The 57,671-nt window shown below is 60.7% G+C and carries 50 protein-coding genes and 1 tRNA gene (2 of these 51 cut by a window edge); 25 read left to right on the top strand and 26 right to left on the bottom strand.

What is annotated here, in order from left to right:
* A protein-coding gene (malQ, locus tag H9Q16_RS19265) for a 4-alpha-glucanotransferase (protein ID WP_191077098.1) crosses the window boundary here: on the top strand, positions 1-452 show its end. Its footprint begins 1,489 nt before the window's first position; only the last 452 of its 1,941 coding nucleotides appear in the window; the start codon falls outside the window, past its left edge; its stop codon occupies positions 450-452.
* The gene (locus H9Q16_RS19260; protein ID WP_191077097.1) at positions 442-2,073 is read left to right on the top strand and encodes an alpha-D-glucose phosphate-specific phosphoglucomutase; all 1,632 of its coding nucleotides are present in this window, start codon (positions 442-444) and stop codon (positions 2,071-2,073) included. Before malQ ends, H9Q16_RS19260 begins: the two co-directional genes overlap by 11 nt.
* An 11-nt stretch (positions 2,074-2,084) precedes the next feature.
* Here the strand turns inward: H9Q16_RS19260 and H9Q16_RS19255 are convergent, their stop codons facing one another.
* On the bottom strand, positions 2,085-3,443 hold the full coding sequence (locus tag H9Q16_RS19255; RefSeq protein WP_191077096.1) for a formimidoylglutamate deiminase: 1,359 nt from the start codon (positions 3,441-3,443) through the stop codon (positions 2,085-2,087).
* An 88-nt stretch (positions 3,444-3,531) separates the two neighbouring features.
* Between H9Q16_RS19255 and hutI the strand changes: the two genes are divergently transcribed.
* The 3 genes from hutI to hutU are packed head-to-tail and all read left to right on the top strand — an operon-like array spanning position 3,532 to position 7,947.
* Positions 3,532-4,752: an imidazolonepropionase gene (gene hutI / locus H9Q16_RS19250; RefSeq protein ID WP_191077095.1), complete on the top strand. Its 1,221-nt coding sequence runs from the start codon at positions 3,532-3,534 to the stop codon at positions 4,750-4,752.
* On the top strand, positions 4,740-6,272 hold the full coding sequence (hutH, locus tag H9Q16_RS19245; RefSeq protein ID WP_191077094.1) for a histidine ammonia-lyase: 1,533 nt from the start codon (positions 4,740-4,742) through the stop codon (positions 6,270-6,272). Before hutI ends, hutH begins: the two co-directional genes overlap by 13 nt.
* A 10-nt stretch (positions 6,273-6,282) precedes the next feature.
* Positions 6,283-7,947: a urocanate hydratase gene (hutU, locus tag H9Q16_RS19240; RefSeq protein WP_191077093.1), complete on the top strand. Its 1,665-nt coding sequence runs from the start codon at positions 6,283-6,285 to the stop codon at positions 7,945-7,947.
* A gap of 160 nt (positions 7,948-8,107) precedes the next feature.
* On the opposite strand, the gene H9Q16_RS19235 is transcribed toward hutU, so the two are convergent.
* The 4 genes from H9Q16_RS19235 to H9Q16_RS19220 form a co-directional block, all read right to left on the bottom strand.
* Complete coding sequence (locus tag H9Q16_RS19235; RefSeq protein ID WP_191077092.1) at positions 8,108-8,797, bottom strand: histidine utilization transcriptional repressor HutC; 690 nt, start codon at positions 8,795-8,797, stop codon at positions 8,108-8,110.
* 124 nt (positions 8,798-8,921) lie between these two features.
* The gene (locus tag H9Q16_RS19230; RefSeq protein WP_191077091.1) at positions 8,922-9,770 is read right to left on the bottom strand and encodes a fumarylacetoacetate hydrolase family protein; all 849 of its coding nucleotides are present in this window, start codon (positions 9,768-9,770) and stop codon (positions 8,922-8,924) included.
* Positions 9,771-9,793: 23 nt separating this feature from the next.
* Positions 9,794-10,540 (bottom strand): SDR family oxidoreductase, encoded by a 747-nt coding sequence (locus H9Q16_RS19225; protein ID WP_216859506.1) that lies wholly within the window; start codon positions 10,538-10,540, stop codon positions 9,794-9,796.
* Positions 10,541-10,550: 10 nt separating this feature from the next.
* Entirely contained in the window at positions 10,551-11,282 is a 732-nt protein-coding gene (locus H9Q16_RS19220; RefSeq protein WP_191077090.1) for an SDR family oxidoreductase, read from the bottom strand.
* Between the two features lie 148 nt (positions 11,283-11,430).
* On the opposite strand from H9Q16_RS19220, the gene denD reads away from it, so the two are divergent.
* Positions 11,431-12,387, top strand: a complete 957-nt coding sequence (gene denD / locus H9Q16_RS19215) for a D-erythronate dehydrogenase (protein ID WP_191077089.1) — start codon at positions 11,431-11,433, stop codon at positions 12,385-12,387.
* 42 nt (positions 12,388-12,429) lie between these two features.
* Here denD and H9Q16_RS19210 read toward each other — a convergent pair whose 3' ends face one another.
* Entirely contained in the window at positions 12,430-13,371 is a 942-nt protein-coding gene (locus tag H9Q16_RS19210; RefSeq protein ID WP_191077088.1) for a 2-hydroxyacid dehydrogenase, read from the bottom strand.
* Between the two features lie 175 nt (positions 13,372-13,546).
* Between H9Q16_RS19210 and H9Q16_RS19205 the strand changes: the two genes are divergently transcribed.
* Genes H9Q16_RS19205 through H9Q16_RS19195 form a run of 3 tightly spaced genes read left to right on the top strand, consistent with a single transcriptional unit; the run spans position 13,547 to position 16,394 of the window.
* Positions 13,547-14,551, top strand: a complete 1,005-nt coding sequence (locus tag H9Q16_RS19205; RefSeq protein WP_191077087.1) for a TRAP transporter substrate-binding protein — start codon at positions 13,547-13,549, stop codon at positions 14,549-14,551.
* 17 nt (positions 14,552-14,568) lie between these two features.
* On the top strand, positions 14,569-15,096 hold the full coding sequence (locus tag H9Q16_RS19200; protein ID WP_191077086.1) for a TRAP transporter small permease: 528 nt from the start codon (positions 14,569-14,571) through the stop codon (positions 15,094-15,096).
* Positions 15,093-16,394, top strand: a complete 1,302-nt coding sequence (locus H9Q16_RS19195; RefSeq protein ID WP_191077085.1) for a TRAP transporter large permease — start codon at positions 15,093-15,095, stop codon at positions 16,392-16,394. Before H9Q16_RS19200 ends, H9Q16_RS19195 begins: the two co-directional genes overlap by 4 nt.
* 58 nt (positions 16,395-16,452) lie before the next feature.
* On the opposite strand, the gene H9Q16_RS19190 is transcribed toward H9Q16_RS19195, so the two are convergent.
* On the bottom strand, positions 16,453-18,342 hold the full coding sequence (locus H9Q16_RS19190; RefSeq protein ID WP_191077084.1) for an SLC13 family permease: 1,890 nt from the start codon (positions 18,340-18,342) through the stop codon (positions 16,453-16,455).
* A 222-nt stretch (positions 18,343-18,564) separates the two neighbouring features.
* Between H9Q16_RS19190 and gltX the strand changes: the two genes are divergently transcribed.
* Complete coding sequence (gltX, locus tag H9Q16_RS19185; protein ID WP_191077083.1) at positions 18,565-20,022, top strand: glutamate--tRNA ligase; 1,458 nt, start codon at positions 18,565-18,567, stop codon at positions 20,020-20,022.
* A 37-nt stretch (positions 20,023-20,059) separates the two neighbouring features.
* Here the strand turns inward: gltX and H9Q16_RS19180 are convergent, their stop codons facing one another.
* Together H9Q16_RS19180 and H9Q16_RS19175 are read right to left on the bottom strand one after the other, a co-directional pair.
* On the bottom strand, positions 20,060-20,557 hold the full coding sequence (locus H9Q16_RS19180) for an anthrone oxygenase family protein (protein WP_191077082.1): 498 nt from the start codon (positions 20,555-20,557) through the stop codon (positions 20,060-20,062).
* Between the two features lie 12 nt (positions 20,558-20,569).
* Complete coding sequence (locus H9Q16_RS19175; protein WP_191077081.1) at positions 20,570-21,196, bottom strand: NAD(P)-dependent oxidoreductase; 627 nt, start codon at positions 21,194-21,196, stop codon at positions 20,570-20,572.
* Between the two features lie 71 nt (positions 21,197-21,267).
* On the opposite strand from H9Q16_RS19175, the gene H9Q16_RS19170 reads away from it, so the two are divergent.
* Together H9Q16_RS19170 and H9Q16_RS19165 are read left to right on the top strand one after the other, a co-directional pair.
* Positions 21,268-21,852 (top strand): TetR/AcrR family transcriptional regulator, encoded by a 585-nt coding sequence (locus H9Q16_RS19170; RefSeq protein ID WP_191077080.1) that lies wholly within the window; start codon positions 21,268-21,270, stop codon positions 21,850-21,852.
* A gap of 53 nt (positions 21,853-21,905) precedes the next feature.
* Entirely contained in the window at positions 21,906-22,988 is a 1,083-nt protein-coding gene (locus tag H9Q16_RS19165; protein ID WP_191077079.1) for a DUF3089 domain-containing protein, read from the top strand.
* On the opposite strand, the gene H9Q16_RS19160 is transcribed toward H9Q16_RS19165, so the two are convergent.
* The gene (locus H9Q16_RS19160; RefSeq protein WP_191077078.1) at positions 22,985-24,499 is read right to left on the bottom strand and encodes a trimethylamine methyltransferase family protein; all 1,515 of its coding nucleotides are present in this window, start codon (positions 24,497-24,499) and stop codon (positions 22,985-22,987) included. The genes H9Q16_RS19165 and H9Q16_RS19160 overlap by 4 nt on opposite strands.
* Before the next feature lie 80 nt (positions 24,500-24,579).
* Here H9Q16_RS19160 and H9Q16_RS19155 point away from each other — a divergent pair, with 80 nt between their 5' ends.
* Together H9Q16_RS19155 and H9Q16_RS19150 are read left to right on the top strand one after the other, a co-directional pair.
* Positions 24,580-25,545, top strand: coding sequence for a LysR family transcriptional regulator (locus H9Q16_RS19155; RefSeq protein WP_191077077.1), 966 nt, complete (start codon positions 24,580-24,582; stop codon positions 25,543-25,545).
* Between the two features lie 81 nt (positions 25,546-25,626).
* Complete coding sequence (locus tag H9Q16_RS19150) at positions 25,627-28,062, top strand: GcvT family protein (RefSeq protein WP_191077076.1); 2,436 nt, start codon at positions 25,627-25,629, stop codon at positions 28,060-28,062.
* Here the strand turns inward: H9Q16_RS19150 and H9Q16_RS19145 are convergent.
* The 11 genes from H9Q16_RS19145 to H9Q16_RS19095 all read right to left on the bottom strand — a co-directional run bounded on the left by H9Q16_RS19145 (position 28,059) and on the right by H9Q16_RS19095 (position 41,971).
* Positions 28,059-29,006 carry an alginate lyase family protein gene (locus H9Q16_RS19145; protein WP_191077075.1) on the bottom strand — a complete coding sequence of 316 codons (948 nt, stop codon included), beginning with the start codon at positions 29,004-29,006 and terminating at the stop codon, positions 28,059-28,061. The two genes, H9Q16_RS19150 and H9Q16_RS19145, sit on opposite strands and share 4 nt — an antisense overlap.
* 49 nt (positions 29,007-29,055) lie before the next feature.
* The gene (locus H9Q16_RS19140) at positions 29,056-31,791 is read right to left on the bottom strand and encodes a tetratricopeptide repeat protein (protein WP_191077074.1); all 2,736 of its coding nucleotides are present in this window, start codon (positions 31,789-31,791) and stop codon (positions 29,056-29,058) included.
* Complete coding sequence (locus tag H9Q16_RS19135; RefSeq protein WP_191077073.1) at positions 31,788-33,119, bottom strand: alginate O-acetyltransferase AlgX-related protein; 1,332 nt, start codon at positions 33,117-33,119, stop codon at positions 31,788-31,790. The genes H9Q16_RS19140 and H9Q16_RS19135 overlap by 4 nt, the downstream gene beginning before the upstream one ends.
* A gap of 73 nt (positions 33,120-33,192) precedes the next feature.
* Complete coding sequence (locus tag H9Q16_RS19130) at positions 33,193-33,966, bottom strand: hypothetical protein (protein WP_191077072.1); 774 nt, start codon at positions 33,964-33,966, stop codon at positions 33,193-33,195.
* Complete coding sequence (locus H9Q16_RS19125; RefSeq protein ID WP_191077071.1) at positions 33,963-35,555, bottom strand: NosD domain-containing protein; 1,593 nt, start codon at positions 35,553-35,555, stop codon at positions 33,963-33,965. The genes H9Q16_RS19130 and H9Q16_RS19125 overlap by 4 nt, the downstream gene beginning before the upstream one ends.
* Complete coding sequence (locus H9Q16_RS19120; RefSeq protein WP_191077070.1) at positions 35,548-36,969, bottom strand: mannose-1-phosphate guanylyltransferase; 1,422 nt, start codon at positions 36,967-36,969, stop codon at positions 35,548-35,550. Before H9Q16_RS19120 ends, H9Q16_RS19125 begins: the two co-directional genes overlap by 8 nt.
* Complete coding sequence (locus H9Q16_RS19115; RefSeq protein ID WP_191077069.1) at positions 36,966-38,030, bottom strand: hypothetical protein; 1,065 nt, start codon at positions 38,028-38,030, stop codon at positions 36,966-36,968. Before H9Q16_RS19115 ends, H9Q16_RS19120 begins: the two co-directional genes overlap by 4 nt.
* A 9-nt stretch (positions 38,031-38,039) precedes the next feature.
* Positions 38,040-39,521, bottom strand: a complete 1,482-nt coding sequence (locus tag H9Q16_RS19110; RefSeq protein ID WP_191077068.1) for a glycosyltransferase — start codon at positions 39,519-39,521, stop codon at positions 38,040-38,042.
* Between the two features lie 23 nt (positions 39,522-39,544).
* Complete coding sequence (locus H9Q16_RS19105; RefSeq protein WP_191077067.1) at positions 39,545-40,864, bottom strand: nucleotide sugar dehydrogenase; 1,320 nt, start codon at positions 40,862-40,864, stop codon at positions 39,545-39,547.
* Positions 40,865-41,461: 597 nt separating this feature from the next.
* Complete coding sequence (locus tag H9Q16_RS19100; RefSeq protein WP_191077066.1) at positions 41,462-41,671, bottom strand: hypothetical protein; 210 nt, start codon at positions 41,669-41,671, stop codon at positions 41,462-41,464.
* Between the two features lie 45 nt (positions 41,672-41,716).
* Complete coding sequence (locus H9Q16_RS19095; protein WP_191077065.1) at positions 41,717-41,971, bottom strand: hypothetical protein; 255 nt, start codon at positions 41,969-41,971, stop codon at positions 41,717-41,719.
* A gap of 146 nt (positions 41,972-42,117) precedes the next feature.
* Here H9Q16_RS19095 and H9Q16_RS19090 point away from each other — a divergent pair, with 146 nt between their 5' ends.
* Together H9Q16_RS19090 and H9Q16_RS19085 are read left to right on the top strand one after the other, a co-directional pair.
* Entirely contained in the window at positions 42,118-43,014 is an 897-nt protein-coding gene (locus H9Q16_RS19090; RefSeq protein WP_191077064.1) for a DMT family transporter, read from the top strand.
* 85 nt (positions 43,015-43,099) lie between these two features.
* Positions 43,100-44,680 (top strand): ABC transporter substrate-binding protein, encoded by a 1,581-nt coding sequence (locus H9Q16_RS19085; RefSeq protein WP_191077063.1) that lies wholly within the window; start codon positions 43,100-43,102, stop codon positions 44,678-44,680.
* 316 nt (positions 44,681-44,996) lie between these two features.
* On the opposite strand, the gene H9Q16_RS19080 is transcribed toward H9Q16_RS19085, so the two are convergent.
* The 4 genes from H9Q16_RS19080 to H9Q16_RS19065 form a co-directional block, all read right to left on the bottom strand.
* A tRNA-Arg gene (locus H9Q16_RS19080) sits at positions 44,997-45,073 on the bottom strand.
* Positions 45,074-45,146: 73 nt separating this feature from the next.
* Entirely contained in the window at positions 45,147-46,535 is a 1,389-nt protein-coding gene (locus tag H9Q16_RS19075) for a sensor histidine kinase (protein ID WP_191077062.1), read from the bottom strand.
* Between the two features lie 61 nt (positions 46,536-46,596).
* Positions 46,597-48,015 carry a dihydrolipoyl dehydrogenase family protein gene (locus H9Q16_RS19070; protein ID WP_191077061.1) on the bottom strand — a complete coding sequence of 473 codons (1,419 nt, stop codon included), beginning with the start codon at positions 48,013-48,015 and terminating at the stop codon, positions 46,597-46,599.
* Positions 48,012-48,752 carry a TVP38/TMEM64 family protein gene (locus H9Q16_RS19065; protein WP_191077060.1) on the bottom strand — a complete coding sequence of 247 codons (741 nt, stop codon included), beginning with the start codon at positions 48,750-48,752 and terminating at the stop codon, positions 48,012-48,014. The genes H9Q16_RS19070 and H9Q16_RS19065 overlap by 4 nt, the downstream gene beginning before the upstream one ends.
* A 301-nt stretch (positions 48,753-49,053) precedes the next feature.
* Here H9Q16_RS19065 and rpmH point away from each other — a divergent pair, with 301 nt between their 5' ends.
* Genes rpmH through yidD form a run of 3 tightly spaced genes read left to right on the top strand, consistent with a single transcriptional unit; the run spans position 49,054 to position 49,848 of the window.
* The gene (rpmH, locus tag H9Q16_RS19060; protein ID WP_191077059.1) at positions 49,054-49,188 is read left to right on the top strand and encodes a 50S ribosomal protein L34; all 135 of its coding nucleotides are present in this window, start codon (positions 49,054-49,056) and stop codon (positions 49,186-49,188) included.
* A gap of 22 nt (positions 49,189-49,210) precedes the next feature.
* Positions 49,211-49,630: a ribonuclease P protein component gene (gene rnpA, locus H9Q16_RS19055; RefSeq protein ID WP_191077058.1), complete on the top strand. Its 420-nt coding sequence runs from the start codon at positions 49,211-49,213 to the stop codon at positions 49,628-49,630.
* Positions 49,627-49,848 carry a membrane protein insertion efficiency factor YidD gene (yidD, locus tag H9Q16_RS19050; protein ID WP_191077057.1) on the top strand — a complete coding sequence of 74 codons (222 nt, stop codon included), beginning with the start codon at positions 49,627-49,629 and terminating at the stop codon, positions 49,846-49,848. The genes rnpA and yidD overlap by 4 nt, the downstream gene beginning before the upstream one ends.
* Positions 49,849-49,857: 9 nt before the next feature.
* On the opposite strand, the gene H9Q16_RS19045 is transcribed toward yidD, so the two are convergent.
* Complete coding sequence (locus tag H9Q16_RS19045) at positions 49,858-50,829, bottom strand: alpha/beta fold hydrolase (protein WP_191077056.1); 972 nt, start codon at positions 50,827-50,829, stop codon at positions 49,858-49,860.
* Positions 50,830-50,989: 160 nt separating this feature from the next.
* On the opposite strand from H9Q16_RS19045, the gene ttcA reads away from it, so the two are divergent.
* The 6 genes from ttcA to argB form a co-directional block, all read left to right on the top strand.
* The gene (gene ttcA / locus H9Q16_RS19040; protein WP_191077055.1) at positions 50,990-51,820 is read left to right on the top strand and encodes a tRNA 2-thiocytidine(32) synthetase TtcA; all 831 of its coding nucleotides are present in this window, start codon (positions 50,990-50,992) and stop codon (positions 51,818-51,820) included.
* Between the two features lie 114 nt (positions 51,821-51,934).
* Positions 51,935-53,479 carry a putative bifunctional diguanylate cyclase/phosphodiesterase gene (locus H9Q16_RS19035; protein WP_191077054.1) on the top strand — a complete coding sequence of 515 codons (1,545 nt, stop codon included), beginning with the start codon at positions 51,935-51,937 and terminating at the stop codon, positions 53,477-53,479.
* A gap of 251 nt (positions 53,480-53,730) precedes the next feature.
* Complete coding sequence (yidC, locus tag H9Q16_RS19030; protein WP_191077155.1) at positions 53,731-55,587, top strand: membrane protein insertase YidC; 1,857 nt, start codon at positions 53,731-53,733, stop codon at positions 55,585-55,587.
* Entirely contained in the window at positions 55,587-56,324 is a 738-nt protein-coding gene (locus H9Q16_RS19025) for an MOSC domain-containing protein (RefSeq protein WP_191077053.1), read from the top strand. Before yidC ends, H9Q16_RS19025 begins: the two co-directional genes overlap by 1 nt.
* A complete protein-coding gene (gene yihA / locus H9Q16_RS19020) occupies positions 56,321-56,974 on the top strand; it encodes a ribosome biogenesis GTP-binding protein YihA/YsxC (RefSeq protein ID WP_191077052.1) in 654 nt (217 codons plus the stop codon). The genes H9Q16_RS19025 and yihA overlap by 4 nt, the downstream gene beginning before the upstream one ends.
* A gap of 122 nt (positions 56,975-57,096) precedes the next feature.
* A protein-coding gene (gene argB, locus H9Q16_RS19015; protein WP_191077051.1) for an acetylglutamate kinase crosses the window boundary here: on the top strand, positions 57,097-57,671 show its 5' portion. 289 nt of this gene lie beyond the right edge of the window; only the first 575 of its 864 coding nucleotides appear in the window; its start codon is at positions 57,097-57,099; the stop codon falls past the right edge of the window.

Here is a 57,671-nt window from a genome sequence, read left to right as displayed (position 1 = left end):
AGGGCCGCTTTCCCGACCCGGCCCGCTCTCCCACGCAGGTCCTGTCGTGCTTTGCAACCCACGACACGCCGACCGTGGACGGTTATGCCACGGGGCGCGACATCGACTGGTGGGAAAAGCTCGGGTGGATCGACGCCGCCAGGGCCCGCGCCGAACACTGCAAGCGTGCCGGGGAAGTCAGTGCCGTCAGTAAGGCACGTCCATTCGCGACAGAAGTCCACGACCGCCTCGCCGTCACTAACGCAACGCTTGCGGCGGTACAGCTTGATGATGTCCTGCAAGAAACCGAGACCCAAAACCTGCCGGGCACGGTCGACGAACACCCAAATTGGCAGCGCAGATACGATGTGAAAGTAGACGCGTTGCGTGCCGACAACAGCCTCGCCGAAATCGCGCAAATGATGCAAGATGCGGGCAGAGGACCGCAGGAAGGACCCAAGAATGAAGATTGAAACCGTTTCCACAAAACCGATCGACGGTCAGAAACCCGGCACATCGGGACTGCGCAAGAAGACACGGGTTTTCATGGAACCGGGATATCTTGAGAATTTTATCCAAGCGACGTTTGATGCCATTGGCGGGGCTGAAGGCAAGACTTTGGTCGTGGGCGGCGACGGGCGCTATTTCAATGCGCCCGCCATTCAGGCCATCCTTAAAATGGCTGCGGCCAATGGCGCGGCCCATGTCATCGTCGGCCAGAACGGCATCCTGTCCACACCAGCCGCATCACACCTTATTCGCGCACTGAAGGCCGATGGCGGGATCATCCTGTCCGCCAGCCACAATCCCGGCGGGATCGACGCCGATTTCGGTGTCAAATTCAACGGGGCAAATGGGGGGCCTGCACCGGAAAAGCTGACCGCAGAGATATTTGCGAACACACAGACGATCGGTTCCTACAAAACACTGGACGCACAGGACGTTGACCTTTCCACCTGTGCCACCACGCAAATGGGACATATGAAAGTCACGGTCGAAGACCCGGTGGCCCGGTACCAGGCCCTGATGGAAGACCTGTTCGATTTCGACGCAATCCGCGCCCTCTTTGCCAGCGGGTTCACCATGCGTTTTGACGCCATGCACGCGGTTACGGGGCCCTATGCGACCGCTATCCTTCAGGACGCGCTGGGTGCCGCGCCGGGCACTGTGGCGAATGGCATCCCGTCCGAGGATTTTGGCAAGGGCCACCCCGACCCCAATCCGATCTGGGCCAAGCCCCTGATGGACCTGATGTTGTCCGAGGATGCACCTGATCTTGGCGCGGCTTCTGATGGCGATGGGGACCGCAACATGATCGTCGGGCGGGGGCTTTATGTGACGCCGTCCGACAGCCTTGCCGTGCTTGCCGCAAATGCCCATCTGGCCCCGGCCTACAAGAACGGGCTTGCAGGTGTTGCGCGCTCCATGCCGACCAGTGCCGCCAGCGACCGTGTCGCGGCGAAACTGGGGATCGAGGCCTTTGAAACTCCTACCGGCTGGAAGTTCTTTGGTAATCTGTTGGACGCCGGACGTGTGACGCTCTGCGGCGAAGAAAGCGCGGGCACCGGATCAAACCATGTCCGCGAAAAAGACGGCCTGTGGGCCGTGCTCCTGTGGCTCAATATCCTCGCCGTGCGGCGTCAATCTGTTGCCGAGATCGTCAAAGATCACTGGGCCACCTATGGCCGCGATTATTATTCGCGATATGATTACGAGGCTGTCGCGACCGACAAGGCAAACGCGCTGATCGATGGGCTGCGTGCGCGGCTCGACGATCTGCCCGGGCAACATTTTGCAGGGTTGACAGTCACTGCCGCCGACGAATTCTCCTATCAAGATCCGGTTGATGGGTCCGTCAGCACGGGTCAGGGCCTGCGCCTTTATTTCGAAGGCGGCGCGCGGGCGGTGTTCCGGCTTTCCGGCACCGGCACCGAAGGGGCAACCGTCAGGCTTTACCTCGAGCAGTACTCCGGCCAGTCCGGCAGCACCGAGAAAGACACGCAGGACGCGCTGAGACAGGTGCGGGATGCGGCGCTTGCGGTCAGCGACATGAAGTCGCTGATTGGCCGCACCGACCCTGACGTGATCACCTGAAGGACCGGGCGCTATAACGCAGCGGTCAATTCCCGGATCGCCTTTCTGTAGCCTGCCGTGATCTCTTCGTGTGCCACGTGACGCCCGTCGCGCACGCAGTGGCGGCCTGCGGACCAGACGTCGCGCACGACCCGGTCCTTGGCCGCAAAGACCAGCCCATCCAGTAAGGCGTCCGTGCCAAGCGCGCAAAGCGTCGGGTCGCTGCTGTCGATTGCGACCAGATCCGCCAACCGCCCTTCGGCGATGACACCGGCATCGCGCCCCAGCGCCTGCGCGCTCCCCGTTGCCGCACCGCAATAAAGCGTTTCCCCAACGGAGCCGGCCCCGGCAACCATCACGTTGCGCGAAAGATCACGCAGCCGCTGGGAATATTCCAGCATGCGCAATTCCTCTGTCAGGGAAATCGACACGTTGGAATCCGAGCCGACGCCAAAGACGCCCGCTTCGTTCAGGTAAAGTGGGCCGTTAAACGCCCCGTCGCCAAGGTTAGCCTCTGTCACCGGACATAAACCGGCCACCGCTCCGGACAGGGCCAGACCGGATGTTTCGGCATCCGTCATGTGCGTGGCATGGATCAGGCACCACCGGGCGTCCAGCGGCAGTTCCGCCAGCGCCCAGTCCACAGGGCGCGCGCCCAACCACGCCTCAATGTCCGCAACCTCCTTGGGTTGCTCTGCGATGTGCATGTGAATGGGCCCTTCAGGTCGGGCCGCAATCAGCGCCCGTAACTCATCCGGTGACGTTGCCCGAAGCGAATGCGGCGCGACCCCGAGAATGCTGTCGTCCGGCAAGTCCCGCATCGCCGTTTTTGCCCCGTCGACCAGCCGCAGAAAGGTGTCGACATCGTTTCCAAATCGGGCCTGACCGTGCTCAAGCGCCACCTGCCCCGCGCCGCCATAGCTGTAGAGCACCGGCAGATGGGTCAGTCCGATTCCGCTGGTCTTTGCCGCAGCGATGATCCGCCCGGAAAGCGTCGCAAGGTCGGCATAGGGCATGCCGCCCGGCTGGTGATGCATATAGTGAAATTCACCTACACTGGCGAAGCCGGCTTCTTGCATTTCAAGAAAGACCTGCGCGGCAATGGCTTCCGTCTGCTCCGGCGTCAGGGCGGCGGTGAACCGGTACATCAGGTCGCGCCACGTCCAGAAATTGTCACGCCCGGTGACCCGGTGCTCTGTCATCCCTGCCATGGCCCGCTGAAAACTGTGGCTGTGCAGATTGCCCAAGGCGGGCAACAGGGTGTCCACCCGGACATCGCCCGCCTGCGCGTCCTGTCCGATGTCAATCTGTGCGATTTTGCCGTCCTGAAGGGTCAGCCTAGCGCCCAGCACCCAGCCATCCGATACCAGCGCCCGCTTGGCAAAAATCAATTGTCATCCTCCGGTTTTATTATGTATAGACATAATAACCGATTCAACAGGCCCGCGAAAGGGCGAAATGCGTTCTTTGGTGGACCCGATGACAGATGACACCCTGATATTCACTGATCTGTCCGCCGCGACGATGGCCGAGGGAGATGTGGCCTACGGGTTGATCGAGGATGCGGCAATCGCTGTTCAGGACGGCGCAATCTCATGGGTCGGCCCTCAGGCCCACCTGCCCGCCACGTATCACGCCCTGCCGCGCACCTCTCTGAACGGGCGCCTTGTCACACCGGGGCTTGTTGATTGCCACACCCACATCGTCCATGGCGGCAACCGGGCAACCGAATTCGAAATGCGCCTGAAGGGCGCGAGCTACGAGGAAGTCGCACGCGCGGGCGGTGGCATCGTCTCTACAGTTTCGGCAACACGCAGCGCCAGCCAGGCCGACATGGTCGCCAGCGCACTGCCCCGTCTGGATGCGCTGCTGGCCGAAGGGGTCAGCGTGGTCGAGATCAAATCCGGCTATGGTCTGGATATCGAAACTGAGCTGCGCATGCTGCGCGCCGCGCGTGCACTGGCGACAGAACGCAATGTCCGGGTCGTGACCAGCTTTCTGGGTGCGCATGCGGTCCCCGCAGAATACGCCGGACAGGCGGAAGCCTATATTGATACGGTCTGCATCCCTGCCCTGCGCGCGGCCCATGCCGAAGGACTTGTCGACGCCGTTGACGGGTTTTGCGAGGGTATCGCATTTACTCCTTCCCAGATTGCGCGGGTCTTTGACGTGGCACAGACGCTTGACCTGCCTGTCAAACTTCATACGGAACAACTGTCAAATCTGGGCGGGGCAAAACTCGCGGCAAGCTATGGCGCGCTGTCGGCAGATCATATTGAATACCTCGATGACGCGGGCGTGGCCGCCATGGCGAAGGCAGGCACCGTTGCGGTCGTCCTGCCGGGCGCGTTTTACACACTGCGCGAAACGCAAGTGCCGCCGCTGGATGCCCTGCGCACACATCAGGTCCCGATTGCACTGGCCACAGACTGCAACCCCGGTTCATCCCCGCTGACGTCGCTGCTGCTCAGCATGAACATGGCCTGCACCCTCTTTCGCATGACCCCGGAAGAGGCGCTGGCCGGTGTGACCCGAAACGCAGCCCGCGCCTTGGGCTTGCGCGATTGCGGCACCATCGCACCCGATACCCGCGCCGACCTGGCGGTCTGGGATGTCAACCACCCAGCCGAGCTGTCTTACCGTATCGGCTTCAACCCCCTGTTTTCCCGCATTGTCAAAGGTGTCCCATGTCCACGCTGACCCTGACCCCCGGCGCCGTGACGCTGGACGATCTGGCTGAGATCTATTGGAACGAGGCAGCCGTCACGTTAGACACTGCGTGCCACCCGGCCATAAAGGTCGCCCATGACCGTATCGCGCAGGCCGCGGCAGGCGGCGAGGCAGTTTATGGGGTCAACACCGGATTTGGCAAATTGGCCAGCGTCAAGATCGCGGCCGCTGACACCGCGACGCTACAGCGCAACCTGATCTTGTCACATTGTTGCGGTGTGGGCCCCGCAATCCCGCGTCGCCATGCCCGCCTGATGATGGCGCTCAAACTGCTGAGCCTGGGACGCGGTGCCTCTGGCGTACGGCTGGAGGTGGTGCATCTGATCGAAGCAATGCTCGAACACGGGATCACCCCGGTCATCCCTGCGCAGGGATCCGTCGGCGCGTCGGGCGATCTTGCCCCGCTGGCGCACATGGCCGCCGTGATGATGGGCCATGGCGAAGCCGAGATCGATGGCAACGTTCTCTCCGGGGCGGCAGCCCTGACCGTGGCAGGCCTTGATCCGATTGAACTTGGCCCCAAGGAAGGGCTTGCCCTTATCAATGGAACACAATTTTCCACTGCCTTTGCGCTGGCCGGCCTGTTCGGCGCGTGGCACGCGGCAGGGTCGGCGCTGGTCACCGCAGCGCTTTCCACCGACGCCATCATGGGCTCTACTGCTCCGCTGCAACCCGAAATCCACGCCCTGCGCGGACACCGCGGCCAGATCGACGCAAGCGAGACGATGCGCGCCCTGCTGGACGGCTCTGAAATCCGCGAAAGCCATGCGGTGGATGATGCCCGCGTACAGGACCCCTATTGCATCCGTTGCCAGCCACAGGTGACGGGTGCCGCGATGGATGTCCTGCGCATGGCCGCCACAACCCTTGAGATCGAAGCGAACGCCGCCACCGACAATCCACTGGTGCTTACGGGTGTGGACCGCATTGTCTCGGGCGGTAATTTTCATGCCGAACCCGTGGGGTTTGCCGCAGATATGATCGCCCTTGCCGTGGCCGAGATTGGCGCCATCGCCCAGCGCCGCGTTGCGCTGATCGTGGACCCGGTGCTCAGCTTCAATCTGCCGCCGTTCCTGACGCCTGATCCGGGTCTCAACAGTGGCTACATGATCGCCGAGGTGACGACAGCCGCACTGATGAGCGAGAACAAGCACCTCGCCAACCCATGTGTCACCGACAGCACGCCGACATCTGCCAATCAGGAAGACCATGTCAGCATGGCCGCCCACGGCGCGCGGCGCCTGGGGCCGATGGTACAGAACCTTGAGTGCATCCTGGGCGTCGAATTGCTTTGCGCTGTTCAAGGCATCGAATTTCGCGCGCCACTGCGCACCAGCGACACCTTGCAAAAGGTCGTCACACGCCTGCGCGCAGAGGTACCACCGCTTACCCAGGACCGCTTTCTGGCCCCCGACATGAATACTGCTACCGCCCTGATCGCCTCTGGCGAGATCAGCCGCGCTGCGGCAACCGCGATGCCCAACCTATAGGAGTCTGCACATGACCGATCCCCGCAAGAACACGCGTGATATCTACCCCGCAACCGGGGTCGAAATCACAGCCAAAAGCTGGCTGACCGAAGCGCCCATGCGGATGCTCATGAACAACCTGCATCCCGATGTGGCCGAGAACCCGCACGAATTGGTGGTTTATGGCGGCATCGGGCGCGCCGCACGCACGTGGGCAGATTTTGACAGCATCGTGGACAGCCTGCGCAATCTCGAAGAGACCCAGACGCTGCTGGTGCAGTCCGGCAAACCCGTCGGCGTCTTCGAGACACACAAGGACGCGCCACGCGTCCTCATCGCGAACTCCAACCTTGTGCCGCACTGGGCCACCTGGGACCACTTCAACGAACTCGACAAGAAGGGGCTGGCCATGTACGGCCAGATGACCGCGGGCTCATGGATTTACATCGGCAGTCAGGGCATTGTTCAGGGCACCTACGAAACCTTTGTTGAGGCCGGCCGCCAGCACTATGACGGTGATCTCAAGGGGCGCTGGATCCTGACCGGTGGTCTGGGCGGTATGGGCGGCGCACAACCTCTGGCCGCCGTGATGGCCGGGGCCTGCTGCCTGGCGGTCGAATGCAACCCGGACAGCATCGACTTCCGCCTGCGCACCGGCTACGTCGACGAACGGGCCGATACACTGGATGACGCGCTGGCGATGATCGAGCGTTGGACCGCTGCCGGCGAGGCAAAATCAGTCGGCCTTCTTGGCAACGCAGCGGACGTCTTTCCCGAATTGGTCAAACGCGGTGTAAGGCCCGATATCGTGACTGACCAAACGTCGGCGCATGATCCGCTTAACGGATATTTGCCGCAAGGCTGGTCCATGGCCGGGTGGCGCGACGCGCGGGAAAACGATCCCAAGTCAGTAGAGAAAGCCGCGCGGGCCTCGATGAAAGTGCACGTGCAGGCGATGGTCGATTTTTGGAACGCGGGCGTCCCCACGCTGGATTATGGCAACAACATCCGGCAGGTCGCGCTCGAGGAAGGGCTGGAAGATGCCTTTGCCTTCCCCGGTTTCGTGCCCGCCTACATCCGCCCCCTCTTTTGCCGCGGCATCGGGCCTTTCCGCTGGTGCGCGCTGTCGGGGGACCCGGAAGACATCTACAAAACCGACGCCAAGGTAAAAGAGCTGGTCGATGACCCGCACCTGCACACCTGGCTCGACATGGCCCGTGACCGCATCAGCTTTCAGGGTCTGCCTGCGCGCATCTGCTGGGTCGGGCTGGGCGTGCGCCACAAACTCGGTCTGGCCTTCAATGAAATGGTCCGAACGGGCGAATTGAAAGCCCCGATCGTGATTGGTCGCGATCATCTTGATTCAGGTTCTGTCGCCTCGCCCAATCGCGAGACGGAGGCCATGAAAGACGGGTCAGACGCCGTTTCTGACTGGCCGTTGCTGAATGCGTTGTTGAACACCGCCTCCGGGGCCACGTGGGTGTCACTGCATCATGGCGGCGGTGTTGGGATGGGCTTCAGCCAGCATTCCGGCATGGTCATCTGTTGCGACGGAACCGAAGACGCAGACCGCAGGATCGCGCGTGTCCTGTGGAACGACCCGGCAACAGGAGTGATGCGGCACGCGGATGCGGGATATGACGAAGCCATCGATTGTGCCCGGGAGAACAAGTTAAACCTGCCCGGCATTCTCTGAGACCGCCCACGCGCCAATGCAGGCGCTATCGCGTTTTGTAATGCTGGCGCAAAGGTATTTGAAAAAGGGTGAAACTGGAACGACACCCCTTCTGTTTCACCCTTTTGAAAATACCTATTCCGACGACAGCAAAAAACACCGAACGTAGCGATTGCGCGGCCTAGTAGCGGGTTGTCATGCGGTGCCCGGGCGGGTGGATCAGCCGGACAAATGTGACCGCCTTTCCTTCCCACCAGGTGGCGCGCTCTACCACAAAAAGCGGATCGCCGGGCGTACATGACAGGTGATCCGCCAGCGTCTTGTCTGCAATAGTGGCGCAAAAGCTGATTTCGGCGTCCGAGAAAGGGATCGTGTTCACCAGCCATTCATTCGGACCCACCCTGTCAAAGCCCGCGTCTTCGGCCTGTGGCAAGGCAGTGAGACTAATCCAGCGGTCCTCGAACTGATAAGGCGTTTCATCTGCGGTATGCAGGCATCGCAAATGCAAGGCCCGGGCGTCCTTCGGCAGATCCAGCCGCGCCCGCAGCCAATCCGGTGCCGCAATCGCGTGGCGCCCGACCAACTGGTAGTGGTATACAGCTCCCTTATTCTCGATCTCGCGCCGGACGATGGGGATATCGAAGCGTGCTTGCCTGACAGGTGCCTGTCGCACCCGCGTTCCGGCCTTGCGCCGTCGTTCGATGATGCCGTCTTCGGCCAGCTCGCGCATCGCGCGATTCACCGTGGCGCGCGCGCAGCCATAGGTTTCGGCCAGATCGACCTCGCCCGGCAACAGCGCGCCGGGCGCCCAATGCCCCTTGACGATCTTGGACAGGATGTCCGATTTGACGTCCCGGAACGTGATTTTCATGTGCACGGGCCCCACTGTTTTCGACGGGTCAGGCGGACAGCGGTACCAGCCCCGCTGAGAGATACGTGCAAGCGGCCCGTCTTTCTCAAGATGTCGCAAGAAGCCAAAACCACATCCTCAGCGCCTAGTCATCCTGACCAACATCCTGCCGCTGGACACCCAGACCGTCGATGCCCAATTCCATCACATCGCCTTTCCTGAGGAAGATCGGCTGCGGTTTCATGCCCAGCGCCACACCGGGTGGCGTGCCCGTTGATATCACATCGCCCGGATGTAGCGTAAAGAGCGCGCTGAGGTGCTCTATGATCTCGGCCACGGTAAAGATCATCGTGGCGGTGTTTCCGGTTTGCATCCGCTTGCCATTCACATCCAGATACATCCCCAGCGCCTGGGGGTCGGTGACCTCATCCCGGGTGACCAGCCAAGGGCCCGTCGGCCCGAACGTGTCGCAGCTTTTGCCCTTGGTCCACTGCCCGGTAAGCTTGTTCTGGAAGTGCCGCTCTGAGACGTCATTCACGACACAATAGCCCGCGACATGATCAAGCGCATTGGCCTTGTCGACGTACTTTGCCGTCGTCCCGATCACGACACCAAGTTCGCATTCCCAATCCGTCGAGGTGGAGCCGCGCGGCATCATCACCGTATCATTGGGGCCGACCACGGCGGAATTCGCCTTCATGAACAAGATCGGATGCTCTGGTATCGCCGCACCGGTCTCTGCCGCATGGTCGGAGTAGTTGAGGCCAATACAACAGAATTTGCCAATCCTCCCGACGCAAGGCCCCAACCGCGGAGTGCCTTCCACTGCGGGCAGGCTGGCCAGATCAATCGCGCGCAGCTTTTCCAGCCCGTCGTCTGACAGGACATCGCCCGCGATATCGTCCACATGACCGGAGAGATCGCGCAGCGTGCCATTCTGATCCAGCAGGCCCGGCTTTTCCAAACCCGGCGCACCATAGCGTAGCAATTTCATATTCTGTCCTTTTTCTTGACCCGTTACCCTGACCAGCCGCCATCAATGACATGCGCCTGTCCGGTGGTGAATGCACTTTCGTCGCTGGCAAGATAGACCACCAGTGCCGCGATTTCTTCGGGCGCGGCGACACGACCCATCGGCTGACGCGAAACAAAGGCTTCGAGTGCTGCGTCATAGCTGCCCATCTCTTCACCCAGTGCGGCGACCCGGTCATGCCAGCTGGGGCTTTCCACGGTGCCGGGGCAGATACAATTACAGCGGATTCCTTTGGTGATGTAGTCAACCGCCACCGATTTCGTCAGCCCAATCACCGCAGCCTTGGTCGCGCCATAGATGAACCGATTGGGCGCACCGATGATGCTTGAAACCGCCGAGGACATGTTGATAATCGATCCCTGTCCGCGGTCCAGCATCCCCGGCAGCGCCGCCTGGATGCTGCGCACCATTGACCGGACATTGAGATCGAAGGCAAAATCCAGATCATCGTCCGATGCATCCTGCACCGTGCCGTGATGCACGTAACCCGCGCAGTTGAACAATATATCCGGTTGGGCCGCGCTGACGCCAGCCTTGACACTGGCGCGGTCCCGCACATCAAGATGGGCCGTTTCAATCCCGTCCCGTCCAGCGAGGTCAGCCAGCAGATCACTGTTCACATCCGTCGCAAAAACTTGTGCGCCTTCGGCGGCCATGGCCAATGCAGAGGCGCGGCCGATGCCCTGCCCCGCCGCGGTAACAAGTGCGCGCTTGCCTGTCAGCCTTCCCATGATGGTCTCCTCATCCCCGCCCGATGTAGGGCATGTTGGTGGCCATGACGGTCATGAACTGCACATTGGCCTTCAGCGGCAGGCTGGTCATGTGCAGCACGCTCTGGGCGACGTCGCGCACATCCATCACCGGTTCAACCGCGATGGCACCGTCTGCCTGCGGGACGCCCTCGGTCATCTTCTGCGCCATCTCTGTCAGGGCATTGCCGATGTCGATCTGGCCGCAGGCGATGTTGAAGGGACGCCCATCCAGTGACAAAGATCGCGTCAATCCAGTGATCGCATGTTTCGATGCCGTGTATGGCGCCGACCCCCAGCGCGGCACCTGCGCTGACACCGATCCGTTGTTGATGATCCGCCCCCCCTGCGGATCCTGTCGGCGCATCACGCCAAAGGCCGCGCGTGCTGCAATGAACGCGCCCATCACATTCACGTCCAGCAGGCCGCGGATATCCTCGACCGATAGTTCGTCGATTGGCGCACCGCCCAGGCTCACACCTGCGTTGTTGAACAGCGCATCAATCCTGCCCCAGGTCTCCAGCCCCGTCTCAAAGGCCAAATCCACCGCCTCAGCATCCGTCACATCGCAGGGCAGAACCAGCGCATCTGACCCACCTGCGGTTTCGGCCAGTGGCCCCTCTCGCCGTCCAACAAGCCCGACATCCCAACCCGCCTCGATGAACGCATGCGCGGTCGCACGGCCCACACCGCTGCCTGCACCAGTGATGATAATGGATGGCATTTGTCCCCTCTCCTCGGCTGCTGGACCAGTTGTGGCAGGTCTTGTGCGCCTAGGCCAGAGCGACCCGCGCCCGGCGCACGTTCCACCAGCCGTGGACGCAGGCTGCCGCGCAGGCTAGCGTCATGCGCAGACGGTATCGGAGGGGCGCATGAACATTCTCATCATCGGTGGCGGCGGGGTGGTCGGCCAAAAGCTCGCAACTGCACTCGCGCGCAAAGGCAGGTTGCGCGGCAAGGACATCGCGCGGATTACTCTGGCTGACATTGTGTCACCTGCGCCCGTCAATGCGCCCTTTTCGATTGAGACCAAGGTGTGCGATATCGCCGACGCCACTTCGGTCGCAGAGACGATCGCGCAGGACGATGACGTGATCTACCTGTTGGCCGCCATCGTCTCCGGGCAGGCAGAAACCGATTTCGACCTTGGCATGAACGTGAACCTGCACGGCCCGCTCAATGTGCTTGAGCGTTGTCGCGCGCTGGGCACCTGCCCGGTCGTGGTCTTTACTTCCTCCATCGCAGTCTACGGCGGTGAGGTGACCGACCCCCTTGGCGATCACAGCAACCTCAATCCGCAGACATCCTATGGCGGGCAAAAGGCTATCGCGGAAATTCTGATCAATGATTATACGCGCAAGGGCTTTATCGACGGACGCGGCTTTCGGTTGCCAACCATTTCGGTGCGGCCGGGCAAAGCGAACCTTGCGGCCTCCAGCTTTATGTCATCAATCCTGCGCGAGCCCTTGAACGGGGTCGAAGCGGTCTGCCCCGTCGACGACAACTTCCTGCACTATTATCTCAGTCCCCGGAAATGCGCCGAAAACTTGGTTATCGGGGCCGAAGTTGCCGCCAGCGACCTAGGCATGAATCGCTGCATGCAGATGCCGGGGCGCACATGGTCTATCCGTCAGCTGATCGACGCGATGACTGCCGTCGCAGGACCCGAACCGGCCAAACTCATTCGGTGGGAGGACCAGCCAGAGGTCAGGCGCATCGTGTCGGGTTGGAAGTGGGACATCCACGCCGACAAGGCAGAACGGCTTGGCCTTGGCGCGGATGACAGCTTTGAGGACAACGTACGGTACTATCTGGAAGAGGATAAATAGCAGCCGCGACGCGCGCAGGCTCCGGATGTGAACCGGCCCCGCTCAATTCACCGGTGTCAGCAAATCGGTGCCCGCAAAATGCGCCGCGATATTATCGCGCTGCAACTGCGCCATTGCGGCGCGAGTCTCTGAAGTACCGGACCCCTGATGCGGTTGCAGCACGACGTTTTCCAATGCCAGAAAGCGCGGGTCAATCCGGGGCTCATTCAGGAACACATCCAGCCCCGCCCCGGCCAGTTTCCCGTTCTCCAAAGCGTCCAGCAGAGCACCTTCATCCACCGTGCTCCCCCGCGAGATGTTGATGAGAACGCCACGCGGTCCCAGCGCGTTGATTACCTCAGCAGATACGTAGTTCTTTGTCTCAGACCCACCAACCAGCGCGACGAACAGAAAATCGACCGCCTCGGCCAAGGCCACGGGATCGGATTGAAACGTCCAGCCGGGCGTCTCTTTGCGACCCCTTGCATGATAGTGGATTTCCGTTCCAAACGCCGCCAGCCGATCCGCGATCGCCCGCCCGATACGCCCCATGCCCATGATCCCGGCCACGCCGCCACTCATCTTCCGGTTCAGCGGCACCGGTCCTGCGCCGCGTTGCCATTGCCCCTCGCGGACCCATGTTTCAGCCGCGCGCATCTGCCGACCCTGCGCAAGCCACATCGCAATCGCCAGATCAGCGACATCATCGTTCAACACATCAGGCGTATTGGTCACACGGATCCCCCGGGCGCGTGCTGCGGCCATATCAATGGCGTCAAAGCCGACCCCATAGTTGGCGATCAGTTGCAGCTGCGGCAGCGCGTCCATCTCACTGGCACCAAACGGGTCATGATCCTTGAACGCCACGACACTGATCTGCGACCGCGCGGCAAGCTCGATCTTTGCAACATCCCCTGACGAGGCGACACAATGCGGGCCAAATGCAGCCCCCAGCTCTGCCGCTTCGTCAGCTGTGTAATGGCCGATGGCAAGGGTTTTAGTCATGAGGATCTCCTTGGGGTCGCAAATTGTGTTGCGGGATGGCACAGAACTGTCAACAATCATCCGCACAAGAGCAACAGCCGGGCCCGTCTCAGCGCTTGCCAAGCCGCATCTGATCTTGTTTTAGTGCGGACACCACAAAATGAATGAAAATTCATGCAAATTAAGGGAGACACTCATGAAACACCTGTTGAAAGGCTCTGCAGCACTGGCGCTTGCGCTTGCGGCAACGACAGCCTCTGCCGAAACCGTCCTGACCATTTCATCCTGGGCAGGGCCTAACCATTCGATGAATTCGGTGACTTTCCCCTATATCGCGGATACGCTTTCGGAATGCTCCGGTGGCGACCTGACAGCCAAGATCGAATTCGGCCTTGCCCCACCCCCTGCGCAATACGACACCATCCGTGACGGTGTGGCTGACATGGGCTGGATTGTGCACGGCTACACGCCGGGCAAGTTCGTCACGACCAAACTGGCGGAACTGCCGGGCATCCCCGGCAACGCCGAACAGATGTCGGTGGCCTTCCAGATGACGGCCGAGAAATACCTCGATGCAGCGGGCGAAGCCAAAGGCGTGGAGGTCCTCGCCAACTTCACCCATGGCCCCGGTCTTCTGAATACGGTTGATGAGCTTTCCGATGGGTACAAAAGCATCGACGGCATGAAATTGCGCGTCGGTGGCGGTGTGGCCAACATGGTCGGCACAGCCCTCGGCGTGGCAGGCGTGAACGTCCCGGCCCCGGCGGTTTATGAGACGATTGCATCGGGCGTTGCCGAAGGCGTCTTTTTCCCGGCGGAATCGCTCTATGCCTTCAAGACGGCAGAGCTGACCAAATTCAGCTACGTGAATCCCGATGGCATGTACACGACATCCTTCGGCTTGCTGATGAACAAAGACACCTACGACGGCCTGTCGGATGCCAACAAGAAATGCGTTGACGACATGCGCGGCGTGGAACTGGCCCGTACCATCGGACAGCACTGGGATGCCGCAGACGACTTTGGCCGCGAAAAGGCGCAGGCCGAATTCGGCTTGAACGTGATCGAATTGGATGATGCACAGCGGTCCTACTTCAAGGAAAAAACCGCAGGCATCGAAGCGGCTGTGCTGGAAGAGATCAGCGCCACCGGTGTCGACGGCGCGGCTGCGCTGGAGTATCTGAAGTCACAGATCAAGTAAGGCGGACCTGATCGCTGATGCGAGATACCGTCAAAAAGACAGAGAGGCTGGTGGATACCGCCAGCCTCTTTCTTGCCAATATGGCCGCCGTGATCCTGCTTGGGCTGGTGGCTTTGACCTGTGTTGACGTCATCGGGCGTTACTTTTTCGCAAGCCCGCTGGTTGGCGCAGTTGAACTTGTGCGCCTGTGCATGGCGGGCATCATCTTTTTTTCGTTTCCCTTCATGTTTTTGCGCAACGACCACATCATCGTTGACCTGATCCCCCTTTTCCGGCGTGGCTGGATCGGCTGGGCGACGGCGATCGTGACACTGGGGCTGACGATCGTGGTGGCCTATTACATCGGCGACCGTGTCTATGACTATGCGGTGCGCGCCATGGAAGACGGCGATACCACCGAATACCTTCACATTCCGCGCTGGCCCATTGTCGGCTTCATCACCCTGTCGATCTTTGTCGCGGCCTTTTGTGCCTTCGTGCGGCTGCTGTCGATACTCATGACGCCGGGCACCCTGCCCGATGAACATCACGAGGAAGGCATATGACTGCCGCGCTGATTGGCTTTGCCGCCGTCCTGCTGTTGGCCTTTATGCGCATGCCTCTGGGCCTTGCACTGGGTCTGGTTGGGTTCATCGGCTTTTCCGAACTTTCCAGCTACCGCGCTGGCATGTCCAACGCCGCGCGACTGGTGATCGATTCCGGGCAATCCTACGGGCTGTCGGTGGTCCCTCTCTTTATCCTGATGGGCCTTATGGTGGATCGCGGCGGCATGGCCCGCGAACTGTACCGTGCCGCTTACGCATTCCTGGGCCACCGCAAGGGCGGGCTGGCCATGTCGACGATCACGGCCTGTGGCATGTTTTCTGCCATCTGCGGCTCGTCGCTGGCCACGGCGGCGACCATGTCCAAGGTCTCAATGCCCGAGATGCGCCGCTACAAATACGACGACAGCCTTGCCACCGCCTCCATCGCGGCAGGCGGCACCCTTGGCATCCTGATCCCGCCGTCCGTGATCCTCGTGATCTATGGGCTGATCACCAATGTCTCGGTTGGCAAACTCTTCATCGCGGGCGTGTTGCCCGGGTTGATTGGTGTGCTGTTCTATCTTGCGGCGGTCCTTTTTGTGGTCACCCGCAACCCTGCCGCCGGCCCCGCCGGCGAACGCTCGGGCTGGGGCGAACGGCTCGGCGCTTTGCGCGATGTCTGGGCAACGCTGGGGCTTTTCATATTCGTCATCGGCGGCATCTACATCGGCGCGTTCACCCCGACCGAAGCGGCAGGCATGGGGGCCGCGGGCGCCATCGCCATCGCCTACTTCCGCGGCGCGCTTAGCTGGAAGGTCGTGATGGAGGTCAGTCGCGAGACAACCCTGACCACGGCCAAGCTCTTTATGGTGCTCTTTGGCGCGATGATCTTTTCCAACTTCGTCAATCGCGCCGGGCTGCCGGATGCATTGCTGGCCATCGCGAACGGGTTCGATTTTCCGCCCATGGGCATCATCTTCATGATCCTGCTGATCTATCTGGTGTTGGGCTGCGTTTTTGAATCGCTCTCGATGATCCTGCTGACCGTGCCGATTTTTGCCCCGCTGGTCGAAGGGCTCGGATTTGATCTGATCTGGTTCGGTATCCTTGTGGTGGTCGCAACCGAGATCAGTTTGATCACACCACCCATCGGGATGAATGTGTTCGTCCTGAAAGGGGTGCTGCGGGATGTCTCCGTCAAGACAATCTTCAAGGGGGTGACCCCCTTCTGGATCGCAGACATCTTCCGCATCATTCTACTGGCACTGGTCCCGGCGCTGTCGCTCTACCTGCCATCGATGATGACCTATACGCATTAATCGGAATACTGCGCTGGTTCAGATGAGCGTGTCGTACGGCTTGGCCACGAAAACACCCCTAGTAGAACAGGTTCATCACCACCATCGAGACGACCAGGAAAAGCACTGTCATCACCCCGCCACCCTTGACAAAGTCGATGACCCGATACCCCCCCGGACCCATGATCAGCGCATTGACCTGATGGGTCGGGATAAGGAATGAATTGGAGGTCGAGATCGCCACCGTGAGGGCGAAAATCGCGGGATCACCTCCGGCGGCCACGGCAATCGAAACCGCCAGAGGCACCAGCAACACGGTCGCCCCGACATTCGACATCACCAGCGTGAACGCGGTTGCCAGCACCGCAAGACCCGCCTGCAACGCCCAAAGCGGCCAGCCGTCAAGCAGCAACAGCACATAGGCAGCAATCCAGTTAGCTGTGCCGGTATTCTGTACCGCCGTTCCCAGCGGGATCAGGGACGCCAGCAGGAACACCGTGCTCCAGCTTACGGCGCTGTAAGCCTCGTCCATTGACAGCACCCTGCTAAGCACCATGCCCACGGCCCCGGTCAGCAGACACAGCGACAACCGCACGTCCGAAAACAACACCAGCCCCAACGCCAGTACAAAGAAGGCCAGCGCCCAGCCGACCTTGTGCGGGCGCAGTTCCTCTTGCGGGAAATCGGAGGTCACCACGACAAAATCCCGATCAGACTTGAGCCGCGTCAACCTGTCCCACTGAACATGCACAACCGCCGTATCGCCGGCCTGCAGCGGCACCTGCCCGATATGGGTCGAGGGATGATCCTCGGTTTCCACATGGCTCATCGTCTCTTCGCCCCGGTGAATTGCGAGCAGCGACAGCCCATGTGTCTGACGCAGCCGCAGATCGATCGGGGTCTGGCCGATCACCGAAGATCCCGGTGGGATCACCACTTCGGCGACGCCTGACTGCGTGGCCGCAAAGTCATCCGCAAAGACGTTCAGCTGTGGCAGGATCTCAAGCCCGTAAGGCTCGGCAAATTCCTCCCGCACGACGCGGCGCAATCCCAGAACCGCCAGACGCGCGGGGGCTTCGATGCAGGTGTCGGCCATCGGTGCGATCACCTTGTGACCGCGATACGAGGTGCCGAGAATATACATGTGATGCGCTACCATCAGGTCTGCCAGCGTCTGCCCGATCAGGATCGACCCCTCGGGCACTCGCACCTCGAACAACTCGGCCCGCAGGCCATACGTGTTTTCGATATAGGCCTGCATCGACCGGGCAGAGCCCGCGTCTTCGCCCCGGTTGCGCTGCGCAGGCAACACCCAGCGCCCGAAAAGGACAAAGTACAAAACCCCCGTCAAAACCAGCATCACCCCGATGGGTGTGACAGCAAACAAGCCGAATGGCGCCATCTGCAACCCGGCAGGTAACGTGGCGTTGGATGCGACGATCAGATCGTTCAGCAAGATCAGCGGCGACGATCCGACCATCGTCATCGTCCCCCCCAGAATTGCGCAAAAGCCCATGGGCATGAGCAGGCGGCTCATCGGGATCTCCGTGCGCGCCGATATCCGGCTGATCACCGGCAGAAACAGCGCCGCGGCCCCGACGTTTTGCATGAACGAACTGATGACACCCACAACGGTCGACACGATCGGGATGATCCGCGCCTCTGTCGTGCCGCCCCGCTTGAGGATGACCGCTGCAACCTTGGACATCAGGCCGGTCTTGTCCAATCCCGCTCCGATGATCATCACCGCGATGATCGAAATCACGGCATTCGAGGCAAAGCCGTCAAACAACTGCGATACGTCGGCCAGATTGCCCAACCCCGGCAGCTGGCTAAGCAGCCCCAAAAGGACCATGACCAGCGCCGCCGCCAGATCGATGCGCACGATCTCGGAGACAAACAAAAATACGGTGAAGGCCAGCAGCCCAAGGACCACCGACATCTCAAGAGTCAGGCTGATTGTTTCCATAGTCCCCTCGTGCCGCGCATTCTTGCGGGTTTTGGGCTTGGGGGCAATCTTTGCCTTTGAATTTGTTGCCTTATCAGACCTCTCAGGGCCTCACCCCCCGACATAGCTGGACAGTAGCCGGGGCTCGGACCGAACTGGCGCACCGCCTCGTATTGTCTTCACAAACCCGTTCCCTTAAGAAGCGGCGATCTGATACCTCACCACCCATCGAAAGCGTTTCTCATGTCCTCTGATGCGGCTACCAAAGTCCGTTTTGCCCCCTCGCCCACCGGTAACCTGCACATCGGCGGGGTGCGCACCGCGCTTTTCAACTATCTTCACGCCCGGGCCAAGGGCGGTACATTTGTCCTGCGGATCGAAGATACCGATCTTGAACGCAGCACCGATGCCAGCACGCAGAACCTGCTCGATACTCTGAAATGGCTGGGCCTCACCTGGGACGAAGGCCCCGAAGTCGGCGGACCGGAAGGCCCTTATTTTCAGTCTCAAAGGCTGGATATCTACGGCACATACGTTCAGCAACTGGTGGACGACGGCAAGGCCTACCGTTGCTACGCGACCCGGGAAGAGCTTGACGCCCTGCGCGCAGCGCTCCCCGAAAAAGAGCGCGCTCACTTTGTCTACCCCCACATCTGGCGTGACCGCGATCCATCAGAGTGGCCCGCCGACAAACCCTATGTGATCCGCTTCAAAGCCCCGCTTGAGGGTGAAACAACCTTTACCGACAAAGTCTTCGGCAAAATCACGACACCAAACAAGACCGTGCAGGATTTCGTGATCATGCGCGGCGACGGTATGCCGCTTTATAACTTCGGCGCCGTGGTCGATGACATGCTGATGCACATTTCCCTCGTTGCACGCGGGGCCGATCACGTGAACAACACCGTGCAGCAAGTGCTGCTCTATCAGGCACTCGGCCAACCGGTGCCGGATTTTGCCCACCTGCCGCTGATCCTGTCACCGGACCGCCGCAAGATGAGCAAACGCGACGGGGAGCGTCTAGGCATTCCTGTTTCGGTCAGCGAATTCCGCGACCGAGGCTTTTCGCCGCTGGGGCTGATGGTGTATCTCACCCGCTTCGGGTGGAGCCACGGCGATCAGGAACTCTTTACCATGGATGAACTGATCGAAAAATTCGACATGGATCAGGTGACCAGTTCAGACGGTGTGTTTGACATGAAGAAATGCGTGTCGATCAACCAGAAAATCATCCAGAGCGATGACTACACGTCGATGGATGACTACCTGCTGCACATCACGCCCTTTATGCAGGCCAGGGGCTATGACACCACCGATACGGCATTCCTGCGCAAGGTCGCAGCCCTCGTCCGCCCCCGTGCGGCAACGTTCGTTGACGCCGCCGCCGCCCTCGATTTCTTCTATGAAGACACCGTGACCTACGAAGAAAAGGCTGAACCCGATCTGCACAAAGACGGTGCCAAGGCCATGCTGGACGGCATTGCCGACAAGCTCGGCGCGCTGCCGGCTTTCGATGTCGAGGTGATCCAGACCACCTTGGACGCATTTGTCACCGACAATGATCTAAAATGGAAAGACTTCGGCCCCACCATCCGCGTGGCTCTCGCGGGCCGCAAGGGCACACCGGGCCTACCTGAGGTGATCGAAGCCTTGGGGGCAGATCGGGTTCGGGCACGCCTGCACGCTGCAGCAGCCCTGTAAGGTGGGCAGAACGCCCACCCCACACGCATGTCCGCGTTCATCCCGCCTGTGCGATCAATAGCGCCGCGCTGACAAAACAGCCCGCAGTCAGTCCGGAAAACAGCGTGCGTACGTGGTTCCACCGGACCCAGGTGCGCACGTAATCTGGCCAGTAGGCCTGCGCCGCCACACCGCCGTCGGGCATCGCGGCAAGGCGTTCATTCTTGGGCACATTCCCAAGCACCGTGACCCCGAACACACCAAAGACGTAAAAAACGCTGCCAAGCAGCATCAACGCCGTCCCTGCCACCGGGGTCCAGATCGAAACGGCAATGCCTATCCCGGCGGCGACAGGCACCAACCCAATCAGCAACACCATAAAGAGCGAACGGAAAATCTCGCGGTTGAGTATCTGCATCGCCTGCGACCCGGCGGCGGGGTCCGCCATCCGCAAGGACCGCATGGTAAAATCCGAAAACGACAGGAACACGCCGCTGACCAAGGCACTTGCAAGGCCTGTTCCCATCATTCCCCACACCATCACTGACGTATTCATCTGATCGCCCTCCTAGTTCGAGATCGCGACAGCGCGCTGGTGATAGTGCCTGTCCGTCAATTGCCGCGACAGAAACTGGGCGATGTCCGCGCGGGTGATCTTCAGCGTCAGATCCTTGAGGTCGCTCGCAAACCCTTCCTTGAAACGGCCCGTCGCAGGGCCATCGGCAAACGACCCCGGGCGCACGATAGTCCAATCCAGTCCGCTGGCCTCAACCAGCCGTTCCTGCGCCTGATGGTCCGCAAAGGGAACCCGCAGCAGACCGCCGAACATGACCCGCTTCCAGAAGAAATTGAGGTTCCCCCAGCTTTCGTGCGCCCCCAGAGTGGACTGACAAATCAGCCGCCGCACACCTGTCGCCTGCATCGCACGAATGACATTCAGCGTTCCGTCTGCCCGGATGCGCCGGACCAGCGACGGGCTGCCCAATGTCACAACCACGGCATCATGGCCTGCCACGGCCTTGGTCACGTCCTGCACGCTCAGAGCGTCGCCAGCCACCAGGCGCAGTGCCGGGTTGTCGATCTCCAGCTTACCGGGTGAGCGAGCAAAGGCCGTCACGTCGTGCCCTTCCTTCAACATCTGTTCAACCGCCAGTTTTCCGACGCTCCCGGTGGCTCCAATCACAATCACTTTCATGTCTGTCTCCTTTCATTGAGCTTGACACCGTGTCAAGTTGACGTCACCGAAATAGCGCTCTACTTTACACCATGTCAAGTACAAATCTCACCACCCGCGCCCGCATCCTGAAATCAACGCAAGACCTGCTTGAGGCCGGCCGCGTCACCGAAGTCCGCATGTCAGACATCGCCAAGCTTTCGGGGATAAGCCGCCAGGCGCTCTATTTGCACTTTCCGAACCGCGCCGACCTGCTGGTCGCCACAACGCGTTATCTTGACGAAGTGCATGCGATAGAAACCGTTTTTGATCAGAGGGTTGTGCCCGCAAAGGGGTTAGACAAGCTGACTGAATTCGTGGCCGTCTGGGGCAATTACATCCCCAAGATCCACGGCGTCGGCAAAGCGCTGATGGCGATGATGGACGGCGACGCAGAGGCCCGCGCGGCATGGGATAACCGCATGACCGCCGTGCGCCGGATCGCTGCAAGCGTCGTTGAATCGCTCCAAGATGAAGGGCGTCTTTCTCCCGAGCTTTCAAAGAAAGAAGCCACCGATCTGCTCTGGACCCTCGTCTCCGTTCGCAACTGGGAATCACTGCGCCATGACTGCCGCTGGTCCCAGAAACGCTACATCAGCCACATGGAGCGCGCGGCGATCGCGCTGCTGACCGCCTAACATGAAAGCCACGACGAACTGCACCTTTCAGCTAACCGAATGAGAGATTTCCAATGACCAAATGGCTTTTCCGCATCGGCCTTGTCCTTGTCATCCTTTTTGGGCTGGCGTCCCTCTTCAGAAACGAGGTTTGGTACTTGGGCGCCCGATTGCTGATCAAACCCAGTCAGGAATTTTTCCAATCAAGCACTCCCGCCGCCCCGGACTACACCCGAAATGCCGCTTGGGCCGCGCACCCAGACACCGACGACAACGCCGACTTTGTTCCTCCCGGCCTGCCTGCAGTTGATGAACCCCGGCAAGTCGCAGCATTCTATGTTCATCCTACAACCTACATCTCCGGCGCGGGCTGGAACGCGCCGCTGGATGATCCGGACGCATCGCAATGGCGCGATGGCAGCCTGCTTCTGGCGCAGGCGAGCGCGTTCAACGCGTGCTGCACTGTGTTTGCGCCAAAGTATCGACAGGCGACTTTCTGGGTCTTCATCGATGATGCCCCCTCTGCAACTGCCGCACTTGACCTTGCCTACCGGGATGTCGCCACAGCCTTTGACCAGTTTTTGACAGAGATCGACGGCGCACCCTTTATCCTGGCGGGGCATTCGCAGGGCGCGCAACACCTCATGACCCTGCTGACAAACAGGTTCAGCACCGGGCCACTGCGCGACCGCCTTGTGGCGGCCTATGCGATCGGCCTGCCGACGCGCGGCATTCTAGGCGCAACACAAGCCATCCCGTTGTGCCAGACCGCCACCGAGACCGGGTGTTATGTCGCGTGGAATGCCATGGGCTCCGACGGACAGATGGCGGAAATCGACAGGCCCAGACCCTGCGTCAACCCGCTCAGCTGGCAACCAAATGGCGCGCGGGTTCCCGCCTCTGAGAACCTCGGGGCGCTGTCGGTAACGGGTGAAATCACCCTGACGCCCGCTTTCGCTTCGGCGCAATGCCACGCGGACCGTCTCGAAGTTGGGCCCTTTGCCAGTAACATCTTCGATGATGTGCCGCTCCGGCTGGGCAAGGACAACTACCATGTCCTCGATTATTCCCTGTTTTATGCCAATATTCGCCAGAACGCGGTCGATCGCAGCAAGGCCTTCATCGCCAGCCAGTCTCAGACTGCCGACACCGACTAAAGGATCGGGAACCGATCCCGGATCGCCTTGTCCTGCCCCGCGTCCAGATACTGCGGATGGTGGCTGGCCAAGATCGCCCGCGCCTTGTCGCGCGCCACCTCCCAGATATCGCGCGCGCCATTCTCTTCCCAGGTGCGCGGCTGCGCGCGGTCGGCCAGATCAGGATAGACATAGTCGCGCTCCATCGCTGCATGGGTCTGGGCTGATCCCAGAAAATGCCCGTCGCCCAGGATCGCGTCACAAATTGCATCAAACCCCAGCGTTTCCTCGCTCACTTCGACACCGCGCAAGGCGCGATAGATCGCCCCGTGCATCTCGTCGTCCAGCACAAAAGCCTCAAAGCTGGCCCCCAACAGCGATGCCGTCATGCCAGAGCTCTCGTAGATCAGATTGCCCCCGGCAAGGCCCGCCGCCATCGCGGTCAGTCCCTTTTCAGCCCCATATTGCGCATCAATTGCCTTGGCGTCTGTCATCGAACAGGCCACGCCCGATGGCAGCCCCAGCCAATTCGACACCTGTGCCGACGCCGCGTTCAGCACGGCAATCTCACCGCCGCCCCCGGCAAAGGCCCCGGTGCGCAGATCGATGACCAACGGCCAGTTGGAAAACACCATCGGAAAGCCGGGGCTGATCGCATGCACCATCACAAGGCTCGCCAGGGTCTCGGCCAGCGATTGCGCCAGGAAGCCCGCCAGCGTCGCCGGCGCGGTCGCCCCCGATTGCGCCGCCGTGATGCAGGACATGGGGATGTTGTGCGCAATGCATTCATAGACCACATCCACCGCGTCCTCGCCAAACCGCATGGGCGAGATGACCGGGCTGATGTGGGTCTTGAGAAACGGGCGTTTTGAAAACGCTCCTTCGCCGCCCGCGACAATATCCAGCATCTGAACAATCGGCGCGACCGTTTCTGCCAGCGTAAAGGCGGTTGCCACCGGCTTTGTCGTGTTGCGCACCAGCGCATAGGCCGTATTCACGTCCAGCTCGAAAATCCCGGGAACGTCCGTAGCGATGCAGCAGCGCGTGAACCAGCTCACGTTGGTCAATGTATCCTGAAGCCGCGTGAAATCATGCAGATCGCGCAGGGTGGCGGGCCGATAAAGCCCGCTGTCCAGATCCAGCGTCTGCACCGCTGCCCCGCCGGTGCCGAAATGCACCGCGTCGCCGCCCACCTCAATCGACCGGTCCGAATCGCGCCCATGCAGCGTAAATCGCTTTGCCGCCTGCGCGATTGCATCCTCGACCAGCGCCGCCGGTAACCTGACGCGACCATCGCCCCCCATTGCGGCCCCGGCACGCACCAGATCTTCGAACAAGCGGGCAGGCACCTCACCCAGACCCAACTCCGCCAACAGTCGCAGGGACGTTTGATAAATCGCCTCGATCTCCTGCGTCTTCAACGGCTGATACGCCCCGCCCCGCTGACCCGGTGGGGCCGGGTTCACTGCAGGCGGGGCAGCCCGCTGGGCGTGGCGGGCCTTGCGACCGGAACGATTGGGGCGTGATGTCATGGCACAAAGCGTCGTCTGCGACGCCCGCCGACGCAAGCGCGCTGGACAAGTTGAGGCAAAACCGAAATCTTGATTCGTAAATGGACAATAAAGCTCCCCCCTTCACCTTTCGCGCCGCGCAAATCTTTGTGGTCGTGGTCGAGGCACAATCGGTGACCCGTGCTGCCCACCGCCTGGGGCTCAGCCCCTCTTCCGTGTCGCAGCAACTGGCCGCACTCGAGGCCGCATTGGGCGCAAAACTGATCGAACGCTCCGCGCGCTCCTTCCGGCTGACCCGCGCGGGTACCCTTTTTCTGGAACCCGCCCGACAATTGCTGGACGATGTCAGCGCCGCCAAGGCAAGCCTCGCGCATGCCGAACACGCCCCCCCGATGAGCATCCGCATCGCCTCCATCGAAGAACTGGACGCGACGGTCATCGCCCCCTGGCTGCTGCGGCTGACCCGGACCTATCCCAACGTGTCTTTCAGCCTCACCAGCGGGGCGAGCCACGAAAACCTCGACGCACTCACTTCGCGCGCCGTGGATCTGATGCTGGCGGTAGATACCGTGGCAGAGGCCGATTGGGTCGAACAACATCCGATCCTGCGCGATCCCTTTATCCTTGTTACGGCCGCTGGCCAGACAGCACCCACCGTTGAGACGCTCAAATCACTTCCGGTCGTCCGCTATGCCAGCGATCTGCAAATCGGCCGTCAGATCGAGGCGCATCTGCGACGGTCAGGCCTGCAAAAAGCCCGTGGGTTCGAATTCTCCACCAATCAGGCGCTCTTTGCCATGACCGCAGAGCTGGGTGGCTGGGCCATCACCACGGCATTGGCCTTTTTCGGCACCCCGCGCGCAGGCGATCTGGTATCTGCACATGCGCTGCCCCTGCCTGCGTTCTCCAGACGCCTTGCCCTTCACGCGCGCGCCGACGCGCTTGGCCCCCTGCCCGCCCGCATGGCGGATGATATCCGCACCAGCCTGTCAGAGCGGATCGTGGCAGAGGCCGATAGCCGTCTGCCCTTCCTCTCAGGCGGATTCCAGATACTTCAGAAAAACTGAAACATAGATTCTTCGATGTCCGGCCCGATTGCCTGACCCCACGCCCATGCGGCATCCTGCGACGATATCAGGAGGCACCCAATGAAAACGCGCACCAAGGTTGTGGTCATCGGCGGCGGCATCGCCGGCTGCTCGACGCTTTATCATCTGACACAGGAAGGCTGGTCAGACGTGATGCTGCTGGAACGCGATGAACTGACGTCTGGCACGACATGGCATTCCGCCGCACAGGTCACCAACTTTGGCATGAACCAGACGATGGTCGGCCTCAAATCCCACTCGATTGCGCTCTACAAGAAACTGCGCGACGACCCGGAATACCCTGTGGGCTACCACCACGGTGACGGCGGCATCCGGCTGGCCAACAAACCCGAACAGATGGACGCCTACCACCACTTCGCCTCCATGGCGCGCGGCATGGGCGTCACCTACGAAGTCATTGACGCCGCGGAATGCGCCCGCCGCCACCCCCTTATCTCTACCGACAACCTGCTGGGCGGCCTCTGGGATGGCGAGGACGGCGACATCGACCCCGCACAGCTTTGCCAGGCGCTCGCCTTTCATGCGCGCAAGGCCGGGGCCGAAGTGCACCGCAACACGCCCGTCACGGCCCTCAGGCAACTTGAAGATGACACCTGGGAGGTCGAAACCCCCAACGGCACCATCAGCGCCGATATCGTGGTCAACGCGGGCGGCTACCGCGTGAACGAAATCGGCGCGATGATGGGCGTCCACCATCCCGTCGCATCCATGGAACACCAGTATTTCGTCACCGAAGACATCCCCGCCATCGTCGAGGCGGACCACCGCATGCCCCTGCTGCGCTGCCCGATCAGCGACTATTATTCCCGACAGGAAAAGAATGGCCTGCTGGTGGGGTTCTACGAACAGGACTGCCGCACATGGGGCATGGACGGCATCAGCCCGGCCTTTTCAAACGACCTGTGCCCCGACGACCTCGACCGCGTGATGGACGTGCTCGAAGGTGCTTTCGCCCGCATGCCCGCCCTCACCGAGGTCGGCATCAAACGCGTCGTCAACGGCCCCATCACCTACACGATTGATGGCGCGCCACTGGTCGGCCCGATCCCCGGCAAACGCAACGCCTATTGCATCATCGGCCTGCGCGCGGGCCTGGGCGAAGGCGGCGGCCACGGCTGGCTGCTGGCCCAACAGATCGTACATGGCGAGGCGTGTTATGACACCTGGGTGCTCGACCCGCGCCGCTTTACGGGTCACGCCAATGTGGAACTGACCGCGCTCAAGGCCATCGAAGACTACCAGAACGAATTCCGCTTTCACTACCCCCACGAACACCGCCCAGCCGGGCGGCCCGCCAAAACCACCCCGCTTACACCGGTGCTGGCCGCCGAAGGCGCGCAGTTCACCGTTGTGAACGGCTGGGAACGGCTGGAATACATCAAACCCGCACCGGGTTATACCGAAGACCACACGTTCAAATTCTCCAACGCCTTCGACGTGATCGCGGCCGAAGTCGCCGCCGTGCAAAACGGCGTGGGGATTACCGAAGTCAACGGCTTCAACCGCTTCGAAATCACCGGCACCGATGCCCACGCCTTCCTTGACCGCATGTGCTGCGGCACGGTGACCCGCAAACCGGGCCGCGTCGGTCTTGGCTATCTGCTGAACCACCATGGCATGCTCAAGTCCGAAGCAACCTTCGCCAATGTCCCTGCAAGCCACAGCGGGCCGGATCGCATCTGGTACGGTTCTGCGGCAGCGGCTGAGTTTCACGACATGGACTGGCTTCAGGCCCACCTGCACGACGACGAAGACGTACAGATCAAATCCCTGACCAATGACTTGACCATCCTCGTCCTCGCCGGTCCGAAAGCGCGCGATGTCTTGTCTGCGGCATCCCGTGGCGACTGGTCCGCAGCCGCCTTCCCGTGGCTCAGCCTGCGCGAGGCCTTCATCGGCATCGCCCCCGCTGTTGTCATGGCTGTCAGCTTTTCAGGTGAACTGGCCTATGAAATCCATGTTCCCAACGCACAGCTTTACGCGGCCTACCTTGCCCTGCGCGCTGCAGGCGATGCACATGGCCTGCGCCTTTTCGGCAGCCGCGCGGTCGAAAGCATGCGGATGGAAAAGGGATACCTGCACTGGAAAGCCGATATCCTGACTGAATTTGACCCGTTTGAAACCGGCCTCGACCGTTTCGTTAAGCTCGGGAAAGGCAATTTTATCGGCAAGGAAGCCCTTGCCAAGCGCGCCGAAACGCCGCCCGCCAAGCGCCTGGTCAGCCTCAAGATCAACGCCGCAGATCGCCCTGCCTACGGCGGCGCATCCGTCATGGTAGAGGACAAAGTTGTCGGCACCGTCACCTCCGGCGATTGGGGGCATCGGACTGGTCTGAACCTTGCCTATGCTTTTGTTGATGCCGATCATTCGGCGATCGGAACGGCGCTTTGGCTTGACCTGCTGGGCGACAGGATCGCGGCACATGTCATTCCGTCGGGACCATACGATCCCGAGTATGCGCGCGTCAGGGCCTAGAACCCGCGCCAGATGCGCGTCTGATCACCGCCCAGCTTCGAGTATTTCAAAGGTCGCCGCTCAGAAATCGCGGCCTCCAGCTTGCGATCTCCCCGCAAACGAAGCCAGCTTTCGACCCAGGCAAGTTGGAAATCCTTGAGGTCATCGATACCCTCAGACACCGTCTGAGGCTCGCCACTCAGCGCTTCTGAGGCCACGCCGCCTGCAGCTACATCTTCCAATGTGAAACTTACAATCCGGTCCAGCGCGTCCTCGCACCGTGCCGCGACGGACAGGCCCTGCTGCTCCAGAAGGGCCGCGGCAACCGTCAACGGGGCGACCGCATGCAATTGATAGTGCAAGGCAAGCTCACCGCGGCCCATCTCCTGCGGCAGGCTGCCGTCTGCATTTGCGGTGCAGGCCACATAAGAGATCGACCACGCGGCCCAGCCGCGCATCACCGGATCATGCGCGACCATGGCAACAGCGGCACCGGCCAATCCCGCCCAGGCCCGCAAATTGCCGCTGGCCGCACCATCCGGCGCGGTTTCCCAGAACGTCATCTGCGCTTCCATGCGCCGCACCAGCCAGGCGTGCACCTCGGCCAGATCCTCGGGCGTGCCTGCCGGGGCCACCTGACCCGCGACCAGCGCCAGTGCCGCCAGGCGCGACCCGATGGTCAGCTCTACCGTCTCGGTTCCCAACACGGATAGCGCATCCGCCTGCGCCCAATGCACAAGTTCTGCGACAACACAGGCCGCTGCGGCCAGATCATTGGCCTCCAATGCCGCATCGGTCTGCTCCGTCATTCGCGCGACAAACGCATCCAGCGGCGCCAGCGCTGCTTCGGTTTCCTCGGCACTTTCAGGGTCAATTTCCGACCGGGTTTCATCCTCTGCCACATATCGGCTGGAAAATGTGAGATCGATCACAGGTGCTGCAAATTCCGGACATTCAGCGGACATGGCCACGCCAGGTATCAAAGTGAAAAAGATCAGCGCCCATCGCATCCCTCTAAAGCCCGCTCTTTACGCGTAGCACGTGCGCCGTTTCAGCGGCCTTGGGGTGGCCGACGCGACCTGCCTGATCCAACCACAAGAGCGCTTCTGCCGGATCCGCCGGACGCCCCAGACCAAACCCGATGGCATAGCCATATTCATACATCGCATCGCGGTGGCCGCGTTCCGCCGCCTGCTGTAACCAGTTCGCTGACCGTCCAAGATCTGCGGTCAGCCGGGCACGCTCGCGCAGCAACATCGCATACTCATACGCCGCATTCACTGACCCGGCTTCCGCTGCGCGTTGCAGGGTAAGCCCGATATCAACAGTGGTTTGCACCTGCTTTTGCACTTCATCCGGTGCCGCGCGGAAAAGCGCCACGACATCAGGCAGCGACGCTGCACTGCTGTTCTCCAGCGCCTGCAAAATGTAGCCCGAGGCCGCTTCGGCATCATAGGTGGCCAGATCGGGATTGGCCGTCAGCACAATCAGGCGCATCAGCGCGCCCGCGTCCCCGTCCGCAAGCGCACGTGCCGCAGCGTCGGCGATACTGGGTGCGGTGCCATCATTAAACCACCCCATCTGCCGGTTCGACAGACGCAGCTTGGACAGCACATGCCCCCCCTCGAAATGAAGCCCGATCCGCCGCCAGTGATAGCTCATCTCGCCTTGACCGTGGATGGCATAGGCATCTCCCAACTCATCCGCGTCCTTGGTGCCGCAGTTCATCAGCGAAACCGCGCGGTCCACGTAGTCATCGACCCGCCCTGCATCAATATGGGGCATGGCAAACATCAGTCCCAGAAAATCCCCGCGCGCTTCGATCTTGTCGGCAAACTGGGCATAGACCTCGGCCTCCGAGCGTTCCCCAGACTGTAAACGCGCCAGCAAACGGATCGCACCACCCTCGCCCCGGTTGCCCGCCATGGTCAGCAGCTTGACGATCTCCTGCGCCACTTGTGGGTCGCGTGCGTTGTACTCCGTCAGCGCGATCGCCAGATCAAGCGCGGTGGTGACCCCGTTGTTAAGATGAACCCGGCGGAAAAACTCCATGGCCAGTTCCCGCTGCGCCGGCGTGGTGGCCAGTTCAAATTCTAGTTCGGCAAAGGCCTCGAGCGCCTGGTTGGACCGGTTGACCCGCGACGCCCAGAACCGCAACGCGGCCTGAGGGGCAAGCGGGTTCGACTGCACACGCTGGGCATGGCTGGCAACCATCTGCGATCGCCCATCCAGCGCCTGCGTTTGGATCTTCGCGATGGCCTCGGGTGCGCGCTCGGGTGCCAGCGCCAGCAGGTCTGTCGCATTGACCGACACCGTGCGGTGGCCCGTTGCCCGATACTGCGCAGCCCAGGCGTCGGCCTGCGCCAGACGCGGCGCGTCGTTGACCTGACAGCGGTAAAGCCTGTCAAGATCGGCCATCGCCTGCGGTTCGCCCTGACGCGCGACAACCTCCAGCAGCAGGCTTTCGGCGCGCACGATCCGCGCGGGGTCATCGCGATACCTAACCAGCATCCGGGCCAGCTTTTGTGCGCCCGGCCCATCCCCCCGACGCACCGCTTCCTCAAGCAATTCCATGGCCTTGGCTTCCCCCGCCCAGCGCCCGCGCCGGATCAGGGTTTCGGTTGCCAGCCGCTCGAACACGCGGCCCGGCGCCTCGCTCACCTGCGAGATTTCGCTCAGATATTGCAGATACTTGCTGTCTTCACCGGCTTCCATACCGTCGATATTGACAACAAGCTCAAGCTTTTCGGGCAGGCTGCGGGCGGTACGCCTCACGTCTTGGCTGTAATTGAACCCCAGCATCGCCTGCAATTCAGCGCGATCAACCGCGCCGGAGGCTACCAGTGCGGCCTCATCGCCGGGTGATATGCTGATCCCAAGCCGCACCGCCTGTTCCAGATAGCTGCGCAGCTCAATATTGTCCTTCTGCGCGGCATCGGCATTGAGATGGAATTCAACAACCCGCCAGGCAGATTCAGCTCGCCCCAGATCAGCCGCAAAGCGATACCACGCCAGCGCAAGAGCAGGGTTCTTCGCAACGACATCACCTTTCAGATAGGCCTGCGCAATCTGTTCCGCGCGCCGGCAGACGCCACTGTCCAGCGCGCCCAGAATGCCGCCAAACGCCATCGTGACGGTCAGATCAAGCGGTGCATCCCAATCGTCTATCAGGATGCCCTGCTGTGCCAGCCGCGCGATTTCCAGCAGCGCCCGCGCGTTGCCGCCAAACGCCGCCTCTCGAATGAGCTCTTGCGCAAATGCCGGATCGGCATCCACACCGATCCCGTCATTGTAAAACCGCGCAAGCGTCACCCGCTGATTGTTGCTCAGCTCCTCCACCCGGTCGCGCAAACCTTCGATCAAACCGGATGAGTGCAGCGTCTCCATGCGCCCTGCACGCAGCCACAGATCGACCTCGGCAAACGCGGCGTCCACTGAATTGAATTCCGCGTCCAACCCGGTCCGCCGGGCAATCAGCACCTTGATGAAATCAAAGTACCGATCCGCGTCATCCTGACTATAGACCCTGATGTCACGGCGCAAAAAACGAATGCGATCCTTATCGGTCAGCACCTCCCGGTCACCATCCGTAGTCAGATCATCCGGCCCGGCCGCAACGCCCGCGTTGTAGCACACATCATTGGGCTCAACATCGGGCGGCAGGAACTCAAGATTAAGCGCCTGCGCCTCGGCCCGGGGCGCAAGGGCTGCCAAAAACAGCACACAGGAAAGCAGGGCGGTACGGATCATTCTGTCGCTCCGCGGATACAGGCCGTCAGACTGGGCTGCGGGCCATAGGGCTGCGGGATCTCGATCTCGACCGATCTCAGACCTGTTGCTTCAAGACCGGATAGCGGCATATAGAACCGTCCCGTAAGCAACTGATCGGGATGACGGTAAATGCTGCGCGGGCGCACCAGATCGTCCGCTCCCCTGAAATGGAAACGCACGGCCGACACAAATGCGCCGTCTGTATCAAGCGCCAATGTGACGTCTTGGCCGGCATCAAGACCCTGCAGATCGGCCACCACCCGCCCCGGACCGGAACCGGGCCCAAGGGTCAGCGGCCTTGAGCAGCTTTCGCCACCTGCCGCGATGAGCTCTTTCATCGGTTGATCGCCGTGGTTGGCAAGCGACGTCCACAGCGGGAATTCCCACACCAGAACTTGCGGCGGGGCGGCGCGAAAGTCCACGGAGGTCAGATAAGACGACATCGCCGCAAACGCCCCGCCACCCGCGACCCCGTACCCCAGAACCCGCAGACCACTGGCCGCGCTGAGGTAGCCGGAAAAATTCAGCGCCGCGGTGCCGGTGAATTCCGTGCCGATCACCGCCGCAACGCCAACACTGTCTGAGACTGGACCATCAGGTCGCGTTGTCTCGGCGGCAAACGCAACCGTCGGCAAAGTGTCCTGACATGCCAGTTGCAATTGGGCCCGCATGACGGAAGGCAGCGTGACCGCACCGACAGGCTGGGTCAGGAACTGACCACGCGCAAGGTCCTTGGTGTCCGGGTGCTGAGCCAGAATATCCGCAATGCTCGCAGCCATGACCTTGCTGCCTTCGGCGGTCGGGCGCGGGTCTGCGGCGAAAAAGGGCATCCGCCCGGCCAGCGCAGATTGCCGCAAGGCGCGGCGCGGGTCGGCCACCGCAATGCCGGCACCCGCCAGACGCTGCATGACATCGCGGTGCACAGCCGTGGCGATATCGGGGTCAAACCCCACGTGCTGCGCCATCGCGGGCAACTGGTGCGCCAACACATGCCCGCGTCCGGGCACCGGCATCAGCACCAGCGTCGTCCCGCGCGAGCGCAGCGCCCGGCTCAGCTCACCAATCAGCGCGATGCTTTCATCGCTCAGGGTCTGATAGGCGTGCATATCCGGATCGATGCGGAAAAACACGCCATCCCTGCCCTCAATCGCAGGCAAGGCACCATGCACCTCAAGAGCGCGGCAATCATAGGCGGATTGTGCGGCGGCTTTCCCGGGCGCAAGCGCCAGCGCGACCATCGCCAGACAGCCCAGAAGGCCCGCGTGCCATAAGCGGCGCAAGCCCGAGTGCCTCGTGCGATCTGTCATGTCCGGTTTCACTGCAAGCCCCGCTGCTGTCCGGTTATCGTTGTTCTTGGCTGCTGCCTGTCAGCCTATTGTGTCAGCCGTTCTCCATCAGGCGCAAGAGATTTTGCGCCGTTGTCCTGACCGCCAGATGGCCCGATGCCTCTGCCGTGGCCAGATAGCTCCGCGCCTGATCGAGCGCCGAGCTGTCCGGTGTTGTCTTGCTGCGTTCGCTTTCGAGAATGGCCATGGCAAGACCAAGTTCGATGCGCCCGTCGCCCTGCGTCTGAGCTTCGGACAATATGCGGTCGCGCGTGGCGTCCGAGAGCGGCCCGAAGAGGCGGCCCTCACCGTTGAATGCGACCAGCGCGTCCAGTGCCAGCGCGTTGCCCGCCCAGGCATATGGATAGAGCACCTTAATATATTTGCGTACACGCGCGCGCGGTTCCTGCGCGGGATCAAGCTTGTGCATCGCCTCAATCATCGGCCCCAACGTCCAGACCCGGCCTGTCCCGACCGCAATGGCGGAAAAATAGGCGATATCTGACGGCGACGCTGCCACGCGGCCCGATATCAACTGGCGCGCATAGCGCTGCGCGGCCAGACCGTCACCCGCCAACGCCAGCTGGCGCATGTCGTCGCTGCTGATACGATCCCCGGCGTGCATCGCCTCGCGCGCCTGACGCAAGGCAGCCGTGCGCAGCGTTTTGGAAGACCTCAAGCCCCGCTCCACCGTGACCGAAATGCGCTGCGCCTCTTTGGACGGTGAGATGAGGATAGGGATAATCGGCGATTTCGCCGTCTCCGCAAATGCGCCAAGAGGCAGCAACGCCGCCCCAACTGCCCCAAAAACCACCCCGCGCAGCGTCATGTTTCGCTCCCGCACAGGGGGGTCAGCATTTCTTGTGCGTGGGCTTTGCCGCGGTTCAGCCGCCAAGATCCCTCGCCCCGAAGATCCCGGACCAGCCGGGTGCTCAGCCGCGCTATATCGCCATCCAGCAGTTTGGGTAGCTGCCTGGAAAAGTTGTTCCCGGATATCCAGATTTCTGCGCCCGTTGCCGCCGAAAGGCCCGCGCCGTTCGCCTCAAAAATATTGTCACGCACTGCTGTGCGGGCATCTTCGGCCTGTGCAGACACCCAGACACCTGCGCTGCGGTTGCCCGTGATCAGGTTCTGCTGCACCACAACACCGTCGCTTTTGCGCACTTCGATGCCCTTTTGGCGATTGTCGACAAGGATATTGCCCTCGGCCAGACCGCAGCGCGTATTGAGAAACTTGATCCCCGCGCCGTCGCGTCGCCAGATCAGATTATCGCGCACCGCAACGCTGTTGGAATTGCCGTTGATCAGCACCGCAACCCGCTCACCGCCCAAAAACACATTCTGGGCAATCAGGGCATGATCAGACCCCAAATCAACGCGGATCGCATTGGTGGGCGCCGTGCCCCGAAAGAGGTTGCCGCGCACAACGGCATATGGCGCGTTCATCACATTCAGCGCATTGTTGCGCGCATTGCTGAAGGTGTTGCCGCTAATTTCTGCAGCCGGCGCACCGGCAATGGTAACAATCTTGATGTCGTCAAACAGATTGCCCCGCAGGATCACCCTGCGCTTGGCCTGCATCAGCGGATTGCCCGCAACCGTCAGTCCGGCGAATTTCGCGGTGCGCCCAAAACCAAGGCCGCGCAGCGTGCTGCCGACCATCTGAATGGATCCACTGCCCAAAACTGTCACAAACGGCATGAAGACCGGCTCATGCGGGTTCTCCCCGCCAACCACTTCGATCAGCGCACCGTTGATCTCAAGATGCCCCATCGACAGGACAAACGCCCCCTGGTCGCGGGCCAGACCCATCCGTTCGCCAGGGCTCAGCCGCAGCGTGGCGTCGGGCCACAGTACCAGCGGTGCCGTGAACGTGCCATCAGCACGCGGAGGCATGCCGTTGGCCGCAAAAAGCGACCGCACGTCGGCAAGCGTCACAGTGCCTGAGCGGATGGACAGCGCCGTGCTGCCTCGCGCGCCCTGTGCCGTGATCACGGAAAGCGTATTGATCCCGCTGTAAGACTGCGCCAGCGACGCCATCATCAGTCGGAAATTCGTCGTGCCCGCATCAACGGGGCCCTCTCTTTGGCCGCTGCTGCGCACATTCGGTGTTTGGATCGCCTGACCGGTCTGAAGCGCGAAAAGCCCGCCTGCACCGCTTAGCGCGGGTTTGCCTGTCGCGGCATCATCCGACGGCGCCGCAACCCGCCCCGCTGTCCCTAATCCAAGATCAGCGCGCAGCGCAGCGACATCCACGGGACGCAGGACCTGACCGGCTGTCCGGGCCTCGAATGCACGTACAGCGGCGCGCAATTCCTTTGCATCAAGCGTTGGACCTGACAGCGCCGCCACAGGCGCAAGCAGCGCCACTGCCACCACGCAAAAGCGCAGCAACGGGAGGCGCAGTAGGCTAGCCATTCACGACCTGTCCTATTGATTTCGGCTGGAAGTCAGCCGATTCCAGCGTGACAAACAGCAATTCCGACTTTTCGTCGCTTAGGTTGGTGATCACAACAGGCGCCTTGGCGTCCGCATATATGCGCCCGCCTTCCCCAACGGATTTCTGCCATTCCGCACCTGTTGCATGCACACGTCCGCGCACAACCAGTGCCTGACGCGCGTCACCGGGCTCAATGGTCAGCGTGGATCCCACGCCGATTTCGGCCGCACCGACCTGATAATTCTCACTTGGGGCCAGCTGCGACACCAGCTTGGCATCGACCATGGGGACCATCGCGGGCTTGGCCTCGTGATGGCGCTCCGCTTCCGGGCGTCCCGTCCGCTTGAGCTCATCGACAATGGCCTTGACGTTCTGCGTCTCATCCATGCGTGCGACCAGCAGGGCGTCTGCCGTGTCGATCACGATGATATCGCTCAGCCCCACAACAGAGACCAGACGACTGTCTGCGCGCACCATCGTGTTTTGCGCCTCATGTGCAATCACATTGCCCTGCAACACATTGCCATCGGTATCGGCGGGCGAAATGCCATACATGGCTTTCCAGCTGCCCACATCATCCCAGCTTACGTTCAGCGGCGCAAAAGCGATCCGCTCTGTCCGCTCGAACACGGCGCTTTCGGTGGGCTGGGCAGCGGCTTTTTCAAAGGGCTCGCTTTGCAGATAAAGCACGCCATCCTCGACCGTGCCTTCCAGCACACTTTGCTGCACATGCGCCGCCGTCATCGGATCAAACGCGCGGTATTCGCTGCGAATGGTTTTCGCTGCAAACATGGAAATGCCCGAGGCCCAATAGGCGTTGCCCGCCTCGATAAGCGCGGTCGCATCTTCAACAGCAGGTTTTTCGACAAACTGCGCGACCTGACGCACAAAAGGATCTTCGCCCAGCGGGCCCTTGTCGACGATATAGCCAAAGCCACTTTCAGGATACCGCGGCGTGATGCCAAAAGTCACGATATGGCCCGCCTGACAGGCTGGAATACAGGCACCAAGCGGCGTGACGAGGTCGCCCTCGATCACATGATCGGCAGGCACCACGACAAAGATCGCATCGGGATCGTCCGCCAGCACAACCTCGGCAGCGGCCAGCACGGCCGGACCGGTGTTGCGGCCCATGGGTTCGCAAATGATCCGCGCCTTGACCTGCAATTCCTGCAACTGCTTGCGCACGGTGCCTTCATGGATGCGGCCCGTCACAATAATGGGATCAGCAAACTGGCTGCTGCGATGACGCTGCACGGCGGTTTGGAAAAAGGTCAGTGTCCCTTCGCCCCCGATCCGCTGGAACTGCTTGGGGCTATGCTTGCGCGAGATCGGCCACAAACGGGTACCGTTCCCTCCGCAAATGATCAAAGGCGTGATCTTAGTCATCATTCAGTCTCCTGCCGCACGCCGAACACGCCCAACAGTGTCTTTGACAACCGCAACCGCGCCGACTTTCCAACGTCAACCGGGTCCAGACCTTCGCCCTTCACCGCAAGGTCAACAGGAACATACAGATCGCCAGTCAGCGCTGCGGCACGGGTTGTATCTTTGACCAGAACCTCGACCGGATACTTCCGACCGTCGTTCAATTCGATACGTGCAGGATCGCCCTGCAGTGCCCGTGTCAGCCCTTCGATGCTGATCATCGTCCTTAACCTTAATGATGAGCTATCGTCGAAAATTGTCAGAATTAAGTCCTCAGGAAGGACAGTTGCGCCTTCATATATTTCTGAGGCAAGTTGAACCTCACCCTCTCTAGGCATTTGAAAACTAAGAACATCTCCGGTCGTGGCGGCGATGGTATAGGCCACATCCCCGACCGCTGCATCGCCATCCAGATAGGTCAGCTGACCTGCAACCGTGGCTTGCATTGATTGCCCGCCGCGGTCGATGAACACCGGATGCAATTCATACGCCGTGGTGTAGCGGCCAAAAACGACCGTGGCCGCCACCAGCACGAAAAGAAGCGAGGCAAGGGCCACCCCAATGGACCGCGCGCGGTCGCGCACGGACCTTTGCACCGCGGCCTTGGGGGCCTTGGGCTGGGTCGGGCCGGTATAGCTCATCATGCCCTTGAGCGTGACAAGATCGCCTGCAATGTAGCTGTTGATCAGATACCGCAACTGCGCCAGATGCGCGCCGGTCGGCTCAGAAAACAACAGCGTCAACGTATCACCGCTTTGCCCCTGCACGGTGACATCCGCGGTCAGCGTGACGGAAAAATCCTCGAACGGGAACTTCAGCGTACCCAGCCTGCGTGTCCCAGGCACCGCCTCGCCCACAGGCGAAGACACCTCCATCTGCGTGACCGACAGACGCGACCCTTCAAACACTTGATCGCCGACGCGCAGCGAAAACGGCATCGTGAGCATCGGATGCTCATTCTCCAGCCCGAAATCCTTGGGAATGGGCGTGGCGTTGTCGCCGGATGGGTTCTTCTGATCCGTCATCGCTACCCGTTACTCCAACGTATTCAGAAACATGATTGCAATCGTCAACCAGGCATAGGCCAGCGCGTGATGCGCCGTGCTTTCCATCATCTTGAGCCGATCATAGAACGCCACCACCTTCGCACCGCCGCCGCCGCCCTGCCGCGTCCACTTCTGACGGTCCAGACGGAACAACACGAACGTCTTGATCATCGCACCGGTGATTTGACCGAAATACAGCACAAAAGGATGCGTGATCGGGAACCACTCGCGATTGAAAAGCGCGATGTAAACGCAAAATATGTACCGCGTCATCATCACCCACGCCAGATAAAGCGGGATCACGATCGGCGTCGCAACAATCGCCGTGATGATTACCGAAATGGGACCAACCAGCGTGGTCCAGCAACTGACGCGCTGATCCAGAATGGACCACCACGTGAAAAATCCGATGTCCTTCGGACCCAGACGGATGGCGCGCCCATTGGTGCGCATCATGTTCCCGAACCACCGCACCATCAGCGTCTTGGCGCTGTCAAAGAACGTATCGCGCGGCTGGCCCTCATAGCTCGCGGACTGCACATCCGGCAGATAGGCCGTCTCGTAGCCGTGGGTCAGCAACCAGTACCAGGTGGATTTGTCATCCCCGGTCAGAAAGTTCACGCGGCCGAGGCGCCAGTGATCCAGATAATCCTGCCCCACGGCGCGCACAAACGTGGGATCGGTGCTGAGATCGGCGCGAAAAACGCTCATCCGCCCTGTCAGCGTCAGAACCCGGTTTGACAGCCCCATCGAACACATCATCACCTGCCGCTGATTGAACCGCAGACGAAACCAATCCTTGAAAAGCCCCTCGGGCCCGATGATCGCCGCCTCATCGGTGGTCAGTGCCCCGGTCCTGGGATCGGTGAACACAGGGGCGGAACGCGCCCAGATATCCTCGGGCACGATGGTGTCACCATCGACAAAGACCATGATATCGTTATGCGTCGGCGAAAAGCTTGCCAGAATGCGCAGTGCTTTTTGCATCGCATCCCGCTTGCCGTCCGATTTGATCCGGTCAATCACCAACTCGACGTGATTGGGATCGACATCCATCGCGCGGTAGATGCCCTTGATCAGCCGGTCGTCCATACCATCCACGACAGAGGCGACAATCGTCGCCCCATCCCGTGCCGCCATCGCTGCCTTGAAAATCGACCGATAGACCGGCAGCGTAATGTCAGGATCCACCATATAGGTGGTCACCATGAAATAGCAGTGATGCTTGGCCCGGCTCTGGGCAAACCGTTCATCGCGCCGCTTGCGCCAGCGCGGATACACCAGCCGCTTGAACCACAGCGCACGGGTAAAGTTGATGGCCGCCCAGCTATAACGCCACGCCCCCAGAAAGCCGATCACAAGGATCGTCCCCTGCGCCCCTTGCGCGTTCCCCAGGAACCCCTGGGGAACGGCGCATAGGAACAAGATGGCGACTGAGAAATACGCCAGATGTGTGGTTGCTCTGAGCATCGCTGCGCGACCTGTTCCTGCTGTTACCAGCAGATCCCCTGATACCGATCATCAGAGGTCTTGTCGCGGGCAAGGCGCGTCAGATCGACCACCGGGCGTTCGCCCGCCGCCTTCTTAAGCCGCTCCACGGTCTCGCCGTAATGGTTGCCCACCAGCACAGTGCCGCTACCCTCAAGCAAGGCATCAAGGCTATAGACCATGCGCTGCTCCAGATCGGGCACATCGTCATTGCCGCGGCCCGCGCCGGGTGTTGCGTTGTCAAAGGCCTGTTGCACGAAGGGATCGTAGATCGATACATCGATCCCCTTGTCAATCAACCGCGCTGCCAGCGTGATCAACGGACTTTCGCGCAGATCATCCGTGCCGGGCTTGAAAGAAATACCCACAAAACCAACCTTGGTCTCGCCACTGTCAATGACCATCTTCTCGGCCTTGGCAATCTGAGCCTCGTTGGCTTCAAGCACTGCAGAAAGCAGATGATGCTTGGTGCCCGTGCTGCCCGCCAGATACTTCAGTGCGCGCACGTCCTTGGGCAGGCATGAGCCGCCAAAGGCAAAACCGGGGCGCATGAAATAGGGACTCATAGCGATCTTTTCATCCGAGCACAGGATCTCCATCACCGTCTGCCCGTCGATGCCGCTCGCCTTGGCGATATTGCCGATCTCATTGGCAAAGGTCACCTTGACGGCGCGCCATGTATTGGACGTGTATTTCACCATCTCAGCGGTCTTGATCTCGACCTGATGCATGTCACACGGCAGAGAACCGTTGATCTTTTCAAGGATCACGCGGGTCTTTTCATCCAGATACCCAAACACGATCAGACCGGGTGCGTAATTGTCCGCGATGGCTGTGCTCTCGCGCAGGAACTCGGGGAAATACCCAACGCCGAAACCTTCGCCCGCGACCTTGCCAGAGTTTTCTTCCAGCACCGGAATGCACGCCTCTTCGGTGGAACCCGGCACAATCGTCGAACGCAAGACGACGCTGTGATAGCTTTTCTTCTTGGCCAGGGCCTTGCCGATGTTCTCGCAAACCGAAATGACATACTCAAGGCCCACGGATCCGTCAGGAGACGACGGTGTACCGACGCAGATGAAAGATACATCCGAATTCAGCACCGCTTGCTCGAAATCGTCCGTCGCTGTCAGATTGCCGTCTTTGACGACTTGCCGCACCAGCTCTTCGATGCCTTCTTCGACAATCGGGCTGCGGCCCTCGTTGATTGCTTTGATCTTTCCTGTATCGACATCGACTGCGATGACCTCGTGACCGTCCTGCGCAAGACACGCAGCGGACACAACACCCACATAGCCAATGCCAAAGACGCTAATCTTTGCCATGTTTTCTGCCTCATATTTCGCTGCGATTTTTATCGGTGCAGCTTTTCATTGACCTCTTGTAAGCCCCACTGACTCGCACCGTCAAACAACGCGGAATCCCGGCAAGAGGCATTGCAAAGTCACTGTGATATTTGAGTCACGTCACCCCGCAGGATGTCGATTTTTCCACCATATCTAGTGGATGACCGTTCCGAGCAACCAATTTGCACGCCTTATTTAAACCACAAAAGTGACGCTCCAGCGGCTGAAAAACCGCGCGTCACGCAAGCCACGCAGAATTGGTCGGTTGGGGTCAGGACATCGCGATGCGGCCAATCGGTTCGGTGACCACTGCAGACGCGCTGCCACTTGCTGGACCGCGCGATATCCGGCCATGGTGCCGTCAGATGCACTTGGCAGAGTGCGGCGGTTCAAATTCCACCCTCTCACTGGCGTGCCAAACACCAGCTAGAAAACGATGCAGCCAAAGGAAGGTCAGCTGGCGGGGCAGCGCCCCAGCCACATCTGATTTTCTGGCATGGATAGATTCAAAACCGGCAAAAGCCGGGATGGCGCAGGCGTCCTGAAACCAAAGGCCGCTAATGCGCGGCCCGTCGGCTAGGCGCAGGCGAGATAAACAGACGCCCCATCGGCAAAATAAAATGCAACATTGCCGTCTTCGTCAAAGCCCATCGCGGGGTTACCCGCCATCGCACCGCGCTTGCGTTCGAACCGCAGAACGCCAGTCTGCGGCAGCTCTGCATGCACTTCCGACGCGGGCGTTACTGTAATCGTCTTGGGCATCTGAATGTCTTGGCTTTGCATCATCTGTTTCCCATCATATGCCTCATTTCACCAAATAGAACTTACTAATCACTTAAACATCGCCCGTGGCATCACTCGAAAACCAAAAGCTGCATAGAGGCTCATGCGAGGAAGTTCATCGCACGATTCACCGCATTGAGGCAAGAAAAAGGCCGGATTGAGGCACATTTTTTGAATTGTGGCAGAAATTGGGAAACAATCAGGGTGTTCGCTGTGGATATCCGCCGCGCGCTCAAACAATGGGTGCGGACCCGCCAAACGACAGCGGCCGATAGCGCGCTGACCCGTCACCGGGTCGCACATCAGCCGGCCCTGCGCAACCCCGGGTGGGGTGGGCAATGCTGCACGTGAAACCGGGTTGACTTGGCATCCTGACAGCGCTCCGTTGGCGCTATGACGCTGTTCCCGACAACCCTTTCCCACAGCATGTCGCGGGGCCACCGCACAGAATGAAGGCCCCGCGCAACCTGACAGCCCTCGCATCCGGGCTCGTTTTCACCTCAGCCTGCATCTGGGGGCTTGTGTGGTGGCCGATCCGGTTCTTCGTGGAACAGGGCATTCCCGGCACCTGGGCCGTGGCCACCATGAACCTGCTGGCGGGCGCGGCCCTGGCCGCTTTTGTGGCCTATGACTGGCGCCACCAATCCCCGCATCTGCGCCGCGGAATTTTGATCGGTGTGCTCACTGGGGCAGCCTTTGCCTGCTACTTTGCGGCATTGATCCACGGTTCCGTCATCCGCGCCACGCTGCTTTTCTATCTGACGCCGATCTGGGCCACCCTGCTGGGCATCTGGTTGCTGGGCGAACAGGCTGACTGGCGACGATGGTCCGCGATCGTACTGGGGCTTGTGGGCCTTGGGTGCCTGCTGTCTGGCGACCACAGCCAACCACTGGGGGCCGCGGATGTGCTCGCTGTCGCCTCCGGCGTGCTTTGGGCACTGGGAGGTGCCGCGATCAAAAGCCGGGGCGATCTGCCGGTCGCGGGCATGGCCATGCTGCAATACCTGTTTCTGGTGCTCTTCACTTTCGGCCTGGGCCTCGCACTTGGCGATGCCCGCCTGCCCGACCCGGCGCTGCTACTGGCAAACCTGCCGGCCCTTTCCGCCTTCGCGCTGCTGGTCTACGTGCCTGCCGTGATCCTGCTGTTCTGGGCCAGTCGCATCCTTTACCCGGGCCGTGTCGGCATTCTGATGATGTCAGAGGTCTATGTCGCCATCCTGTCAGCCAGTCTGCTGTTGCCGGATGAGCGTATGGTCGCGGTCCAGTGGCTGGGGGCAGCGCTCATTATTGCCGCGGGGGTAATCGAAGTTTTCCCCAAGCAAGGCCGCGCTACTACCGCTGATTGAAGGGCCACAACTATCGCCTTGCGAAACAAGTCTGACTGACAAACACTGCGCGCATCACTAAAAACAAAACGGGGAAACGTTTTTCATGAAAACGACAACAACACTTCTATCCGCAGCAATTCTGCTGTCCTCAACGGCACTGGCCAGCGCGGAAACGCTCCGCTGGGCCCGCGCTGGCGATTCGCTCACGCTTGATCCGCATGCCCAGAACGAAGGGCCGACATCCGCCCTCGCGCATCAGATCATGGAACCACTGGTCATGCGGGACATGGAAGGCACCATCGTGCCTGCGCTGGCAACCGAATGGGGCCCATCCGAAGACAACCCCAACGTCTGGGTCTTCACCCTGCGCGAAGGCGTGACCTTCCACGACGGCGCCGCCTTTGACAGTTCGGACGTCAAATTCAGCCTTGATCGCGCCATGACCGAAGACAGCGATTACAAGGAACTGCTCGCATCGGTGAAAGAGGTCCGCGCGGCAGGTCCCCTGACGGTCGAGATCGAAACCAATGGTCCCAACCCGATCATGCCCAACAACCTGACGAACCTGTTCATCATGGATCAGGACTGGGCCGAGGCGAACAATGCCGTCAAGGTGCAGGACTACGAAGGAGGTGAAGACACCTTTGCCGCCAAGAACGCCAACGGCACCGGCGCCTACAAGCTGGTCAGCCGCGAACCGGATGTGAAAACCGTCCTGGCGATCAACGAAAGCTACTGGGGCAAAGACGAATTCCCCCTGGAAGTCACCGAAATCGTCTATACCCCGATCCAGAACGCCGCGACCCGTGTCGCAGCGCTGCTGTCGGGTGAGGTCGACTTTATCCAGGACGTGCCCGTGCAGGACCTTGAGCGTGTCGCAGGCACCGATGGTCTGGACGTGCGCACCGCCCCCCAGAACCGCGTGATCTTCTTTGGCATGAACATGGGGGATGCGGATCTGGCCAATGACAACGTCGACGGCAAGAACCCCTTTGCAGATGTGAAGGTCCGTCAGGCGATGAACATGGCCATCAACCGCGATGCGATTCAGCAGATCGTGATGCGCGGCCAGTCCGCGCCTGCGGGTATGATCGCCCCGCCCTTCGTGAACGGGTTTGACGAAGAACTTGATGGCTCTTCCGTCACCGACATCGAAAAGGCCAAGGCGCTGATGGCCGAAGCAGGCTATGGCGATGGCTTCTCTATCCAGCTCGATTGCCCCAATGACCGCTACATCAATGATGAAGCGATCTGTCAGGCCGCCGTCGGCATGTTCGCCCAGATCGGGGTCACGGTGAACCTTGATGCCAAGCCCAAGGCGCAGCACTTCCCGCTGATCAACGGTCTTGAGACAGACTTCTACATGCTGGGCTGGGGTGTACCCACCTACGATTCCGAGTACATCTTCAACTTCCTCGTGCACACGCGGGACGACAAGTACGGCTCCTGGAACGGCACGCGCTACTCCAATCCTGAACTGGATGCCAAAATCGAAGCTCTGGCCTCCGAAACCGATCTCGAAGCCCGCAACGGCATGATCGCCGAGATCTGGGAAGTGGTGCAATCAGAAGCGCTCTACGTCCCGATCCACCATCAGGTGCTGAACTGGGGCATGAAATCCGGCGTCGATACCATCGTCGCAGCGGACGACACGGCAAAGTTCAAGTACTTCAAAATGAACTGAGGACAAATCCTCGCCAAATGAAAGGCGGCACTTTTGTGCCGCCTTTTTCTTTGATCGGAGTTTTGCTGGTTAGGGCGGCTTGGTCGCCTGCTGGCCGATTTTACCCTATAGCGACAAACGCGCACCGCAGCCTGTGACCAGCAAAATCGGCGGTAATGCCATCAATCTGACGCGGACCCAGAGTCTCTCGCCTTGTGCGAGCACACCTCTGTGTTGCGGATTCTAAGGCCGCCCGGAAATAGGATCTGGCACAATGTTGGGTAAGCAGTTGAGATGCCCCACTGCCCCAAAAGAACATGATCGGAATCTAATGAAGTGGCGGACCGAGGAGGATTCGAACCCCCGACCCCCTGATTCGTAGTCAGGTACTCTATCCAGCTGAGCTATCGGTCCACTGACGCGCGGTTTAGTAGGGCGGCGCGGGGTTTGCAAGCCCCTTATGGGCCGCTGCATTCAGATCTTTCTGCTATGATAACGTGCCGTCGCCCTTCGGCAGATCAATGCAGAATTGCGTGCCTTCGGGGCCGGTGTGTTCCAGCGAAAGCTTTCCGCCATGGCCGCGCATCAGCTCGGCTGCGATGGCCAGTCCCAGACCGGAGCCACCCTTGCGCGCACCGCCTTGAAACGGGGTAAAAAGATGCTCCTGTGCTTTGGCAGGCAGCCCGGGGCCATCATCCCGCACCGTGATGTGCCAGGTGGTATAGGTTTCTTCTGCGGCCACGCGAATTTCACCGCCCGCGCCCGTGGCCGTCAACGCCTGCCGCGCATTGCGCACAAGATTTGCCAGCACGCGGTACATTTGTTCAGGATCGGCACGCACCATCATCCGCAGCGGGATGTCTGTGACAAACCCGATATCCTGACCCTTCACCGCAAGGCGCTCCCCCTCGATCACATCGTCCACCAGCTCATCCAGCGCAAACAGCGTCAGTGTCGGCGACGGCTCTTCGGCTTTGCCAAACGCCAGCGTGCTCTCGCACAAATGCACCGCGCGGGTGATCGACCCAACCAGCTTGGGGGCCATCCGCTTGACGATCGGATCTTCAGAGGCCTCGATCCGGTCGGTGAAAAGCTGCGCCGAGGTCAGGATATTCCGCAGATCATGGCTGATCTTGCTCACTGCCGAGCCCAGTTGCGCCAGCCGCTCCTTCTGTTTGAGGGCCTGCGTCAGCTCGGTCTGCAGCGATTTGAGCGCCTCTTCGGCCTCGCGCAGCTCGGTCACCCCTGCCCCCGGCTTGATAATCCGGCGCGCGTCCTCGGGGGCGGCGGCATAGCGCTGCATATGACCCACGACATTCTTGATCGGACGCACCAGAAAGATCCGCATGACAACAAACAGCAAGAATGCCGTGAACACAGAAATCACCGCCGACAGGATCAGGATCCGGATGCCGTAGTCGATCATCGCGGATCGCAGCGGCGCGGTCTCCATCGTCACCTCGATCAGCAGACCGGCCTCGCGCACCGGCGCACCGATGACCCGGATGACCTCGTTCTCATTCTCCAAAAGTCGCGATATCGCGTCGCCGATCAGCACCAGCGCGCTGGCATCACGCAGATCAAAGGTTTCGGTCACCGCCATCGGCATGTCCGAAGACAGCATCAACTGGCGCACCTCATCGCGGCGCAACACCACGTTAAAGACCTCTGCGTTCTTGAGCAGTTCGTCTTCCAGCGCCGGGTCCAGCATGTCGTCGGCCAACAACGCAAGCGACGCGATCTGTGCGCGTTCCAGCCTGTTGAGCATGTAGTCTTCGCGAAAACGCGCAATCGACGGCACAAAAATCAGCACTTCTGCGATCATCACAAAGATGACCGTCAACACCAGTAAACGACCTGACAGCGTGTTGATCATTTCGCCTCGCGCCCGACGGGATGGGGGGTGGGGCGTCGTCGCAGACGCGCGTCAACCGCCATCACGGAATGTACCGCTGCACGAAACCCACGACCCGCTTGACCAGCGCGCTCTCAAACAACCGCGGGCCGAAATAGGCACCAGCCGCACGCTTGTTAATCTCGCCAATGGTTGGATACGGGGCGACCATGGCGGCAATCTGGCCCATCTTCATCCTGTTGGCCAGCGCCAGCGCCCAGAGATTGATCAGCTCACCCGCCTGATACCCAACGATAGAGGCCCCCACCGGGCGCCCCTTGACCACCATCACCTTGATCAGCCCTTTGGTCTTGCGCTCCGCAATGGCGCGGTCGTTGTGATTGTAATGAAACCGCACCACCTCCAGCGCGGGGCCGTGCTTTTTCTTCGCCTGCGCCTCGGTCAGCCCGACCTGCGCCAATTCAGGATCCGTATAGGTCGCCCAAGGGATATGGCTTGTTTTGGCCTTGGACGGCAGGCCAAACAGCATCGAGCGGATGATCACCCCGGCATGATACCCCGCCACGTGTGTGAACTGCAGTCCGCCTGCCACATCCCCGATCGCATAGACCTTTTTGTTGGTGGTGCGCAGCTGATCATCCACCTTGATACCGGTTTTCGACGGCTTGATGCGCGCCTTTTCCAGATCCAGCTTGTCCGTATTCGATTTGCGCCCCACTGCCATCAGCAGATGCGATCCCTTGAAAACTCGCCCGTCCTTGGCTTCGACCTTGATCGCACCTGCCGTGCCGCTTACCTGCGCGGCCAGCGCATCCTCTTCGATCACGACGCCTTCGTCGCGCACCGTCTGCAGGACGACTTCCGCCAGTTCCGGATCGTCCTTGCCCAGCGCCTTTTCTCCTTCGATCACTGTCACCTTGCAGCCCATGCGCACATGGGCCTGCGCCATTTCCATGCCAATAGGCCCCCCGCCGATGATCAGTAGATGCTCCGGCTTGTCGCGCAGATCGAACAGCGTCTCGTTGGTCTCGTAAGGCACATCCTCGAGCCCCGGAATGGGCGGCACCAGCGGGGACGACCCCGTGGCGATCACGATCCGGCGCGCCTTGATCACCGCGTCACCCGCCTGAACCTCGTTCTCCGAGATAAATCGCCCGTATTCGCGGATCACATGGACACCGAACCCTTCAAAGCGTTCCTGACTGTCCACCGGCGCGATCTGAGCGATCACATCCGCCACATGATCCTTGGCCGCCGCGTAGTCCACGTCGCCGGGCGCATCGGCCACCCCATATTGCGCGGCATGCTGCTGGCCATAGGCCGCCTTGCCCGTCGCGATCAACGCCTTGGAAGGGACACAGCCGAAATTCAGGCAGTCGCCGCCCATCTTGTGGCCTTCCAGCAAGACAACCTTCGCCCCCATCTGCGAGGCCCCGGCCGCCACCGACAACCCGCCGGAGCCCGCGCCAATGATCAGCACATCCGTCTCGATCTTGTTCATTTTGTCAGGTCCTTCTTGCCGGTTACGGCCTTAACGATAACCGGCAGCACCGACAACGCACACAAGCCCAGTATCGGGAACAAGATATGCGGCTCAAAGATAATGCCAAGGTTCGGGCTCTCCCCCCGTGCAAATACCTCTCCCAGACCTGCACCTACCGAGGTAAACACAAGGCTGCCCGGGATAATTCCGATGAATGTGGAAATCACAAAGCGATAAAGCGGCACACCCAGAAACGCCGGGATCAGATTGGCCACAAAGAAGGGTACTGCAGGCACCAGCCGGATGAAAAACAGCATCGACCATTGGTTTTCGTCGATGCCCTTCTTGATCTTGGCAACCATCCCCTCAGACGCATCCATCCGCTCTTTCAGCTTTTCACCCAGCCCCATGCGGGCGGCGCTGAAGATCAGCACAGCCCCGATGGTCGCCCCGGTGATATTGATCACAGTGCCTGCCCAGGTGCCAAACAGAAAGCCCCCTGTCAGCGTCGCAATCGCTGCACCGGGCAGTGAAAATCCGACGATCAACACATAAGTTGTGACAAACAGCAGCACGGTCAGCACAAGTTTGCTATCGCGAAATGCCAGCAACGCCTCGCGGTTCTCCCGCAGGGCGTCAAAGCTCAGGTAGTCGCGCAGCGTGAATGCGCCCACAGCGGCCACCAGAAGGATCGCAAGGATCGGCGCATACCGCATCCAGTGGGGCTTGTTATCTGTTTGGCTCATATCGGACATGTATCACGCCTTCCGGACGGGGGTTGCGGTGTTCCCTTTCTAGATGGCCTGTTCCCCTGCTGCGCGACAGCCCTATCACGGGCGCTTGATAACCAGTGTACGGTTTCGAGAGCGATGTTGCACTTGATGCGGTGAATTGAAACAAATCCCGGCGCCCAAAGCGCGGAATGTTGCAAAGGGTGCGATTTTCTGCCCCGAACCGTTTGACTTGTGCCCGGACGGGCAGTAGAGGACGGGTCTGAAATGACGCTGGCGTGGCGAATCTGATGCGCGCTACAGCATAGACAATGGAGACGGCGCGATGAAACGCACCTTTCAACCTTCAAACCTCGTGCGCAAGCGGCGCCACGGTTTTCGCGCGCGCATGGCAACCAAAGCCGGCCGCAAGATCATCAATGCACGCCGTGCCCAGGGCCGGAAAAAGCTGAGCGCGTAGTCGCGCCCATCGACCAATGAACATGACACCGCCGGAGGCACCCCAGGATGGCAGCATCGCCGCCACGGGGCACCCGCCCCCGGCGGTGTCTTTGCGTTTGGAAACCCTGCGCAAACGCGCCGATTTCCTTGCCGCCGCACGCGCCGCGCATACCGCCATGCCCGGCTTTGTCCTGCAGATGCGCCCGCGCCGCGCGGATGAAGAGCCCGAGGTCACGCGCGTCGGCTTCACCTGCTCCAAAAAGGTCGGCAATGCCGTTGCCCGCAACCGTGCCAAGCGTCGCCTGCGCGAAATCGCGCGTCGTGTGCTGCCTGCACACGGCCACCCCGGCACCGACTACGTGCTGATTGGCCGCAAGAACACCACGGCCACGCGCCCGTTCGAGACCCTGCAGGCTGACCTCATCGCCGCCCTTGAAAAACTGCACCAGGCCCACCCATGACCCCGTTCGCCCGCCTCATGGCCCTGCCAGTGCTGGCTTACCGTCTGATCTTCAGCCCCTGGGTCGGTTTCAATTGCCGCTACCACCCGACCTGTAGTGCCTATGCGCTTGAAGCCCTGCAAAAACACGGCGGGATCAAAGGCAGCTGGCTTGCCGCGCGCCGCATCTGCCGTTGCCACCCCTGGGGCGGCAACGGCATCGACAACGTCCCTGACTAGCCGCAAACCCTACGCAATCGGTGGGTCCTGATCCGCAGGCCATAACACCAGATTGCCCGCACTGCCCTGCAATCGCGTGGGGATCTCATTGCGGTCCGTATCGCCTTTGATGGTGCGATACATATCCTCCATCATCACCGGATCGTGGAAATACCATGTATGCGCCGCGTTCGGCACCTGATCGAAGTCGCCTTTGTTGGCATCGTAGTAATTGCCCGTATTGATGTTCACCGCCTTGCCCGGCCGTTCATCCGGCAATCCGACGCGCCCCACCCGGGGCGACACGCCGATCCGCTTCACATTGGACAGGGACAAGACATCATCAAAGGGATTGAAATAGTTCGTCAGCCGCACGCAATGGCGGTAAAGCGAACTCGACTTTGACGCGCCCGCCGCCATGGAGCTGGCCGACACATCGCCGGACAACATGATCACCTGACTGACGGACCAACTATGAGACGCGACTTGCGGCCGGTCATCTGCGTCATCAAAGGCCTCGCGGATCACGTAGCACCCCATCGAATGGGCCACCAGATGCAGGTTGATCTGACAGTCCGGCGTCTGCATCGCCGCGAAACTGGCGATGCCCTCATCCACCAGCCGCAGGGCGGTCAGTTTGGCATCGGTCCGATCTTCCAGATAGTTCAGCGCCTTGTCGTGGCTGGGCCAGTCAAAGCTGATGACGACCCCCTCAAATCCCTGATGATCTAACCCTTCGCGCAGCAGACGATGTCGTTCCATCATGACATCCATCGGTGTGTTGAACCCATGGATATAGATCACGATGTCGCCCACCGGTCCGTCATCCTGCGGCCCGTGACGCGCCTCAGCCATCACCGCCTTGATCCACTTGTCCTTTTCGATCCGGTGGGACGGCCTGGGGTGCTTGATGTTCTTCGGCACCTTGAGAAAATAGTTGGCGCCGGGCTCCGCAACAAACGCGTCCCCCCGCACACTGCGCACGCAATAGACATAATCCATGTAATCCCTCCCATGCTTGAATGACGACAGATACAACCCCTGATTATACACACCTTCCCAGTGCATCCCAAATCCGGCGCGTCCGGCTGCGCCCAAACGACTGGCATTCATATGGCTGGCATGCTCTATAACGCCCACCCACAAGGCAGAGCCCACACCCATGCTTGATCAACCCGAAGAGATCCACGCGCTGTTCCAGGGCGCACCACAAACGACCGAATTCAAGAAGCTGCGCAAGCGCATCGTGCGCGCCACCCGCGAAGCGCTCGATCAATACGGCATGGTCGAACCGGGTGCCAAATGGCTCGTCTGCCTGTCTGGCGGCAAGGACAGCTATACGCTGCTGGCCGTGCTGCACGAACTGCAATGGCGCGGCCTGTTGCCCGTGGATATTCTCGCCTGCAACCTTGATCAGGGCCAGCCCGGGTTTCCGGCAACCGTGCTACCCGCGTTTCTGGAAAAGATGGGCGTCCCGCATCGGATCGAATATCAGGACACCTATTCCATCGTGATGGACAAAATCCCCGCAGGCCGCACGTTCTGCGCGCTCTGTTCGCGCCTGCGCCGCGGGCATCTCTACCGGATTGCGCGCGAAGAAGGCTGCTCTGCCATTGTGCTGGGCCATCACCGCGACGACATTCTCGAAACTTTCTTCATGAACCTCTTTCACGGCGGCAGGCTTGCCACGATGCCGCCCAAGTTGCTGAATGAAGAAGGCGATCTGTTTGTCTACCGACCCTTGGCGCATGTGGCTGAAATTGACTGCGAAAAATTCGCGCGGGCCATGAGTTACCCCATCATTCCCTGCGATCTTTGCGGCTCTCAGGACGGCCTGCAGCGCCAGCAGGTCAAGGCCATCCTGGACGGATGGGAACGCAACAGCCCGGGGCGCCGACAGGTGATGTTTCGCGCATTGATGAATGCGCGGCCCTCACATCTGCTGGATCCGAACCTCTTTGATTTTGCAGGCCTTCAGCGAGAGTGTGAATAGTTTTAGGAAATTTTGGGCAAAGTTCCGGGGTGCTGTTAACGCACACCACATGTCTCACCGTCTAGTCTGATTTCCATGGCGCCACAATGCGTGCGCCGGACATGGGGAATTGACATGGCGCTGTTACCATTTCGGCCAGGGGCCTCTTTTCAGAGACGGGCGGCGGCGCTGTGGGCAGCGCCGGCAGCGCTGGCATTTTGGCCTGCCATATCGCTGGCCGCCTTCTGGCTGGGGGGGGAGGCTGCGCTGATCACGGTATCCGTCGTCCTACCGCTGGCATATTTCCTTTCAGGCGGCTTGCGCGAAACGCCTCACGTTGGACGTGACGCGGTCAGCGGTCTCATGCAGCGGCCCGCATTTGAAAAACTGACCGAGGTAACCTTTCAGTCTCTCCATAACACCGGCCACCATTCGGTGGTCTATTACATCGCGCTTGAGGACTTCGATAGGGTTGTCGAAAGAAACGGACAGGCGGGTGCGGATTCGATCATCCAATGCACCGGTGAACGCCTGCTGGCCACGCTCAGGGCGGATGATTACATCGGCCAGATGGGCGATGCGCGATTTGCCATTTGCCTGAACCCGGTGCGCAGGCTTGATCTGGAAACCTGCATCCAGACCGCGGCACGTCTCCAATCCGCTCTGGAAGACCCGTTTCCTCTGGATGGCACCACCGTCCATATCTCGGCGGCCATCGGCTTTTGCCAGCACGCACGTGCACCCGGTACCACCAGCGCAGATTGGATCGCCGCAGCTGCAACCGCCCTGCGCGCCGGACAAAATAGCGGGCCCTGCGCAATCCGTGCCTACTCCGATCAGATGCGCCGGGACGCAGCGACCCGGTCTTCGTTGCTGGATGACGTTGCGCAGGCGCTTGACTGTGGGCAAATCAAGCCATGGTTTCAGCCCCAGATTTCCACCGACACCGGACAGGTCACTGGTTTTGAGGCTCTGGCGCGCTGGTCCCACCCCACACGCGGCATGATTGCCCCGATGGAATTTCTGCCCGCTATAGAACAGGCGAACCTGCTTGAGCGACTGGCTGAAGTGATGATGTATCATGCTTTTACGGCCCTGAAATCATGGGACAATGCAGGTTTCAGGGTACCGCAGGTCGGGGTCAATTTCGCCGGACCCGAATTGGGCAATCCCCAGTTGGTAGACAAGATCAAGTGGGAATTCGACCGCTTTGATCTTGCTCCAGACCGATTGGCGGTCGAGGTGCTGGAAACCGTCATGGCAGGCGCGCCCGCAGATATGGTAACGCGCAATATCAATGCGTTGAGGGACCTTGGCTGCCAGATTGATCTTGATGACTTTGGCACCGGGCATGCTTCGCTAACCTCGATCCGGCGGTTTTCGGTCAGCCGGATCAAGATCGACCGCAGCTTTGTAAAGCGCGCCGATCGCGACCCTGAACAGCAGCGCATGATCAGCGCCATCCTGACCATGGCCGAAAGACTGGGCGTTGAAACCCTCGCCGAAGGGGTCGAGTCGGTCGGCGAACACGTGCTGCTTGCACAGCTGGGCTGCAATCATGTGCAGGGTTACGGCATTGCCCGCCCCATGCCTTTTGAGCAAACGCTCGACTGGATCGCCAACCACAACGCAAAGCTGGAAGATGTGCCTCAGATAATGGATGGTCGGTCGCATCGATGAATTGTCCCCGCGGGGGCATGCAATTCGCTGGGCATTTGCCTGGCAGCTCCCCCCTGAATCGACGAGCCCTGGCATGCGGGATCCCTTGCTGAGGCGATGATGCCAGGCATCACACCGATGGCTATGTCGGCTTTGTCCGGGTGAACCTCTGCTCAGCCCCAATTTCGCGGCGAATCTGCTTGACCTTTGGGCTGCACCTCTGTTGAACCACGCTGATATCACACGGCATCAGACATCAGGTGGCTGTCCCTATGGACGACAACAACAAGAACCTTATTCTTGCGACTGCGCTCAGTTTTCTCGTGATCCTGGTTTGGTTCGCGCTTTTCCCACCGCCCGAGGTTGATCCCGGCCAGACTGCTACCGAAACCGGCACCGGCACCGGCACCCAAACGGATGACGCCACCGTGCCCGCTGCTCCGGCAGCGACCGCGGCAGCGCCTTCAGTCGCCTCCGGCACCGAAACCCCGGCGCAATCGTTGGCCGAAGCCCCTCGCGTGGACATCACAACTCCGCATCTGTCCGGGTCCATCTCCCTGCTGGGTGGGCGCATCGATGATCTGAAGCTGAACGATTATCGCGTCACTCAGAACGCGGACGCCGAAATTGTGACAATGCTCTCGCCTGAGGGCAACCCCGGCGCCTATTACGCCCTGCACGGCTGGGCACCCGGCAGCGGCGTTGACCCGTCCGCCGTCCCCACACCCGACACACTGTGGAGCCTTGTTTCAGGCGACAGCCTGAGCCCCGGCAACCCGGTCACCCTGAGCTGGGACAATGGCGCAGGCCAGCTTTTCAACCGCGAGATCGCGGTGGACGACGACTTCATGTTCACCGTCACCCAGACAGTCACCAACAACGCCGACGCCTCTGTCGCCATGGCGCCCTACGGCATGATCGCGCAGCATGGCGAACCAGAAGATCTCAAGAATTTCTTTATTCTGCACGAAGGCGCGGTCGCCATGTCGCAAGGGGAGCTTGCAGAGACCGATTGGGATGACATTCAGGACGCGGAAGTGAACCCGAAATGGGGCCGTCCGGCCATTGTAACCGAAGACACCAACGATGGCTGGATCGGCTTTACCGCGCACTACTGGCAGGCCGTGCTGATCCCCGACGCCGCTCAGGTTTTCGACAAGGCCCTGACCTATGATGCAAACCGTGACGTCTATCGCGCTTTCGCCCGCCTGCCGACCCAGACAGTCGAACCAGGTGCCACTGCAACAGTGACAACGCAGCTCTTCGCCGGAGCCAAGGAATGGGAAGTCCTGCGGGACTACGAATCCAAGGGCGTGACCAACTTCATCGACAGTATCGACTGGGGCTGGTTCTTTTTCCTGACCAAACCAATTTTCTGGTTGCTCCACGAACTCAACAAGCTCATCGGCAACATGGGCTGGGCGATCATTGGCCTGACGCTGATCATCAAGGCGGTGCTGTTTCCGCTGGCCTATAAATCCTATGTGTCGATGGCCAAGATGAAAGAGCTTCAGCCAGAAATGGAGAAGCTCAAGAAAGAAGCGGGCGACGACCGTCAAAAAATGCAGCAAGGCATGATGGCGCTCTACAAAAAAGAAAAGGTGAACCCGGCGGCGGGCTGTCTGCCGATCCTGTTGCAAATCCCGATCTTCTTTTCCCTCTACAAGGTGATCTTTGTCACCATTGAACTGCGCCACGCCCCCTTCTTTGGCCCCTTCCAGGACCTCAGCGCACCCGATCCGACCTCGATCATGAACTTCTGGGGCCTCTTCCCTTGGGCTGGCCCGGAACCGGGCAGCATCATGGCGCTGGTCTTTATCGGCATCTTGCCGCTGCTGCTGGGTATTTCCATGTGGCTCCAGCAAAAGCTGAACCCGGCACCCACAGACCCAACGCAGCAGATGATTTTTGCCTGGATGCCTTGGGTCTTCATGTTCATGCTTGGCAGCTTTGCCAGTGGTCTGGTCGTCTACTGGATCGCCAACAACACGATCACCTTCACCCAGCAGTATCTGATCATGCGCAGTCAGGGCTACAAACCTGACCTTCTGGGCAACATTACCAGCGGCTTCAAACGCAAATCCAAGGCGGAAACGGACAGCACCCCGCCCGCCAAGGGCAAAAAGTAATGCAGATCACCGCGCTCTATCGGCATCCGATCAAGAGCCACGGCCGAGAGTCGCTCAACCGCGTCACACTGCATGCCGGGCAATCCATGCCCTATGACCGGGTCTGGGCCATTGCCCACGAGGCCGCCAAGGCGGAACCGGGCGTCTGGGCGCATTGCGCCAACTTCAGCCGGGTGTCGAAATCGCCCGAACTGATGGCGATTACCTCGCAGCTGGATGAGGACAGCGGCATCGTCAGCCTCAGCCACCCGGACCTCCCCACGCTCAGCGTGAACCCCGATACAGATGCAAACGCCCTGATCGACTGGGTCAGCCAACTGGTGCCCCACACCCGCGCCCAACCCGCCAGTGTCATGCGCCTTGACGGACGCGGCTACACCGACAGCGATTTCCCTTCGGTGACCCTATGCAACCTCGCGTCCCACCGCGCCGTTGAAGTGCAGATGGAACAGGCGCTGTCGCTTCACCGCTGGCGCGGCAATATCTGGTTCGACAGCGAGGCCCCCTGGGCAGAATTTGACTGGATAGGCCGCGACATCACCATTGGTGACTGCATTCTGCGCCCGCGCGAACGCACCGACCGCTGCATCGCGACAACCGCAAATCCCGACACCGGCCAGCGCGACGCTGACACTCTGGCGGCACTCGAAAGCTTTGGCCATCAGGACTTCTCGGTCCGATGCGAGGTCATCAAAGGTGGCACACTGCAGCTTGGAAACGTGGTGCAAACCACATGACCGCCCTGCCGTTCCCGGTCTCGGAAGAGCCTGATCCGCAGATCCTTGAACAGGGCCGCCTGCTCTTTGCGGGAGAGACGATCTTTGTCAAAGGCGTGGTCGCGATGGACGGCCTGCCCCCCCCTGACCGGATGGAGGTGTGTTTTGCCGGGCGCTCCAACGTGGGCAAATCGACGCTGATCAACGCGCTGACAGGCACCAAGGCACTGGCCCGCGCGTCCAACACGCCCGGCCGGACACAGGAAATCAACTACTTCACCGCCGGTGAAAGCCATTATCTGGTAGACCTGCCGGGCTATGGCTATGCCAATGCCCCCCTGCCGGTCGTCGAAAAGTGGCAGCGCCTGCTGAAAAGATACCTCTCGGGCCGACAGACACTGCGCCGCGCCTTTGTGCTGATCGACGCGCGCCACGGTGTCAAAAAGGTAGACGACGAAATCATGTCCCTTCTCGACAGCGCTGCCGTCACCTTTCAGGTCGTGTTGACCAAGGCGGACAAGGTCAAGGAAAAGGAACGCGCAAAGGCGCTGGATCAGGTGCGCGGCGCGCTGTCAAAACACCCCGCCGCCTTTCCTGAACTGATTGTCACAAGCTCCGAAAAGGGGTGGGGCATTCCTACTCTGCGGGCCATCATCGCCACGCTGGAATAACGGGTACCAACCCCCTGATCCATCTGGCCAGTTAAGCGCTATCGCAAACGCCGCCACGCGCTGCGATTTCAAAGGTGGCACATCCCGCGCAAATTCTTATGATCCGCCGGGCGAGGACAGACATGAGAACACAAGACATGAACCGCGATTGGATCGCCACAGCGCAAACTCTCAGCCAGGCGCTGCCCTATTTGCAGCGCTATGCGGACGCAACCGTTGTGATCAAGCTGGGCGGTCACGCCATGGGCAGTGATGCGGCGATGAACGAATTCGCACGCGACGTGACCCTGATGCGGCAGGTCGGCGTGAACCCCGTTGTCGTGCACGGCGGCGGGCCCATGATCAACCAGATGCTGGACCGTCTGAAGATCAAATCAGACTTCGTTGACGGCAAACGCGTCACCGACGCTGCCACCATGGAAGTGGTCGAAATGGTCCTCTCCGGCTCCGTCAATGCGCGGATCGTGCAGGCCATTTCCGCCCAGGGTGGGCGCGCCGTTGGGCTGTCGGGCAAAGACAGCGGGCTGATCGTCTGCGATGCTGAAAACCCGGCTCTGGGACTGGTCGGCAAACCGTCCGAGGTGAACCCCCGCGTGCTGCGCGATCTGGCAGACAAGGGCATTATCCCCGTAATCGCCCCGCTGGGCATGGGTCGTGCAGGCGAAACCTTCAACATCAACGGCGACACCGCCGCCGG

The sequence above is a fragment of the Sulfitobacter aestuariivivens genome (genome assembly GCF_014763045.1).
Taxonomy (GTDB): domain Bacteria; phylum Pseudomonadota; class Alphaproteobacteria; order Rhodobacterales; family Rhodobacteraceae; genus Sulfitobacter; species Sulfitobacter aestuariivivens.
This window is presented reverse-complemented; position numbering and strand designations above follow the sequence as displayed.

Excerpts from the sequence above, each read along its gene's own strand:
- H9Q16_RS19260 (WP_191077097.1), top strand. The coding sequence starts at position 442 with ATGAAGATTGAAACCGTTTCCACAAAACCGATCGACGGTCAGAAACCC.
- hutI (WP_191077095.1), top strand. The coding sequence starts at position 3,532 with ATGACAGATGACACCCTGATATTCACTGATCTGTCCGCCGCGACGATG.
- hutH (WP_191077094.1), top strand. The coding sequence starts at position 4,740 with ATGTCCACGCTGACCCTGACCCCCGGCGCCGTGACGCTGGACGATCTG.
- hutU (WP_191077093.1), top strand. The coding sequence starts at position 6,283 with ATGACCGATCCCCGCAAGAACACGCGTGATATCTACCCCGCAACCGGG.
- H9Q16_RS19235 (WP_191077092.1), bottom strand. The coding sequence starts at position 8,797 with ATGAAAATCACGTTCCGGGACGTCAAATCGGACATCCTGTCCAAGATC.
- H9Q16_RS19230 (WP_191077091.1), bottom strand. The coding sequence starts at position 9,770 with ATGAAATTGCTACGCTATGGTGCGCCGGGTTTGGAAAAGCCGGGCCTG.
- H9Q16_RS19225 (WP_216859506.1), bottom strand. The coding sequence starts at position 10,540 with ATGGGAAGGCTGACAGGCAAGCGCGCACTTGTTACCGCGGCGGGGCAG.
- H9Q16_RS19220 (WP_191077090.1), bottom strand. The coding sequence starts at position 11,282 with ATGCCATCCATTATCATCACTGGTGCAGGCAGCGGTGTGGGCCGTGCG.
- denD (WP_191077089.1), top strand. The coding sequence starts at position 11,431 with ATGAACATTCTCATCATCGGTGGCGGCGGGGTGGTCGGCCAAAAGCTC.
- H9Q16_RS19210 (WP_191077088.1), bottom strand. The coding sequence starts at position 13,371 with ATGACTAAAACCCTTGCCATCGGCCATTACACAGCTGACGAAGCGGCA.
- H9Q16_RS19205 (WP_191077087.1), top strand. The coding sequence starts at position 13,547 with ATGAAACACCTGTTGAAAGGCTCTGCAGCACTGGCGCTTGCGCTTGCG.
- H9Q16_RS19200 (WP_191077086.1), top strand. The coding sequence starts at position 14,569 with ATGCGAGATACCGTCAAAAAGACAGAGAGGCTGGTGGATACCGCCAGC.
- H9Q16_RS19195 (WP_191077085.1), top strand. The coding sequence starts at position 15,093 with ATGACTGCCGCGCTGATTGGCTTTGCCGCCGTCCTGCTGTTGGCCTTT.
- H9Q16_RS19190 (WP_191077084.1), bottom strand. The coding sequence starts at position 18,342 with ATGGAAACAATCAGCCTGACTCTTGAGATGTCGGTGGTCCTTGGGCTG.
- gltX (WP_191077083.1), top strand. The coding sequence starts at position 18,565 with ATGTCCTCTGATGCGGCTACCAAAGTCCGTTTTGCCCCCTCGCCCACC.
- H9Q16_RS19180 (WP_191077082.1), bottom strand. The coding sequence starts at position 20,557 with ATGAATACGTCAGTGATGGTGTGGGGAATGATGGGAACAGGCCTTGCA.
- H9Q16_RS19175 (WP_191077081.1), bottom strand. The coding sequence starts at position 21,196 with ATGAAAGTGATTGTGATTGGAGCCACCGGGAGCGTCGGAAAACTGGCG.
- H9Q16_RS19170 (WP_191077080.1), top strand. The coding sequence starts at position 21,268 with ATGTCAAGTACAAATCTCACCACCCGCGCCCGCATCCTGAAATCAACG.
- H9Q16_RS19165 (WP_191077079.1), top strand. The coding sequence starts at position 21,906 with ATGACCAAATGGCTTTTCCGCATCGGCCTTGTCCTTGTCATCCTTTTT.
- H9Q16_RS19160 (WP_191077078.1), bottom strand. The coding sequence starts at position 24,499 with ATGACATCACGCCCCAATCGTTCCGGTCGCAAGGCCCGCCACGCCCAG.
- H9Q16_RS19155 (WP_191077077.1), top strand. The coding sequence starts at position 24,580 with ATGGACAATAAAGCTCCCCCCTTCACCTTTCGCGCCGCGCAAATCTTT.
- H9Q16_RS19150 (WP_191077076.1), top strand. The coding sequence starts at position 25,627 with ATGAAAACGCGCACCAAGGTTGTGGTCATCGGCGGCGGCATCGCCGGC.
- H9Q16_RS19145 (WP_191077075.1), bottom strand. The coding sequence starts at position 29,006 with ATGTCCGCTGAATGTCCGGAATTTGCAGCACCTGTGATCGATCTCACA.
- H9Q16_RS19140 (WP_191077074.1), bottom strand. The coding sequence starts at position 31,791 with ATGATCCGTACCGCCCTGCTTTCCTGTGTGCTGTTTTTGGCAGCCCTT.
- H9Q16_RS19135 (WP_191077073.1), bottom strand. The coding sequence starts at position 33,119 with ATGACAGATCGCACGAGGCACTCGGGCTTGCGCCGCTTATGGCACGCG.
- H9Q16_RS19130 (WP_191077072.1), bottom strand. The coding sequence starts at position 33,966 with ATGACGCTGCGCGGGGTGGTTTTTGGGGCAGTTGGGGCGGCGTTGCTG.
- H9Q16_RS19125 (WP_191077071.1), bottom strand. The coding sequence starts at position 35,555 with ATGGCTAGCCTACTGCGCCTCCCGTTGCTGCGCTTTTGCGTGGTGGCA.
- H9Q16_RS19120 (WP_191077070.1), bottom strand. The coding sequence starts at position 36,969 with ATGATGACTAAGATCACGCCTTTGATCATTTGCGGAGGGAACGGTACC.
- H9Q16_RS19115 (WP_191077069.1), bottom strand. The coding sequence starts at position 38,030 with ATGACGGATCAGAAGAACCCATCCGGCGACAACGCCACGCCCATTCCC.
- H9Q16_RS19110 (WP_191077068.1), bottom strand. The coding sequence starts at position 39,521 with ATGCTCAGAGCAACCACACATCTGGCGTATTTCTCAGTCGCCATCTTG.
- H9Q16_RS19105 (WP_191077067.1), bottom strand. The coding sequence starts at position 40,864 with ATGGCAAAGATTAGCGTCTTTGGCATTGGCTATGTGGGTGTTGTGTCC.
- H9Q16_RS19100 (WP_191077066.1), bottom strand. The coding sequence starts at position 41,671 with ATGATGCAAAGCCAAGACATTCAGATGCCCAAGACGATTACAGTAACG.
- H9Q16_RS19095 (WP_191077065.1), bottom strand. The coding sequence starts at position 41,971 with ATGTGCGACCCGGTGACGGGTCAGCGCGCTATCGGCCGCTGTCGTTTG.
- H9Q16_RS19090 (WP_191077064.1), top strand. The coding sequence starts at position 42,118 with ATGAAGGCCCCGCGCAACCTGACAGCCCTCGCATCCGGGCTCGTTTTC.
- H9Q16_RS19085 (WP_191077063.1), top strand. The coding sequence starts at position 43,100 with ATGAAAACGACAACAACACTTCTATCCGCAGCAATTCTGCTGTCCTCA.
- H9Q16_RS19075 (WP_191077062.1), bottom strand. The coding sequence starts at position 46,535 with ATGATCAACACGCTGTCAGGTCGTTTACTGGTGTTGACGGTCATCTTT.
- H9Q16_RS19070 (WP_191077061.1), bottom strand. The coding sequence starts at position 48,015 with ATGAACAAGATCGAGACGGATGTGCTGATCATTGGCGCGGGCTCCGGC.
- H9Q16_RS19065 (WP_191077060.1), bottom strand. The coding sequence starts at position 48,752 with ATGTCCGATATGAGCCAAACAGATAACAAGCCCCACTGGATGCGGTAT.
- rpmH (WP_191077059.1), top strand. The coding sequence starts at position 49,054 with ATGAAACGCACCTTTCAACCTTCAAACCTCGTGCGCAAGCGGCGCCAC.
- rnpA (WP_191077058.1), top strand. The coding sequence starts at position 49,211 with ATGACACCGCCGGAGGCACCCCAGGATGGCAGCATCGCCGCCACGGGG.
- yidD (WP_191077057.1), top strand. The coding sequence starts at position 49,627 with ATGACCCCGTTCGCCCGCCTCATGGCCCTGCCAGTGCTGGCTTACCGT.
- H9Q16_RS19045 (WP_191077056.1), bottom strand. The coding sequence starts at position 50,829 with ATGGATTATGTCTATTGCGTGCGCAGTGTGCGGGGGGACGCGTTTGTT.
- ttcA (WP_191077055.1), top strand. The coding sequence starts at position 50,990 with ATGCTTGATCAACCCGAAGAGATCCACGCGCTGTTCCAGGGCGCACCA.
- H9Q16_RS19035 (WP_191077054.1), top strand. The coding sequence starts at position 51,935 with ATGGCGCTGTTACCATTTCGGCCAGGGGCCTCTTTTCAGAGACGGGCG.
- yidC (WP_191077155.1), top strand. The coding sequence starts at position 53,731 with ATGGACGACAACAACAAGAACCTTATTCTTGCGACTGCGCTCAGTTTT.
- H9Q16_RS19025 (WP_191077053.1), top strand. The coding sequence starts at position 55,587 with ATGCAGATCACCGCGCTCTATCGGCATCCGATCAAGAGCCACGGCCGA.
- yihA (WP_191077052.1), top strand. The coding sequence starts at position 56,321 with ATGACCGCCCTGCCGTTCCCGGTCTCGGAAGAGCCTGATCCGCAGATC.